Genomic DNA, 56,759 nt, shown 5'->3' on the forward strand with positions numbered 1-56,759 from the left:
TGCGCATGCGGTCGATGCAGTGATGGAGCTGACCAATATTGCGGAGTTTGCAGAACGTCCACTCGAACGGCTTTCTGGCGGACAGCGCCAGCGCGCCTGGATCGCGATGGTCTTAGCGCAGGACACTCCGCTTGTATTTTTGGACGAGCCGACGACGTACCTCGATTTGTCTCACTCCGTCGAGGTCTTGTCGCTTGTACGTCGCCTCGCTGATCAGGAGGGGCGAACTGTGCTCATGGTGTTGCATGATTTGAACCTCGCCGCACGCTACTCAGATCAGCTGATCGTGATGCAGCGCGGCGAGGTTCGTGCGGTCGGTGCGCCTGCCGAGGTGGTCACGGAGTCTTTGCTGAGCCGCGTTTTTGATCTCCCCGCGGTCGTGGCGTCAGACCCAGTGAGCGGTGGCCCACTGGTCGTCCCTTGGTAGACGCCAAGACAATCTTTGCAGCTTAGAGCTGTATTTGCCCGATTTACCCAGCATGATCAGCAATAATGCTGAGATTCAGACACACTTTTTGCTACTTAACCCTCTAATCATGCAAATGGAAAGGGGAGCGTTGTGGCCGCTAGTTATATTCATCGACCGAGGAAGAGCCTTGTCGACAGTTTGGAAAAACCCGCGGGCGTGGCGCACCTCGTTGAAGGGATCGGAAAGCCAAGCGTAATTTCGAGTATGACCCCTTGCATGGTCATATTGAGAGCTATCACCTGCAAGGAAAGCACGTTGGAGTGTTCGACGTGGTTTCAGGGTAACTCATTGGACCGGCTGTGAAAGGGAGGAGGATCGATGATCAAGACGTATGTGGACACGTGTCTCGATGAGGATGCGCGCCCGGACGATGTCGACGACTGGGTCGATGCATGGCACGACGATGTTTCAAGGAGCGAGAACCTTTCACTCGATGCCTTCCTTGGTTTCACGTCAGAGGAATACGCACGATGGGCGAGGGACGGTTCCGCCCTGCAGGAGATCCTCGACCACCGCCGGGCCCAGCGGCAGACCTCATAAGAAGAAACAAGGTTTCGTGACTTCTCGATGTCTCTTGCAGCTGTACGAGACATTTTTCGGTTAAGTGGAAAAGCGTGACTGCGCGGCGAGTAAGAGGCACCGAGGCACGGCCGACAGTAGAAAGTCGACGGCTGACGGGAAGCCTAAGACAGAGAAAGATTGTCTGCTGTAAAACGCGAGCAGCGCCGGTATAACTGGTTGGCATGCTGAAGCGTGTCGCTCTCTCCCAGGTCCAAACAGGCGATCGGCGTTTGGCGGGTGTGCTCGCGGCGTTGGTCGCGGAAGCGGGTGACAACGCCTACCCGCTTCACAATATTGCGACTTTTGTCTTCGAAGACGGGAAGGCTCTTTTCGCTGGACTCGGCGCGGACGAGCACACCGAATTCGAGATCGGGTCAGTTACGAAGACATTCAACGCCGATCTTTTGGAGCAAGCGATCGAACTGGGTGAGGCTACGCCCGGCACGACGGTGGAGGAAGTGTTTGGGGAGCGGGTAAGCGGTACCCCAGTGTCGCCGGTGACGCTGGAAGAACTAGCCAACCACACTTCGGGCTTGCCGCGAACGGGAAAGCAAAAACTGAGCAACAAGGTCAGGGCAGTTCTGGGCCTTAATCCAGACGTGGGCATCACGGTTGACGATGTTGTCGACCAAGCGGTGGCAGCACAGGTGGAAGGACGTGGCACCGAAAATTATTCAAACCTCGGCCATGACCTGCTTGGGCTTCTGCTGGCTGAAAGTGCGGGAACTAATTACCCCGGGCTGATCAAGCAGCGCGTCCTCAACCCACTAGGAATGGGGGAGACCTACGTGGCACTGCCCGGCACTGTGGCGCCGGATAAGCCACGAGGGGTGTCCTGGCTTGGCTGGCGCGTCCAGGCATGGGAGATGGACGGCACGGCTCCTTCCGGTGGAGTGCGATCCACAACTACCGACATGGCTCGATACGCCGCACACGCGCTCGAGCGGGATAACTTCCGTTTCACTTGGAACAACATCGCAGGTACCGGGCTGTACTGGCATAACGGCGGAACGTTCGGGTTCTCGTCCATGCTGTTGCTCGACACGGACAAACAGCGAGCGTCGTTTGTCGTAGCTGACTCGTATACGGACATTGAATCGTTCGCGTTCGAACTTCTCGAGCTGGAGGACCCTGCTAAGAAGAAGTGAGGCCGCGATTTGGTGCCGCACGATACCCTGCACTAAAGCTCATCATCGAAGTTTGAACGGCCCGCACAAGGGGGGGGCCGAGCTCAAGTTTCACCGAAGACCGTCGGTCACTTGACTGGAGATAATCCGGTTAGGTCGAAGGATCCCACCCAGGGATCGGCCCACGCAGGAGAAACGTGGCACCCTTCGCGCAATATGCGCACTGCCTCGTGCTTCCGCGCGGGGCAATTTTTTATTGTCCCGGGCGGACAAGACATGAAGTAATGGGCAGGAGGCGTGTGCCATGGTAAACCCGAAGAATGTTGCTGAGCTTGCTGCCTTGAAGAACAAGTTTAAGGACTCTAGCTCCATCTTCCTCACCGAGTACCGTGGCCTGACTATTGGTCAGCTGCAGGAACTGCGTGGGGAGCTCGCTCGTCGATTTGCTCGATTGCGTACGGGATAGTGAGGGGGTTGGGCATGCTCATTGCGTTGGCCGTGTCGGTGTCGAGCCAGTAGAGCCCGCCACGCTTGTTGACGTCAAGGTCTATGAAGTTCTCGTCGTTCTTCAGCGCATCGATCGCGCCGTAGTGGTCCAACACGAAGAGGTAGTCCACGTCGTTGAAATCTGCGTAGTTCTCGGGCGACCAGTCGAGGAAGAAGCTGGAGCCATCACCGTTGAACTTCTCCGGGATCTTGAAGCCCAGTTTTTCGATGAAGGAGCCGCGGCCGTCGCCAGCGGTGTACACGCCGAACTTCCCGTCGTAAGGCATGCCGATGACCGCTGTCTTCCCCTGCAGCTCTGGGTGTGCTTCGCGGAAGTCTTCGAATGCCTGCTCGGCGTCGTCGATAAGCTTTTGGCCTTCGTCTTCCTTGTCTACGGCCTTGGAGATCTCCTTGACCTGTGCATCCCAAGGGACCTGCCAATCCTGGTACTCGTCCGAGTGGAAGGTGGTTGGCGCGATCTGCTCGAGCAGTGCCTTCTTGTCGTCCTCGAGACCGCTGTTTACTGCAATGATTTGTGTCGGGTTGAGCGACGCCACCTTTTCCGCAGTGTCGGTGCTGAATTCGGTGGTGGTATCACGGATTGGGTTCGGGTTGACCGTGAGCTTGTCCTTGGCCCACGGTCCAAGTCCGGAGGGATCGCCCGAGCCCTCTTGCTCCCAGGTGGCGTAACCAACTGGTTGCTCGCCCAGGGCAAGGAGCGTATCGACGTCGCCAAGACCCAGTGCCACGATGCGCTCGTCTGACCCGTTGGCATCGGAAGCTTCGGGAGCGGCTGTTGGGCTGCTTGCTTCGCTCGAGCAGCTGGCAAGCATGAATGCCGCGGTGACAGTGGCGGCGATTGCCTTGAAGGGGCGAGAGGTAAAGAGTGCCAAGGTTGCACCTTCCGTAGGTAAATGAAGAATGTCCAGTTAGGCCTGCCTAACCTAAAGGATGCATTTTAAGGCATGCCTTACCTCACGGGCAATCCCTGTCTATGCACTCGGGACGGGAGCGACAAACGTCGAGACGAGGTAGCGGTTGATGTCGGAGCGATTGATGATGCCAACGAAGGGGGCCTTTCTCAGGTGCTTGTCTGCAAGAACAGCCGAGATGCGGCCGAGGTCGTCGTTGACGCTCACCGTGATGACGGACTTCGTCGCAATTGACGAGACCGGTCGGTCGAGGGCAGCAGCCACGTCAGTACCGAACTCCGTCGAGCTGTTGTGCGCGAGCAGCGCGTACGGGCGTGCCGGCTGTGGGTTTTGGTACCGGTGTTCCGAAGACTCGGTGAAGACTCGGTACTGCCCCGTTCCGAGTTTGGTACCGCCACCGTCACCGGTGCCGACCCGACTGTAGCAGCCCGGCTGTATGAATTATTGCTGTTCGGGTCTACACCGAGGACGGCGAGGCGCTGAACCAGGCGCGCGGGCACTAGAGCCCATCTAGTTCCGCGAACACCTCCGGCGAGCGCCCACTACTATCAGGACTGTGGAAGTCCTGATTGCCGTTATCGCCCTGCTGTTCGCAACCGTGCTCGTCGCCGCCGTAGGCGAGCGCACCGGCCTGCCCTGGCCGGCGCTGCTCACCATCGTCGTGGCGGCCGCCATCTTCATCCCCGGCGTGCCGGTGGTGACAATCCCGGCGGAAATCATCCTCCCCATCTTCCTGCCGCCGCTGCTCTGGTCGCTCGCGCGCCACACCAGCTGGGGCATGATCCGCTCGCAGCTCAACGTGGTGGTCACCATGTCGGTGATCCTCGTCTTCCTCACCACCGCGGCGCTTACCGCCACCGCCATGTGGCTCCTGCCCGGCATCAGTCTCGCGGCCGCGGTGGTGCTCGCCGCGGCAATCGCCCCGCCCGACCCGGTCGCGGTGGAGGCGGTGGCCGGGCCCGCCGGCATCCCGAAACGCATCACCGGCACGCTGCAAACGGAGGGGCTGTTTAACGACGCCGCGTCGATCGTCACTTTCAACCTCGCCGTCGCAGCGCTCGTGGCGGATAACCAGATCGACTTCGGTCACGGCCTGCTGAAGTTTCTCTACGCGGCGGCGGTCGCGGTCGTCATCGGGCTGATCGTCGGTAGGCTCGCGGCCCTGTTTGTGAACTCCGTGCCGGACTCCGTGATCCGCACCGCGTTCACCTGGGTGCTCCCGTTCTTCATCTACATCATCGCCGAGGAGGTCGAGGCCTCCGGTGTGATCGCCATCGTCATCGCGGCGGTGGAGATGTCCTCGCGCGCGCCCCTGACCGCGGAGGACCGCCTGTCCGGCTCCTCGTTCTGGTCCACTGTGGAGATGCTGTTCACCGGCGTCGCCTTCGGCCTGATCGGCATGAGCGTGCGCGATGCTATCGACGCCGCCGGCACCGTCCTCTGGCACGCCGTGGGCATCGGCGTGGCGCTCTCCGTCGTCGCGTTCCTGGTCCGCCTGATGTGGATGTGGGTGCTGTGCGGGATCAACCAGAAACAGAAGCGCACCAATGTCGCCCCGCTGCGCATGCAGGAGGTTCTGCTTATGGCGTGGTCGGGCATGCGAGGCCTGGTCACGCTGGCCCTGGTGCTGTCAGTGCCGCTGGGGGTCACGCAGTACCACCACGAGTTCGACGTCATCGCCCTGACCGTCCTGATGTGCACAATGGTGCTTCCGGGCCTGTCACTGCCGTGGCTGGTGAGCAAGCTGGACATGGAGTCCGGCCCGGACCCGGCCGGCGACCGCGCGAAGGCGGAGCTGAACAAGCGCGCCTACGCGGCGGCGCGACGGTCGGTGCAGAAGCACGGCCCGGAGCTCGCCCCGGAGTCCTTCGAGATCGTGCAGCAGTGGCTGGACAAACTCTCGCAGAGCCACGAGGAGGAGGACCCGGAGACGGCGGAGGACCGCAAGCAGAAGTTCCAGCAGGTCCGCCTGGCTGCTGCGGACATGCAGCAGATCGCGCTCGCCGCAGCGAGCCAGGAGCTGCAGCGCGCTCGCCGCGAGCGCAAGTACAACCCGGCGGACGTGGACGCGGTGCGCGCGGACCTGGACCGGCTCATCGTGGCGGGGCGTCGCAACGCGCTGATGAGCCCGCGCGACGTCTACCGCGAGGCGAAGAAGTAGCGCCTAGCGGTACTGGCTGCTGCCGCCCTGTGTATCGTCCGGCTTGCCGTCCTGCTGGCCGAATTCGCGCTGGTAGTGCGCGTCCCAGTCGTATTCCCCGGCCAGACCCGCGCCGAGTCCCGAGCCGCTGGTCTCTTGCGCCGGGCTGGAGTTGTTCAACTCGAGCGGGTCGGGCTGTCCGGCGGGTGGGTGCGGTGCGTCGTCGTTAGCCTGCATGGCCTTGATAATGAAGACGGCGCCGGCGACAGCGCCGATGATCGCGGTGAATGCGCCGGTCGATCCGGACAGGAACGCGACCGCGAGGCCGGCGACGACGATGAGCGCGATGCCGATCAGGAGATCCATGTGGGACTTCTTCATGCCACCGAGTATCCCGGGGGATCCCCGGTGTGGCAACTGGCGTCGGGCCCTACACCTTCTCAATCACCGCGGCGAGGCCCTGGCCGCCGCCGATGCACATAGTCACCAGGGCACGTGAGGCGTCGGTGCGCTGCAGCTCGTGCGCGGCGGTGACTAGCATGCGGGCGCCGGTGGCGCCCACCGGGTGGCCGAGCGAGATGCCGGAGCCGACCGGGTTGATGCGCGGGTCGTCCTCAGAAATGCCCCAGGCATCCAGGACGGCGAGGGCCTGCGCGGCGAAAGCCTCGTTGAGCTCGATGAGGTCGATGTCGTCGAAGGACATATCGAGGCGGTCGAAGAGCTTCTTCGTGGCGTCGACGGGGCCGATGCACATGGTCTCCGGCGGCACGCCGGCAACGGCCCAGCCGCGCAGGACGACGGACGGGGTGAGCCCCAGCTCCTCGGCCTTTTCTCGGGTGGTCACGATCATGGCAGCCGCGCCGTCGTTTTGGCCGGAGGCGTTGCCGGCGGTGACGGTGGCGCGCTCAAGCGTCTTGCCCATGACGGGGCGCAGCTTGGCCAGGGACTCCATGGAGGCGTTCGGGCGGATGTGCTCGTCCTTGTCCACGATGATCGGGTCGCCCTTGCGCTGCGGCACGGAGACGGGGACGATTTCCTCGTCGAAGTGGCCAGCCTCCTGCGCGGCGGCGGCGCGCTGGTGCGAGTTGACGGCCAGCTGGTCCTGGCGCTGGCGGGCGATGGAGTACTCCTCGCGGACGTTCTCGGCGGTCTCGATCATGCCGCCCGGGATCGGGTGGTGCTTGCCGCCGGCCTTTTCGCGGCCCTCCTGCAGGCGGTCGGTGAGCTCCATGGTGCCGCCCTTGGCGCCCCAGCGGATCTTGCCGTCCACCGTGTACTCGGTGTTGGACATGGACTCGGCGCCGCCGGCGATAATCAGGTCGGCCGCGCCGGAGGCGACGTGGGCGGCAGCGGTGGCCACTGCTTGCAGGCCCGAGCCGCAACGGCGATCCAGCTGCATGCCGGGCACGTTCACGCCCAGCTCGGCGTCGAGCGCGACCACGCGGCCCAGGGCGGGCGCCGCGCCGTTGGGGGAGGCCTGGCCGAGAATGATGTCGTCAACGAGCGAGCCGTCGATGCCGGACTCCTTGATCACGGCGGTGACCACGGCGGTGGCGAGGTCCTGGACGGGCACGCCGACGAAGGCGCCGCCGTAGCGGCCCACGGCGGTGCGCTTGGGGTGGCAGATGACAATTTCGGGCTGGTTCATGAGGGGTCCTTTCGGGTTAAGCGTTGGCGTGCGTGGCCACGAGGTCGCGGGTGATGGCGTCCGCGGTGTCCACGAGCTTGGGCAGGAGGGAGTCCACGAGCTCCTCGTATGGGTGGGCGGCCACGTGGGTGGAGACGTTCACGGCGGCGACGGTGGCGCCGGTGGCGTCGCGCACCGGGGCGGCGATGGAGCGCAGCCCCGCCTCGAGCTCCTGGTCAACGACGCACCACCCGGCGTCGCGGATGTTGCGCAGGGCGGCGCGTAGTGTGTCCGGGTCCGTGATGGTGGATGGCGTGATGGCCTCGAGCGGGCGGGCGAGGAAGTGGTCCACGGTGGCGTCGTCAAGCCCGGCCATCATGACGCGGCCCATCGAGGTGGCGTGCGCCGGGAAGCGGGTACCAATGGTGATGTTCACGCTCATGATGCGGTGGGCCGCGGAGCGCGCGACGTAGACCACGTCGGTGCCGTCGAGCACGGAGAGCGAGCAGGACTCGTTGAGCGTGCGCGACAGCGCCTCGAGGTGTGGCTGCGCGATGGTGGGCAGCCCCAGGCTGGACAGGTACGCGTACCCCAGCTCGAGCATCTTCGGTGTGAGCCAGAACTCCGCGCCGTCGGTGGCGGCGTAGCCCTCGGCGATAAGCGTGTGCAGGAACCGGCGCGTGGTTGCGCGCGCCAGCCCCGTCGCATCGGCCACCTGTGCGAGGCTGCGGCGGGGGTGCTCGGCGTCGAAGGCGCGGATGACCGCAAGGCCGCGGATCAGCGACTGTACGGTTTGGACTTGCATCGTATCTCCTTTGCACAGGTCAAGGGCGCTTTTCGACGCCATGTTGTCGGCCACATTACGTACTCTAATGTGCGCCACGCCCCACGATAGCGCAAAACCGTTCGCTTTGTGAACCCTTGTGCAGGAGTCGAACGCCCGCTAGGGTGGAGCCATGCTGAACAAAGTTGTGACAAACATCGACGAGGCGGTTGCCGACATCGGTGACGGCGCCTCGATCGCCGTTGGCGGTTTTGGCCTCGTCGGCATCCCTGCCCGGCTCATTGACGCGCTGCGCAAGCAGGGCGCGAGCGAATTGACCATCATCTCGAACAACCTGGGTACCGACGGCTTCGGTCTGGGCCTCCTCCTGCAGGACGGCAAGATCGCCCGCTCCATCGGCTCCTACCTGGGCACCAATAAGGAGTATGCGCGCCAGTACCTGGAGGGCGAGCTCACCGTCGAGTTCACCCCGCAGGGCACGCTCGCCGAGCGCATGCGTGCCGGCGGTGCGGGCGTGCCCGCGTTTTACACCAAGGCCGGGGTGGGTACCCCGCTGGCCAACGGCGAGATCCCGGTGCGCTACAACCCGGACGGCACCATCGCCGAGTACTCCACGCCGAAGGAGATCCGCGAGTTTGGCGGCGAGCAGTACGTGCTGGAGGAGGCGCTGACCCCTGACTTCGCCTTCGTTCACGCGCACACCGCGGACCGCTACGGCAACCTCGTCTTCAACAAGACGGCCCGCAACTTCAACCCCGACGTTGCCGCCTGCGGCAAGGTCACCATCGTCCAGGCGGAGCACGTCGTGGACACGATCGAGCCGGCGGATGTGGACCTGCCCGGCATCTACGTCGACCGCGTGGTGGAGGTCGGCCCGCAGGAAACAGGCATCGAGTTTAGGACGGTGAGCAAGTAAATGAGCTGGAACCGCGAAGAAATGGCGGCGCGCGCGGCGAAGGAGCTGCGCGACGGCCAGTACGTCAACCTTGGGATCGGCATGCCCACGCTGATCCCGGGCTACCTGCCCGAGGGGCTCGAGGTGGTCCTGCACTCCGAGAACGGCATCCTGGGCGTGGGCGCGTACCCGCAGGACGGCGAGGTGGACCCGGAGCTGATCAACGCTGGTAAGGAGACCATTACGGTCGCGCCGGGCGGCTCCTTCTTCTCCTCCTCAGACTCCTTCGGCATGATCCGCTCCCGCGCGATTGATGTGGCGGTCCTTGGCGCGATGGAGGTCTCCCAGTACGGCGACCTGGCCAACTGGATGATCCCGGGCAAGATGGTCAAGGGGATGGGCGGCGCGATGGACCTGGTGCACGGCGCGAAGGAGATCATCCTGCTCATGGAACACACCACCAAGAAGGGTGCGTCCAAGGTGCTCGAGGAGTGCCGCCTCCCGCTCACCGGCGCGAAGTGCGTCGACCTCATCATTACCAACCTCGCCGTGTTCAAGGTTGACCCGAAGAACGGCCTGACCCTCGTCGAGGTCGCCCCGGGCGAGACCGTTGATTCCGTCCGCGAGGCCACTGAGGCGCCCTTTGAGGTCGCCGTGTAGTCACGCCCCTCGCTTCTTGGCGCCCCGCTGCCCACATTGTCCGTGGACAGCGGGGCGTTTCTTGCATTCTTAGATAGTTGATCCACGTCAATACTTGACGCGAACCAACTAAACTGCCTAAAGTTAACGCGAAGTTAACCACAGGCAAACAGAAAGGAGAATTGCAATGAAGTTCTGGAAGCGTTTCCTGACCTACGAGACGAATACTGTTCTCCAGGCCATCGCGGCCGCCAGCCGCCACACCAACTAGTGGCAGCTGTGTTTCGGGGGATTGACCTACATTGGTCTACTCAGTAATAAAGGTGCGGATCGCGCGGGTGACCTCGTCGGGCACCTCGACGGTGGGCACGTGCCCGCCGCCGCTGAGCGTGACGGACTGCGACTCGCCGCCGACCATTTTCCCGATCGCGTGGACGACCTCGGGAGGGGTGGAGGGGTCCACGGCCCCGGAGATGGTGAGGACCGGCACCGTAATGTTTCGCAGTTCCTCTGTGTAGTCCCAGCCTGCGAGCGCATCGGCGCCGACGGCGTATCCCTCACCGCGGGTGGAGTCGATCATGTGGGTGAGAGCGTAAGTAAGCGCCGGGCGTTCCTGGCGAAACTCGGGCGTGACCCACAGCTCGATGGCACTCTGCACCCGGGGTGCGATGCCCTCCGCGCGTGTTTCCTCGGCGCGCGGGGCCCACGTGTCGGGGCCACCGAAGTTGGCGGCGGTGCACATGAAGACTGCCTTGGTCACGCGGCCGCTGGTGGCGGCGAGGTACTGCGCGATCGCGCCGCCGAGCGAAAGGCCGACTACGTCGAACTCGTCCACGCCGAGAGCGTCGAGGGTGTCGAGGACATTGTTGGCCAGATCATTGATCGTGGTCTCGCCTGGCATGGCCTGCGGGTCGGGGGAGAGCCCGTGGCCCGGGTGGTCGAGGGCGATAACACGGAAGTCCTTGGCCAGTGAATCAAGCTGCGGCAGCCACATGTCGGTGGTGGAGGCGATGGAGCCGAGAAACACCACCGGGTGCGCGTCGCGGGGGCCAAAATCAACGGAGTGCAGAATCGTCATGCGGACAGTCTAATGGTCTGTATCACGCGTCGTAGTTTTCTGATGGAAAGGATAGCTGCTCCATTGCGTCGGACGCTGGATGCGCGCGGAGGTACTCCCGGATGTAGGGCAGCTCGTAATCCACGAAACCGCGGCCGGCTGGGCGGATCATCTCGGCTTCAATGAGGCGCCTCCTATACGTGCCCGCGTATTGCGTATCAACGCCCATCCGCTCGGCGATGTCGGCCATCCGCGACGGCCCATCGTCTTTCGACATGGCGGTGAGGAATGTGCGGTCCACATCTGAAAGATCAGCAAGCGACGGTTCATGAACCAACTCGCCGAGTTTGCGTCGGGCTGTCTCAATACCAGCACGTACCGCGGATTCGTCGATAGTTCCGTCACTCGTGTTGCGGAAGGCATGCTGTCCGACGAGTTGGATCATAAACGGATAACCCCCGGTCGCCTCGGTGCCGAGTTCGAGCGCCTCCGGGGTCCATTCGATTCCCACCTCGAGGGCAGGGGCCTTGAGCGCATTGGCGACGCTGTCCAGCGGCACGAGCCCCATCTCGATACGATTCGCGCGTCGGAGAAAAGTGACAGGGTTTCACCGCGCCGGGGATGCCCGCCATCGCGACGGCAATTTCGCGGTCTTCGCGGATCATGTGCTGCATGGTCGTGCCGAACTCGATGATGTCGCGCACGTGCGCATAGTGCAGCTCATCCAGAGTAATGAGGATGCCAATTGGTGGTTTACCCATTTTCTGGTCAATCGTCTCAAGTAGGGAGCAGCACTCCTCAAGCACTGAGCGAAGTGACTGAGGCGGAGCTTGGTCGGAAATTGAGTCGAAGCTCAGGCGTGTGCTGTCAGGGGTTACCTCCCGAATTTTCCGGATCAGCGTATCGCGGATGCGCTCATTGAAATGTTCGGTCGTGGTTTCTGAAATGACGAACCAAGATTGTTGTCGTGCTGCTTCTTCGAACTCGTTGAGTAGGACGGTTTTTCCGATGCCACGCGGGCCGGTGACGATGGAAATCCGCTCGTGAGTACCGGGGCCGTCGTAAAGCGCCTCGGCGAAGTCCTGGACGTAGGAGTCGCGGCCCGCCACGACGGGAGGGGTCTTGCCCATGGTGGCGGTGTAGGGGTTGCGGGGGCGTCGCGGCAGCTGTGGCGTGAGGCACCTCGTTTTTACTCGTTACTATTCCGGCGCTGCGCAACCGCTCTGTCATCCCAACCCGAAAACCCCGCTGCCGCGCGAGCCGCACGAAGCAAACGGGCCGCGAGCCATTACGCTGGGGAGGAACTGTCTGAAATACGTCCAGTACACAAACCCAGTACACAAATACAGTGGAAGTGAGACCTCTTGGATACGCAGATTGCCGTAGAGACGCTGGCGCGCGTGCTCATGCCGCGCAAGGGCGAACCGCACGACGTGCGCTCGCTGTACCTCGTTGAGGCGGAGCAGAATAAGCAGCGCGTGCGCTGGTCGGACCGCACGACCCTGACTGTCCCGGAAGGGCAGGAGGTCAGCTTCGAGACCTACTTCAACGCGTTCCCGGCTTCCTACTGGCGTCGCTGGTCGCAGTTGGACCGCGTGGTCCTGAGCCTGGATATTCAGGGCGCGGCCACCATCTCCGTCTACCGCTCGAAGCACGACGGCGTGCGCATCAGCGTGACCAACGTTGAGGTCGTCGACCAGCACGTAGAGATTCCGCTCCCGCTGAAAAACTTCGAGGACGGCGGCTGGCTCTGGTTCGACATCACCGCGGAGTCCGACGCCACCGTCACCAACGCCGCGTGGTGCGCCGACCAGGCGCCGCAGGAGCAGGTGCTTCACGACGCCACCACGATCCCTCCCCAGCCCAAGCAGGTCGCCGTGGGCATCCCCACGTTCAACCGCCCCCGCGACGCGGTCAACGCGCTGCACGCGCTGGCCGAGGACCCGGTAGTGGAGGCGTGCATCAGCCACGTGCTCATGCCGGACCAGGGCAACCAGCACCCGGCGGACGAGCCGGACTTCGCGGAGGCGCAGGCCGCGCTCGGCAACAAACTGCGCATCTTTCCGCAGGGCAACCTGGGCGGGTCCGGCGGCTACAGCCGCATCATGTACGAGGGCCTGAACAATACGGACGCGCCGTTCATCCTCTACATGGACGACGACATCGCGATCGAGCCCGACTCCATCGTGCGCGCGGTGCAGGCAGCCCGCTACGCGCGCACCCCGATCCTGGTCGGCGGGCAGATGCTCAACCTGCAGGACCGCGCGCAGCTGCGCACCACCGGCGAGGCCGTGGACCGCTCCACCTTCATGTGGGGCGCTGCCGAGCACGCCGTCTACGACCACGATTTTTCCAAGTACCCGCTGGGCTACGTGGGCACCCAGGAAGAGGAGCTGGACCCGCGCAAGACCACCTCGCGCGCGCTGCACCGCCGCATCGACGTGGACTACAACGGCTGGTGGATGAACCTGTTCCCGCGCGCCGTCGCCGAGCAGCTCGGCCTGCCGCTGCCGCTGTTTATTAAGTGGGACGACACCGAGTACGCCCTGCGCGCCAAGGAGGCCGGCTACCCCACGGTGACCTGGCCGGGCGTGGCCATTTGGCACATGGCGTGGGCGGACAAGGACGACGCGATCGACTGGCAGGCTTACTTCCACCTGCGCAACCGCCTCATCGTCGCCGCGATGTACGGCCCAGACAAGGCCGACGGCATCCTGCGCAACATGCTCAAATCCACCTACAAGCACATCATGTGCATGGAGTACTCCACCATGGCGATCCAGGTAGAAGCCATGCAGGACTTCCTCAAGGGGCCGGACCAGCTGTTCAGCATCCTCGAGTCCTCGCTGCCAAGGATCCAGGAAATCCGCAAGCAGTACCCGGACGCTCAGGTCATCGGCTCCGCCGCGGACCTGCCCGCGCCCACCGGCGCGCCGGGCGTGCCCACCCGCAACATCGGCGGTCGCCTGGCCAAGGTGAAGAAGATTCCGTGGGCGTTGAAGGCGTTGCGCCACCAGTTCACCACCGAGGACCGCGCGCACTGGGACGCGCCGCAGCTCAACCTCACGGCCGAGGAGGCCCGTTGGTACACGCTGGCCCGCGTCGATTCCGCTACGGTATCCACCGCCGGCGGTACGGGCGTGGCCTTCCGCAAGCGCGACAAGGCCACGAGCGACGCTCTGCTCAAGCAGACCAAGGAACTCCAGGCGCAGATCAAGGAGCGGTGGTCGGACCTGCAGTCCGAGTACCGCGCCGCGATGCCACGCCTGACCAGCCACGAGGAGTGGGGGAAGATCTTCGATGCCCAGTAAACCCAGTAAGCCCAGTAACAAGCACTCGCTCGACGCCCGTGAGGCCGAGCTGCTCATCGCCCTGCAAGACCGCGCGTTTACCCCGGCCACCACGAAGGTGGCGCGCACGCTGAGCCACTTCGGCGAGCACGACTTGGGTTGGATGGGCGTGGCTGCGGTGGGCGCGGCGTCGACAAGCGCGAACCGCCGGAAATGGCTGGCCTTGGGCGCGGGCACCTTCGTTGCGCACGCGGCGAGCGTCGTGCTCAAGCGCATCGTGCGGCGTCCGCGCCCCCACGACCCGCGCGTGCAGATTGGCGTGAAGACACCGTCGCAGCTGTCGTTTCCTTCCTCGCACGCGACGAACACGGCGGCGGCCGCGGTGCACCTCGCGGACATTACGGGCTCGAAACTGCCGTGGCTTCTCGTGCCGGTAATGATGTGTTCGCGTAACGTGCTCGGGGTGCATTACCCTACGGACACCCTGGCGGGCGCTGCGCTGGGCGCGGCGGTGGCCAAGGTTGCAGTTGAGGTGGAAAGGACAACCCGATGACGGAAAAGGAATACGACGAGCCCCTGCTCAAGCCGGAGCCGCACACCACGGGCGTGGACATCAGCACCAAGCGCAAGCCGCCGAAGAACTTGCCCGACGCGATGATCAAGGGCCTGCGCCCCAAGCAGTGGGTCAAGAACGTGCTCGTGCTTTCCGCCCCGCTCGCCGCCGGTGAGTTTACGGGCCGCACGCTTATCGACGTCGCACTCGCATTCATCGTCTTCTGCCTCGGCGCGTCCTCCATCTACCTGGTCAACGATGCCCTGGACGTTGAGTCGGACCGCGAGCACCCGACCAAGCGGTTCCGCCCGATCGCCTCCGGCATGCTGCCGATCAAGCTGGCCTTCGGCATGGCTGCCATCCTCATCGCCCTGGCCCTGGGCCTGTCCTTCCTGGCCACGGACGGCCCTGCGCTCGCGCTGGTCATCGGCATCTACATTGCCTTGCAGCTGGGCTACTGCTTCGGCTGGAAGCACATCCCGGTGATTGACATCGCGCTGGTCTCGTCCGGCTTCATGCTGCGCACGATGGCCGGCGGCGTGGCCGCGAGCATCGCCCTGTCGCAGTGGTTCCTGCTGGTGGCCGCGTTCGGCTCCCTGTTCATGGCGTCGGGCAAGCGCTACGCGGAGATGCTGCTGGCGCAGAAGACGGGCGCGAAGATCCGCAAGGCGCTGGAGGGGTACACGGCCACGTACCTGCGCTTCGTGTGGACGCTGTCCGCAACGGCGGTCGTGATGAGCTACGCGCTGTGGGGCTTCCAGCTGTCCAACGACACCGATGGCCCGGCCGCGATCTGGTACCAGATCTCCATGGTCCCGTTCGTCATCGCGATCCTGCGCTACGCGGCAGAGGTGGACGGTGGCAAGGGTGGCGCGCCGGACGAGATCGCGCTGGAGGACCGCGTCCTGCAGCTGCTCGCCCTGGCGTGGATCCTCTGCATCGTCATGGCGGTTTACGTCATTCCGGCGGTGGCTTAGTAGTATCGCTGGAATGAACAAACAGGCCCGCATTTCGCTGCTCGCTGCAGCGGCAATCGCGGGCATCTTTGCGTTCTGGGGAGGATTTACCCGCCGCTGGATGTCCGACGATGGACTCATCGTGCTGCGCACCGTGCGCAACCTGCTCGCGGGCAACGGCCCCGTGTTCAACATCGGCGAGCGCGTGGAGGCCAACACCTCAGTGCTGTGGCAGTACCTCATCACGGCGTTCGGCTGGCTCACGGGTGCCCGGCTCGAGGACGTGGCGATGTGGCTCGCGCTCGCCTGCACCGTCATCGGCGCTGTCGTGGCCACCGTGGGCTCGGGCCGGTTCTGGGACCAGGCTGCCGCCACCCGCGGCGTTGTCCTGCCGTTTGGCATCCTCATCTACCTGGCGCTCCCGCCTGCGCGCGACTTTGCCACCTCCGGTTTGGAGTGGGGCCTGTGCATCATGTGGCTCGCCGTGTGGTGGGCGCTGCTGGTCCAGTGGGCCGCCCCGATCGGGCGCCGCGCCCTCCCGGTGTCCGGGTATTGGCTGGCGTTCTGGTGCGGCCTGTCGTGGCTGGTCCGCCCGGAGCTTGCGCTCTACGGCGGGGTGACCGGCATCGTGCTGCTGGCGTACAGTCCCCGCAAGTGGGCGGGCATCCTCGCAGCCGCGCTGCCGGTGCCCGCCGCGTACCAGCTATTCCGCATGGGCTTCTACGGCCTGCTCACCCCGCACACGGCGGTGGCCAAGTCCGCCTCGGACGCGGAGTGGGCCCGGGGCGGGACCTACTTCTGGGACTTTGTTGGCTACTACTGGCTCTGGCTGCCGCTGCTGGTCGTCGCGGGGTGTGCGGTGTGGTTGCTGCGGGGTGCGAGGGGGCGTCGATTGGCAATTGTCCTGCTCACCGCGGGCTGCGCCCTCGTGCACGTGCTGTACGTGCTGCGCGTGGGCGGCGACTTCATGCACGGGCGCATGCTGCTGCTGCCGCTGTTTGCCCTGCTCTTGCCGATGATGACGGTGCCGCTGACGCGCGTGACCATCGCGCTGACGCTTGCCGCGACGGTGTTCGCCGGCGTGACGATCGTGCGCGCGCACCCCATCGACTGGTTCGCGTACGAGCGCGGCGAGAAGGAGCTGAACATTGTCGACGAGCGCGAGTTCTGGTCCTACGCAATCGGCCAGAGCCCGGCCGACCCGCCACGGCACGCGGAGGACTTCCTCGGCTCCAAACTGATGGAATCGTGGACCGAGGCGGTGGAGAACGGGCAGGAGCACGACGCCGGGCAGCTCAACATCGCGCGGCTGAGCACCCACCCGGACGAGTACTCCTGGTACTGGCGCCCCCGCATGGACGAGGACGAGGCCAAGGGGAGCGACCTGCTGGACCTGCCGACCACGGCCTACCTCACCAACCTGGGCATGACGAGCATGAACGCGCCGCTGGAGATGCGCGTGCTGGACTCGGTGGGCCTGGCCACGCCCCTAGCCGCGCGCATGCCCCGCGACCCGGACGGGCGCGTCGGGCACGACAAGTACCTGCCCATGGAGTGGCAGGTGGCGGACTCCGCGACGAAGATCGACTCGATGCCCAAGGACGTGGACCGCGAGCAGGCGCGTGCGGTGCGCGCGGCGCTGCGCGAGGAGCCCATCGCGGACCTGCTGGCCAGCTCGCGCGAGCCGATGAGCTGGCACCGTTTCTGGGAAAATGTGCAGTATTCTCTGGGTGACGGTCGCTCGCTCCAGCTTGAGCAAGATCCAACGATCTACCTCTCGGACGAGACGATGCGGGAGATCAAAAAGGGCAAGGATCCTGGGGTTTCGGGGACGCAGATCGCCTGGCCGGTGAATTGAATGGCTCTTACCGTCTCAACTTGGTAACGTTGCTGTAACCAAAAGCTGAAAAACATTCACCGAAGTTGGGAGAGTAATGTCCGCGACGAAATCGAAGCGTGGTCTGCTTGCGCTGCTCATGGCGCTGCTGACCGCCCTGGGTGCAGTGGTGAGCGCCCCGCAAGCCTCGGCAGCAAACCGCGACTGGCTGCGCCCCGACTCCACGGGTACGTGCGAGTGGGACCGCGTCGGCTTCTGGGTACAGCGCTGCACCGTCTGGTCGCCCGCGATGGGCCGCCACATTACTGTGCAGATCCAGCCGGCGCAGCGCGGCGGCAACGCGGGCCTGTACATGCTCGACGGCCTGCGCGCCACGGAGATCACCAACGCCTGGGTCAACGACGTCAACGCGGCGCAGATGTTCAAGGACAACAACATCACGCTCGTCATGCCGGTCGGTGGCCAGTCCTCCTTCTATACGGACTGGAACGCGCCCGCGACGTACGACTTCAACCACCCGGTGACCTACAAGTGGGACACCTTCCTGTCCCAGGAGCTGCCGAGCTACCTGCGGGACAACTTCGGCGTTTCGCCCACGAACAACTCCATCCTCGGCCTATCCATGGGCGGCACCGCCGCGATCAACCTCGCCGCGCTGCACCCGAACCAGTTCCGCCAGGTCCTCTCGTACTCCGGCTACCTCACCACCACCATCCCTGGTGGACAGACGGCGCTACGCGTCGCGCTTCTCGACGGCGGCCTGTACAACCTCAACGCCATGTGGGGCTCCATCTTCAATCCCCGCCGCTACGAGAACGACCCGTTCCTGAACATGGGGAACCTGCGCGGCAAGGACGTCTACGTGTCCTCCGGTAGCGCGGTCCCAGGTCCGGCCGATGACAAGTATCTGCCGGAGCACCGCGCGTCGGGCATCGCGCTGGAGTCCATCGCCAACTTCACCACCCACCTGTGGAGCGCGAAGGCGACCGTGACGGGCGTGCAGCACACCGCCGTGTTCACGCCGACTGGCTTGCACAACTGGGATCAGTTCGGCTCCCAGCTCGTGGCCACTCAGCCGCGCATTCTCAACGTGATGAACGCCTGGTAAACCCCGGCTGCCGCTGGCCCCGTTCCCCGCATTCGTGGGAGCGGGGCCTTCGTGCGTTCTGGCACTGTGCGGGCACCGTGCGGGCGCTGTCCGCGCCCCGCTCGCGGCGCAGTCACACGGAAAACATTTGCCCCAAAAGTTCCCGGCGTGTCACCGTGTAAAGTCTCAAGTCAAACTTAACCTTTGGGTTACACAAGCGCTCGTGCACTGGCTACGCCGGGGGAGGGGAACCCCCGGACCGGCCTGCAGGGGCGCGACGCCCCCATGACCAGACGAATTGATGAGGCAGGACACCTTCATGCGCGAACACCGTTCCCCCAACACGAGGCTGCGTGCCCGTATCGCTCGGGTAGCAGCAGTGCCCACTGCGGCGCTCATGGTCGCATCGGCGCTTCCCGGCGTCGCCCCGCAGGCGCAGGCTCAGCTGAGCAGTGGTAGCAGCACGTTCGGCGATTCCCGCGGTCTCTCGGACGCGATCCGTCCAAAGGATCCGCCGGCGCGGACCCCGATCGAGGTCGACGAGCACCCGCAGATCCCGGGCCTGCCGGACGGCGTGAGCGTGGACCGCATCGAGTGGCTGACCAACCGCCGCGTCGCCGTGTTTATCAAGTCCGCGGCGATGCCTGACCAACTCATGCAGGTGCAGATCCTCCTGGCGCGCGACTGGCACCAGAACCCGGACGCGAAGTTCCCGGAGGTCTGGGCGCTCGACGGCCTGCGCGCGCGTGATGACGAGAACGGCTGGACCATTGAGACCAACATCGAGCAGTTCTACGCCGACAAGAACGTCAACGTGATCCTGCCGGTGGGCGGCGAGTCCTCCTTCTACTCCGACTGGCAGCGCCCGAACAACGGCAAGAACTACAAGTGGGAGACCTTCTTTATCAAGGAGCTCATCCCGGTCCTGCACAACCGCTTCCGCTCCAACGACAAGCGCGCGCTGACCGGCATCTCCATGGGCGGCACCTCGGCAATCAACCTGGCGGAGCGCAACCCGCACCTGTTTGACTTCGTCGGCTCCTTCTCCGGCTACCTGGACACCACGACCACCGGCATGCCGTCGGCGATCAAGGCGGCGCAGCTGGACGCGGGCGGCTACGACGCGGAGGCCATGTGGGGCCCGCTCGGCTCGCAGGACTGGATCGACCACGACCCCAAGCTTGGCATTGAGAACCTGGAGGGCAAGACGGTCTACGTCTCCTCCGGCTCGGGCCGCGACGACTTTGGCAGCCCGGACTCCGTGGCCAAGGGCGCGGCCAACCCGGCGGGCGTGGGCCTCGAGGTGCTCTCGCGTCTGTCCACCCAGACCTTCGTGGACTACGCCAGCCGCACCAACGTCAAGCCGATTGTGAAGTTCCGCCCGTCCGGCGTGCACTCCTGGGAGTACTGGCAGTTCGAGATGACGCAGGCGTGGCCCTACATCGCCAACTCGCTCGGCGTGGCCGAGGCGGACCGCAGCGCGGACTGCACCCCAGTCGGCGCGATCGCCGAGGTCACCGCGGACGGCTCGATCGGCTCCTGCGTGAACAACGAGTACGACGCGGGCAAGGACAAGCAGGGCAAGGCCCAGGACTTCCGCGGCGGCACCGCCTTCTGGGCGCCCAACACCGGCGCGCACGCCCTGTACGGCGCCATCCTGGCCAAGTACAGCGGCCTGGGCGGCGCGCAAGGCTGGCTCGGCTTCCCCACCACGGGCGAGCAGGCGACCCCGGACGGCGTCGGCCGCTTCGTACACTTTGAAAACGGTTCCATCTACTGGACCCCGGAGACAGGCGCCTACGCCATCCCGGGCGACATGTTCCAGGCATGGGGCGAGAACGGCTATGAGACAGGCGACCTGAAGTACCCGGTCAAGGAGGCCAACAAGGTTGGCGAGGGCTACGTCCAGCAGTTCCAGGGCGGCTTCCTCACCCGCAACCCGGACGGCACCCACCACATCGTCCACGGCGCGATCGGCGCGAAGTACGGCGAGATGGGCTCCGCCACCTCGGACCTGGGCTTCCCCACGGGCAACGAGATTGCCATCAAGGGCGGCTTCTTCCAGCCGTTTGAGAAGGGCAACATCTACTGGTCCGCTGAGTCCGGCGCGCACGTCATCTACTACGGCGACATCTTCGACGAGTGGGGCAAGCGCGGCTACGAACAGGGCGAGCTGGGCTGGCCCACCTCGGACATGCAGGACATCAGCGCCGGCGGTCTCACCATCAGCTTCCAGCACGGCACCCTGGAGCAGGTCAATGGCACGGTGGTGAAGCGATGAGGCGTCTCGGAGCCCTGTGCTTAGCGACGCTCACCCTCTCCCTCGCCGCCTGCTCCGGTTCCACCACTGTTGATGGCGAGGACGCGAAGGCGTCGGCAAGCGCTGAGCAGTCCTCCTCCGCCCCGGCGGAGTCCTCGACCGCCGCCCCCGGCACCACCCGCTCTGAGGCGACGAGCTCCAAGGCCCCAGCGGCCCAGTCCGGCTCGCGGCCGGAGGACCAACCGGCGCAGGAGGTGACCTCGGTGCCGCAGCAGGCCTCGGGCTTTACCGCGCAGGAGGAGACCTACCTGGAGCAGCTCCGCCAGAACGGACTGAACGTGGAGGGAGTTGAAGACCAACTCACAGCCACGGGGCGTACGGTGTGCTCGGACGATACCGTCACGCGCGACGCGGTCGCCGGCCAGCTCGTGGCGCAGCGGCGCACCGACATGGACCCCGCTGCCCTGGGCACGCTGATTGCGGACACCGCGCGCGCGAACCTCTGCTAAGAAAGGCACTTCATGCGCAAAGGGCGCAACGTTTTTGTGGTTGCAGCCGTCCTGGTGGTCCTCGCAGTCATCGGGCTGGGGGTCTACCAGTGGCAGGCGTCGGACCAATCCGGTGATTCGGCGCTGTCCCCGGTGCCCGGCCAGGGCGAGACCGGGGGCGGGTCGCAGGACCCGGAGCAACCGGCCGAGCCGGACTGGTGCCCGGCCGTGGAGTTCGTCTCCGTGCCCGGCACCTGGGAGTCTTCGGCGGATGATGACCCGTTCAATCCGCAGGCCAACCCGCAGAGCTTCATGCTCTCCATCACGCAGCCGCTCCAGCAGGAGTACGACATCAACCACGTCCGCGTGTTCACCGTGCCGTACACCGCGCAGTTCCGGAACATCCAGACCGATCACGGCCGGCGCGAGATGACGTATGACGACTCCCGCGCCGAGGGCAAGGCGAAGCTCAACGGCGAGCTGAAGCACGTGGCGACGACATGCCCGAGCACCAAGTTCATCATCGCCGGGTTCAGCCAGGGCGCGGTGATCGTGGGTGACATTGCCAACGAGATTGGTACCGGCATGAACGCTGTGCCGCCGGAGCGCCTGCTTGGCGCGGTGATGATTGCGGACGGGCGCCGCGAGAACGGCGTGGGTGTGAACCCGGGTGTGCCTGTGACCGGCGTGGGCGCGGAGATCGCGCTGCAGCCGCTGCAGCTGGTGGCCGACGGCGTGACGCCGGGCGCGACCATGACGGGCGCTCGCCCCGGCGGGTTTGGCGAGGTTGCGGACCGCGCCTTTGAGATCTGCGCACCCGCGGACACCGTGTGCGATGCGCCTGCGCGTGTGGGCAACGCGCTGGAGCGTGCGCAGGAGTTAGTAATGGCAAGCGGAAACCACGCGATGTATGCGACAAACCCGGATGTGATTCCGGGAACGACCACACCACAGTGGACGCTGGATTGGGCGCGCACTACTATAGATGCTTTGTAGGTACTAACTAATTTTTGGAGGGCCCAGACATGGATCTCGACGCAATCATCGCACGCTTCCTCGACGAGGCCGGAAACATCACGATCCCGCCGGGATTTACCATCCCCGCCATGACGGAGATGCTCTACGCCGCGGCCGAGCAAGCCGGGCAGGCAGATGCCGTGAGCATCAGGTTCTGGGACTACTCCGATAGCGCCGAGGGCAACTCCGTTGTGTACACGCGCCGTGAAGTCAACACCCGCATCAAAGCGATCGCCGTGCGCCTGGCCCAGGTGGGCAAGCCCGGCGACCGCGTAGCCATCCTGGCGGCCAACTCGCCCGAGTACATCCTCGGCTTCATGGGCGCGATGTACGCGGGCCAGGTGCCCGTCCCGCTCTATGACCCGAACGAGCCCGGCCACGAGGGCCACCTGCGCGCCGTGCTGTATGACTCCGGTGCGAAGACGGTCCTGACCAACAAGAAGGGCGCCGCCGCGGTGCGCGCCTACTTTGCCGACCTGCCGTCGGCGCAGCGCCCGCGCATCATCGCCGTCGACGCGCTGCCGGACACCCTGGCCCAGGGCTGGGGCGAGCTGCGCGCAGCGGCAGAGGCGGCGGGTGCCGCCGGCGCGGACACCGCGAACCAGACCGCGTTCCTGCAGTACACCTCCGGCTCCACCCGCACCCCGGCGGGCGTGAAGCTGACCAACGAGTCCATTGTGTCCAACGTCATCCAGATCTACAGCGGCGTGGGCGTGCAGCAGCCGATGCGCCTGGTGTCCTGGTTGCCGCTGCACCACGACATGGGCATCGTGGTCACCACGCTGCTGATCATCCTGGGCAACGAGATGGAGATCTTTACGCCGCAGGACTTCGTCCAGCAGCCGAAGCGTTGGATGGATCGCCTCTCCCGCCGTGAGTCGGACCCGGAGGATATGCGCATCTACACTGTCGCACCGAACTTCGCGCTGGACATGGCCGCCCGCTACGCTGCGCCCAACGGGCCCGAGGCAGCCGAGGACTACGACTTCTCCCAGCTCGAGTGCATCATCATCGGCTCCGAGCCGGTGACCAAGCCGGGCGTCGACGCGTTCTTCACCGCGTTTGGCAAGTCGGGCCTGCGCCGCGAGGTCCTGCGCCCCTCCTACGGCCTGGCCGAGGCGACCCTCCTGGTGTCCACCCCGCAGGCCGGCAAGACGACCGAGCTGCCGCGCTTTACCTCCTTCGACCGCGAGCAGCTCGCGGCCGGCACCGCCGCCGAGGTGGCGGAAGGCGAGGGCGTCCAGTTCGCGTCCAACGGCCAGCCGGTCAACTGGATGCGCTTTGCCATCGTTGACCCGGCAACCAAGGACGAGGTCCCGGAAAATTCGGTGGGTGAGATCTGGGTCAACGGACCGAACGTGGCTGGTGGCTACCTGGAGCGCAAGGAGGAGACCGCCGACACATTTGCCAACACCATCGGAACCACCCTCCAGGAGGGCCTGCCAAAGGACGGCTGGCTCAACACCGGCGACCTCGGCGTACTCGTGGACGGTGAGCTCTACATCACCGGCCGCGTGAAGGACCTGGTCGTCGTGGCGGGGCGCAACCACTACCCGCAGGACATCGAGGCCACCGTGATGGAGGCGTCCGAGCATGTGCGCAAGGACTCCGTCGCCGCCTTCTCCGTCCCGGGCGATGACGTGGAGCGCTTGGTCATCCTTGTCGAGCGCGGCGACACCGCCGACGCGTCCGGCGACGCCGCCGCGGAGGAAGCGATCCGCGCGGCCGTATCTTCGCACCACGGCGTGTCCCCGGACGTGGTGGAGTTCCGCGCGCCGAACGAGATCGCGCGGTCATCGTCGGGCAAGATTGCGCGCCGGGTGAACGCAAAGCAATTCCAGGAGCGTGCTAACGCGAACCCGCAGTAGGACGATAACCTTAGGTGTTATGAACTCACGCGCAATGACTGAGACTGAACTGATCCGCTGGCTGCAGGAATGGGTGGCCCAGACTGCCGAGGCCGCCGACGTTACTGGTGCCGATTCGGTCGATCCGGCCAAGTCGCTCGAGGCCTACGGATTGTCGTCTCGCGATGCCGTGGTGCTCTCCGGCGAGCTCGAACGCACGCTCGGCCGCCGCGTCGACCCCACTATCGCCTACCAGCACCCGACCATCCTCTCCCTGGCCAAGGCGCTGACCGCGCCCGAGCAGCTCGAGCCGAAGGGGGGCGTGAGTGAGGGGGCGAGTGGGCGTCGTGAAGCACTTGCCCCGGCGCAGCGCGACATTGCGATTGTGGGTTCGGCCGGCCGCTTCCCGGGCGCGAAGGATCAGGCGGCGTTTTGGCAATTACTTGTCGACGGCACCGTGGCCACCGGCCCGCTGCCCGAAGGCAGGTGGAGCGAGTACACGGGCGACCCTTACCTGCGCACCAAGATGGCGGAGGAGTCCACGGACGGCGGCTACCTCGACGACATTGCGTCCTTTGACAACGAGTTCTTCGGCCTGTCCCCGCTCGAGGCCACCAACATGGACCCGCAGCAGCGCATCATGCTCGAGGTCGCCTGGGAGGCGCTGGAGGACGCGCACATCCCGGCCGACTCGCTGCGTGGCAAGCCCGTGGGCGTGTTCGTGGGGTCCTCGGCAAATGATTACGGCATGCTCATGGGCGCGGACCCGGCGCAGGCGCACCCGTACGCGCTGACTGGCTCGGCGAGCTCTATTATTCCGAACCGTATCTCCTACGCCTTTGATTTCCGTGGCCCGTCCATGAACGTGGACACCGCCTGCTCGTCCTCGCTGGTCTCCGTGCACCACGCGGTGCGCGCGCTTCGCGACGGCGAGGCGGACGTGGCCCTTGCCGGCGGCGTGAACATCCTGGCCAACCCGTTCGCGTCCCTGATGTTCTCCGAGCTGGGCGTGATCAGCCCCACCGGGCGCATCCACGCCTTCTCCGACGACGCCGACGGCATCGTTCGCTCCGAGGCCGCAGGTTTCGTCGTGCTCAAGCGCGTAGAAGACGCGATGGCGGACGGCGACGAGATCCTCGGCGTGATCAAAGGATCCGCCACGAACTCCGACGGCCACTCCAACGGCCTGACCGCCCCGAACCCGGACGCACAGGTAGACGTGCTGCGCCGCGCCTACGCGGACGCGGGCGTGGACCCGCACGAGGTGGACCTCGTCGAGGCCCACGGCACCGGCACCATCCTGGGCGACCCGATCGAAGCCACCGCGCTGGGCGAGGTGCTCGGCCGGGGCCGCGCGGCCACGGAGCCGCTGCTGCTCGGCTCGGCGAAGTCGAGCGTGGGGCACTCCGAGTCCGCCGCGGGCGTGGTGGCCATGATCAAGGTGGTCGAGGCGCTCAAGCACGACACCATCCCGGCGAGCGCGAACTTCACCGCGCCGAACCACTTCGTGGACTTTGACGCGGAGCGCATCGAGGTTGTGCAGGACCCGCGCGAGTGGCCCCGGTACTCCGGCCGCCGCGTCGCGGGACTGTCCGGCTTCGGCTTCGGCGGCACCAACGCGCACGTGGTGGTCACCGACTTCGACTCCGCTGATTATGAGCCAGCGGACACCGAAAACACCGACGCCGCCGCCTTCGTCGCCGGCGCCGCCGAGCAGGTCGCGCTGCCAGTCTCCGGGCTGCTTCCTTCGCGCCGCAAAGAGGCCGCGGCCCAGCTCGCGGACTTCCTGGAGGGCCGCGCCGACGCGGACCTCGCGCCCATCGCCCGCTCGCTGGCCAAGCGCAACCACGGCCGCTCCGCCGCCGTCGTGCAGGCCGCGACCACCGAGGAGGCCGTGAAGCGCCTGCGCCAGGTGGCCGACGGCAAGATCGGCCCCGGCATCGTCACCGCCGACGCGCCGGGCGCGGTCGGCCCCGTCTTCGTCTACTCGGGCTTCGGCTCGCAGCACCGCAAGATGGCCAAGCAGCTGCTCGACGCCTCCCCGCTCTTTGCGCAGCGCATGCGCGAGCTCGACGAGTACGTGCAGTTCGAGGGCGGCTGGTCCATGCTGGACATCATCACGGACGACGGCCAGACCTACGACACCGAGACCGGCCAGGTCACCATCACTGCGATCCAGATCGCGCAGACCGACCTGCTCGCCGCCATGGGCATCACCCCGGCGGCAACCATGGGCATGTCTATGGGCGAGATCGCCGCCGCCTACGCCGCGGGCGGCATCTCGGACAAGGACGCCATCCTCATTGCCACCCAGCGCGCTCGCCTCATGGGCGAGGGCGAAGCCATGATCGCCGGCACCGACCAGGAGGGCGCGATGGCGGTGGTGGAGCTGTCCCGCGACCAGCTCGCCGAATTCATCCAGGCTCACCCGGAGGCCGCGGGCGTGGAGCCCGCCGTCTACGCCGGTCCGGGCATGACCACCGTCGGCGGCCCGGGCAAGGCCGTGGACTACATCGTGGACGCGCTGACCAAGGAGGAGAAGTTCGCCCGCAAGCTGAAGGTGCGCGGCGCGGGCCACACGAGCGCGCTCGACCCGATCCTGGGCGACCTGGCCGGCAGCATCGCCGGCATCGAGCCGCACCCGCTGACTGTGCCGCTGTTCACCTCCGTGGACCGCGGCGAGGTCTACCCGGCGGGCGCGGTCGTGCACGACATGGACTATTTCCTGCGCATGACGCGTCAGCCGGTCTACTTCCAGGACGCCACCGAGGCCGCCTTCGCCGCGGGCCACACCACCCTGGTGGAGGTCACCCCGAACCCGGTCGCGCTCATGGGCATGATGAACACCGCGTTCGCCGCGGGCAAGCCGGACGCGCAGCTGCTGTTTACCAACAAGCGCAAGGTGGACGAGGTCGGCGCGCTGCTGGATCTCGCCGCCAAGCTCTACGTCGGCGGCATGCCCGTGAAGTTCGCGGGCTTCTACGGCGAGGGCTCGCTTATCGACGCCCCCCGCACCGCCTTCCACACAAACTCCTACTGGACAGCCGCCCGCCCCTCGGCGGCGGGCGGGTCCCTGCTGGGCGCCAAGGTCCGCCTGCCCGGCGGGAAGGTCGCCTTTGCTACCCAGGCCGACCAGGTCTTTAGCCCCTACCAGCTCATTGAGGCCGCGGCGGCCGAGGTCCTCCCCGGTGGCCGCGTCGTGGCGAGCGAGGAGCACAGCTACCTGCCCGCCGACGGCGAGGTCACCACGGTGGTCCAGCCGAGCCTGGGAGGCGCGAGCGTGAAGGTATTCAACGAGGACACGCTGCTCGCGGAGGGGTTTGTCACCACGCTGTCGCTCGGCGGCGATGAGCAGCTCGCGGGCGTGGCGGAGATCGCCCCGACGGGTGACGCCGCCACCGCACCGAGCGCGAGCGAGGGTGCCGCAGGCGCTGAGGGCGTCGAGGCCGTGCGCTGGGACCCCGCCTCCGGCGAGACGGTGGCGGACCGCCTGCGCGGCATCGTCTCCGAATCCATGGGCTACGACCCGGAGGACCTGCCCGACGAGCTGCCGCTGATCGACCTCGGCCTGGACTCGCTGATGGGCATGCGCATCAAGAACCAGGTGGAAAACGACTTCCAGATCCCGCCGCTGCAGGTGCAGACGCTTCGCGACGCCTCCGTCTCCGACGTCATCCGCATCGTCGAAGACGCAGTCGCTGGACGCGAAAATTCCGCACAGGCGGAAGCTCCGGCCGCGGAGCCGGCGGAGCCCAGCAAGCGTTCCGCGCAGGCGGAATCCGCGGAACCGGCGCAGGGCGTCGGCGTCGCCCCGCGCGACGCCTCCGAGCGCATGGTGTTTGGCGCCTGGGCGAAGTACGCAGGGAAGGCCGCGGCTGGTGTGACGTCCACGTTGGCGTCGATAAGCGAGGCCCAAGCGCACGACATTGCGACCCACCTCACCGAGCGCTCCGGCATCGAGGTCACCGCGCAGCAGGTACTCGAGGCGGAGACGCTGGAGCCGCTGGCGAACATCGTGCGCGAGGGGCTCGAGACCGAGGTTGAGGGCAACATTCGCGTCTTCCGCGACGGCTCTGACGAGGTCAACCCCGTCTTTGTGTTCCACCCCGCGGGTGGCTCGTCGAGCGTGTACGCGCCGCTGGCTCGCCGCCTGAAGGACAACGTGCCGGTCTACGGCGTGGAGCGCCTCGAGGGCTCGCTTGAGGAGCGTGCCGCGGCGTACGTGAAGGACATCACCGAGCTGGCGAAGGGGCGCAAGGTCGTGCTCGCCGGCTGGTCCTTCGGCGGCGCGCTGGCCTACGAGGTCGCGCACCAGCTGGGCAATGAGAAGATCGACTTCATTGCGCTGCTCGACACCACGCAGCCCAGCGAGCCGATCCCGGACACGCCGGAGGAGACGAAGGCGCGCTGGGGCCGCTACGCCGCCTTTGCCAAAGAGACGTACGGCCTGGACTTCGAGGTGCCCTACGACCTCCTCGAGACCGCGGGCGAGGACGCGCTGCTGGAGATGCTCACACAGTTCCTCGCTACGACCGACGCTTCCGAGCACGGCCTGGCCGCCGGTGTGCTTGAGCACCAGCGCGCGTCCTTTGTGGACAACCAGATCCTCAACCACCTGGACTTCACTCGATGGGCGGACGTGACCGTGCCCGTGCTGCTGTTCCGCGCCGAGCGCATGCACGACGGTGCAATCCAATTGGAGCCGAACTACGCGCACATTGACGAAGATGGTGGCTGGGGCGCTATCGTAAAGGACCTGACCATCGTGCACCTGCCTGGCGACCACCTCGCTGTGGTGGACGAGCCCGCGGTGGGGATCGTGGGCAAGCACATGAACGATTGGATTGAGCATGACAACCGCCGATAAGCTTGCAGACCTGCGCGCCCGGCTGGAAAAGGCCCAGGACCCGGGCTCGGAGCGTTCGCGGAAACGCCGCGACGACGCCGGCCGCACGACTCCGCGCCAGCGCATTGCCGCGTTGTTGGACGAAGACTCCTTCGTAGAGATCGGCGCGCTCGCGCGTACCCCGGGTGATGAAAAGGCCGTCTATTCCGACGGCGTGGTCACGGGCTACGGGCGTATCGACGGCCGCCCGGTGGCGATCTACGCGCACGACAAAACCGTCTACGGCGGTTCTGTCGGCGTGACCTTTGGCCGCAAGGTGGTCGAGGTGATGGAGTTTGCCATCAAGATCGGCTGCCCCGTCATCGGCATCCAGGATTCGGGTGGCGCCCGCATCCAGGACGCGGTGACGTCGCTGGCCATGTACTCCGAGATTGCGAAGCGCCAGCTTCCGCTGTCGGGCCGCAGCCCGCAGATCTCGATCATGCTGGGCAAGTCCGCCGGTGGCGCCGTCTACGCGCCAGTGACCACCGACTTCGTGGTCGCCGTCGACGGCGAGTCCGAGATGTACGTGACCGGCCCGAACGTGATCCGCGAGGTCACCGGCGAGGACATCACCTCCGCCGAGCTGGGTGGCGCGCGCGTGCAGGAGCAGTCCGGCAACATCCAGGCGGTGGTGGCGTCCGAGGAGGAGGCCTTCGACTACGTGCGCGACCTCCTCGCGCACCTGCCTACCTCGACGTTCGACCCGGCCCCGGTCGTCGATGCACCGGAGGACGAGGAGCTCGACGACAGCGAGCTGGACTCTTTCATGCCCGACGACACGAATGCCGGCTACGACATGATGGATCTGCTGGTCCAGCTCGGCGACGACGAGGACCTGGTGGAGATCCAGGCGAACTATGCCGAGAACCTCATCTGTGCCTTCGGGCGCGTCGACGGCCGCGCTGTCGGGTTTGTGGCCAACAATCCCATGTACCAGGCTGGCTGCATCGACGCCGATGCTGCCGACAAGGGCGCGCGCTTCATCCGCACTTGCGACGCCTACAACATCCCCATCGTCTACGTGGTGGACACCCCGGGCTACCTGCCAGGCGTGCAGCAGGAGCGCGAGGGCCTGATCCACCGCGGCGCGAAGTTCGCCTTCGCGGGTGTGGAGGCGACCGTGCCCAAGGTGGCGCTGATCGTGCGTAAGGCCTACGGCGGCGCCTACGCGGTAATGGGCTCGAAGAACCTGTGCGGCGACATCAACTTGGCGTGGCCCACCGCCCAGATCGCCGTGATGGGTTCCTCCGCGGCCGTGGTGATGATCCAGGGCAAGCAGCTCGCCGCCATCGAGGACCCCGCGCAGCGCGAAGCGATGAAGAAGATGTTCATGGACTTCTACGACGAGAACATGACCTCGCCGTATGTCGCCGCGGAGCGCGGGTACATTGACCAGATGATCGAGCCGAGCGAGACGCGCATTGCTTTACGACGAGCCCTGCGCCAGCTCTCCACCAAGCGGGAGTCCGATCTGCCGAAGAAGCACACGATCAGCCCGCTGTAACGAAATGGTTACGGTGCCGATAGGCTAACCGTACGATCTCCTCACCAGAAAGGTATAGCTTCGATGCTCTCTTCCACCCTCGATCTCGCCGGCGACCTGATCAGCATGCTCGTCTGGTTTGTCAACGGCATCCAGACCGGCGACCCGATGTACAACTTCGGCTCGAGCTTCTAGCCCTTCTTTGCCACCAGCTTGGCAATGCCGCGCCAGCCGAGCATGAGCAGCGCAGACATCACGGTGGCCACGATGATGAAGGACCAGTGCGGGATGGACTGGTTGCGGATCCCCCAAATGACCAGGCCGGTGATGACGGTGACCGGCCAAATGATGCCGCCTTTGTTATCGCGGGCGATGAGCCAGCCGAGCGTCACTCCGAGCGCGAATGGCCACAGCGTGGACAGCCAGCCCGTGAAGTTGAAGGGCATCTCCTCGGTCTGGTGCGCAGCGCGCGCGAGCAGCGCAAACACCGCGATAGCGACGTAGTCAGCGGCGATGGCGTACGGCTTCGAAATCGTTTTCTTCATACCCGCCATGCTAGCGCCTCGCGGTACTGAAAACACCGCGCCTTACATGCCGCGCCTAGAATACCGAGTCGTTCCACCAGCGGCGCTCGGGCGTGCCGGCGCGGGAGCCTTCGCTATCCAGCTTGATGCCCATCACCTGGTGCAGCTCCACGATGTCGTGCTCGAAGCCCCACTCGGAGCCCGCCATGTACATGCCCCAGAGCTTGGCCGTGTTCAGCCCGACGAGCTCGACCGCCTCGTCCCAGTGTTCCTTAAGGTTCTCGCACCAATCGCGCAGCGTGCGCATGTAGTCGAAGCGGAGGTTCTCCTCGTGGACAACCTCGAACCCGTGGTCCTGCATCTTGCGCACGATAGTGCCGGAGCCGGTGAGCTCGCCGTCCGGGAAGATGTAGCGGCCGATGAAATCGCCCTTGTTCGTCTTGTGGTTGTCCGGGAACGTGATGCAGTGGTTGACCATCACGCCGCCCGGGCGCAGCTTGCTGGAGAGGAAGTCGAAGTAGGAGGCGTAGTTCTTTACCCCGATGTGCTCCATGAGCCCGATGGAGGAGACCGCGTCAAATCCGGACTCGGTGACGTCGCGGTAGTCCAGGTGACGTACCTCCGCGAGGTGCTCGAGTCCCTCCTCCTTGATCTTCGCCTGCGCCCATTCGGCCTGTTCCTTGGACAGGGTGACGCCGAGTGACTTCACGCCGCGCTTGGCGGCGTAGCGCACCATCGTGCCCCAGCCGCAGCCGATGTCCAGGTGGCGGTCGCCCGGCTTGAGGTGGAGCTTTTCAAAGACGAGGCGGAACTTGTTTTCCTGGGCCTCGTCCAGACTGGCGTCCTCGGTGGGGTAGTAGGCGCAGGTGTAGGCCATGGACTCGCCGAGGAACAGCTCGTAGAAGTCGTTGCCCACGTCGTAGTGGGAGGAGATGACCTCCGCGTCGCGCTCCTTGGAGTGGGGCGCGAGGCCCTCGCGAACGGTGCGCTCAAACCAGGAGGCCTGCTCCGCCTCCGGCACGGGCTGGATCTGGAACGCACCCATGCCGCGCAAGGAGCGCACGATGCGCCAGAGTTCCTTTGGGTTCGGGCGCTTGTAGTGGGCGTAGAGGTTGCGCAGCTTATCAAACACCGCGTACGGGTGTGCTAGGTGCTCGCCCTCGACCCCGAGTCCGCCGGTGACCCAGGCGCGCGCCAGGCCGACGTCGCCAGGTGCGGTGGCGATGTAGGACAGCCCCTCCGGGCTGTTCACGCGCACCGTGTGCTCCGCGCCCACCGGCCCTGTGGAGGACCCGTCGAACGCTTCCCAGCGGAACGGGTTGTACGTGGGGAACAGGGTATCCACGATGTCGGCCACGGTCATTGGTACGAACTTGCTCATGTGCTTTCTTCTCCTGTGCGCTGCGGTGTGCGCTATGCGTTGTTGACAGTTTTTTCAAACAGGCCCGGGAAGCGTCGGTCCGGGTCGTACGTGGCCTTCATCCGCTCTGGCAGGTCGCCGCCGTAGAGGCGTTCGAACTCGGGTCGGTCGTAGAAGGCCTCGGAGTAGAGCGACTTGTGGCCGCCCAGCTCGCTTACTTTGCGCTCGATCACCTTGTTAAAGGCGCCCGGCTCCTGGGCGGGCGAGACGTGGTCGGCGGGCACACCCGACCAGAACCCGACGTTGACCCAGGTTGTGCCCGGTTCGAGCGGGTAGAGCGGCCACGGGGCGTGCTCAGGCAGACCAAGCTGTGAGAGCGCAGCCGAGTCGCTGCGCAACCTGATGGGGCAGAGCCAGACGGGCTCGATCTCGCTGGCTTGGAAGAACCAGTCGAGGAACTCGGCGACGTGTGCGTCGGTGACCTCGATGTCTTGCACGACGCGCTCGGTGCGCGGCAGGTTCTTGGGCTTTTTGAGGAAGCGGTATTCCAGATCGTACTTCTTGTCTAGCCCGACCAACTTCCAGTAGAAGGCGCTGCGTCGCAGCTCGCGGGGCCAGAACCGGCGCACCTTCGGGAGCTGCGTGCCAAAGGCGCGCGAGCACCAGAACCAGTCGGTGTCCCAGCGCCAGATGTAGTCGCGGATCGTGAGGAAGTCGTGCGTGATGCCCTCGGGGTGTTGCAGGGAGCGGTAAAAGATCGCGTCGCGCGTGTAGTCGGAGGTGCCCGGGGCGTCATCGGCCTGGAAGGCGAGCACCAGGTACTGCTCTTCCGGGGAGAAGGCTACGCCGTCAAGCCCGTGCACCGTGCGGCCGTCCCACGATCCGGAGGCGGAGACGGCGCCAAGCGCTTCCTGGAAGTCACACAGGGAGTGGAAGCGTGCGTGCTGCAGCTCCACGTACGGCGCGACGTACTCCAGCTCGATCTTCAGGCGCACCGCGTAGCCGAGGGAGCCGTACGAGTTGGGGAAGGCGCGGAAGAGGTCCACGTTCTCCTCGCGTGAGCAGCGCACAATGTCGCCAGTGCCGGTGAGCACGTCCATCTCGATGACAGACTCGTGTGGCAGGCCGTTGCGGAAGCTGGTGGACTCCACACCCATGCCGGAGACGGCGCCGCCGAGTGTGATGGTCTTCAGCTGGGGGATGACCAGGGGCGCGAGGTGGAAGGGCAGGGTGGCGTCGACAAGCTGCTCGTACGTGCACATCCCCTGGACATCCGCGGTTTTAGCAACCGGGTCGATGGCGATGACCCCGCCGAGGCCGCTGACATCGAGGCCAGCGCCGGGCTCGACGCGCTTGCGAAACAAATTCGACGTGCGCTTGGCCAGGCGGACGCGCTCACCCGCGGGGACCTGCCGGAAGCTCGCCAGCAGGGTCTCCACGCCCTGGCTGTGCGCATGCCAGCCCACTGGAGTGACTCGTTCTCCGTCGACGCTGCGCACGCCAGCGAGGGACCTTGCGAGACCATCAGATACGCTCATGTATCGAACAATAGACCCATCGTCTGGACTTCGCGCGGCGGGGGAGCGCGCCTAGTCGCGCGGCGCGCCCAGCATGTAGCCGCGCCCGGCGTAACAGACAATGTGGACGCCCCAGCCGATCGCGGTGATGAGTACGAAGGAGATGATGCGGTAGATGAGGGTGGCGGCGGTGGCGTCGATAAGCGTCATGCCCGCTGCGACGAGCGAGGCGGCAGCGGCGGCCTCGACGGTGCCGACCCCTCCCGGGGTGACCTGGGCGGCGCCGGCGAGCTTGGTCATGATGAACGCGAGCGTGACCCCCATGAGGCTCGCCCGGTTGAGCTCCGCGTGGAGTCCGGGCGCGTCGCCGACGACGGACCAGACGCAGAAGTAGAAGACCACGACGTCCAAGAGCCGGTTGCACAGGGAGCAAAACGCGGAGGAGAAGAACTGGCCGGCGGTCATGCGGATCTGGGAGACCTGCGTGATCACGTCGGCGACCTTGCCGCGCACGGAGCCGGGGAGGAAGCGGGTCCAGCGGGTCAGCAGTGCCGGGTGGCGGGTGGCCCAGAACATGGCGACGATGACGAGGACGGTGAGCACGATCGACGTGCACAAGGTAGCCGCGGACAGGTCGGCGCCGAGGAAGAGGACGGCGGCGAGCCCGATCAGCGCCATCCACACCGTGGAAAGCGCGCCGGAGATAACGAAGAACCAGCCGCACAGGCCGGGGGACGCGCCCCAGGAGCGTTGGACGCGGTAGGTCAACCACGCGGAGAGCGCGGGGCCGCCGGGCAGGGTGGTGGACCAGGCGTTGGAGCCGAGTGTGAGCGCCGTGGTGCGCGCCATGTCCGTGCGCTTGGCGTCGACGTTGAGCAGGATCTTCATCACCGCGGCCATGGCGACAATCGCGCCGAACGCGGCGACGACGGCACCGGCGATCGGGCCGGGCGCGTGAGCGACGGCGCGGCGCAGGGCCCGCCACGAGTCCGCGAGGAAGTCGAGCTCTTCCCAGAACGCGGCGACGAGGAGTGCGAGCAGGACGAGCGGCGCAAGCCAGCGCACCCACCGCATCACCTGCGCGCGGCTACCGTTCGAGCTCACGCTTTTGGGTGTACTCAAGGGCCTTGCGCTCCTCCAGCTGGCGCATGAGCTCGCGGAACGGGACGAGTTCGTGGTTCTCTTCCACCGAGACGCCGGCGCGGCCTGGGTGGGTTTCCGGGTCGTCGGCGGGCTGCGCGGGTGCGGCAGGCGCGGGCTGGCTGCCCGCGGTGCCCGCGCTGCTCTCGCCGCCTTCACCGAGGGAGGCGTAGGCGCGCTTGACCCAGCGGGGCGCCCACCAGTTGTCCTCGCGCAGCAGGTGCATCACCGCGGGGACGAGCAGGAGGCGGATGATCGTGGCGTCGAGCGCCAACGAGAAGATCATGCCGAAGGCGATGTACTTCATCATCACGATGTCGCTCATGGCGAAGGCGGCCGCGACCACGATCATGATGGCGGCGGCAGCGGTGATGATGCCGCCGGTGTGTGCCGTGCCCTCCTTGATCGCTTGGTCGGTGGACGCGCCGTTGTGGCGGGACTCCACCATGCGCGAGACCAGGAAGACCTCGTAGTCCGTGGAGAGTCCGTAGAGGATGGCCACGATGAGCACGAGCACCGGGCTCATCAGCGGGCCCGCGGTGAAGTTGAGCAGGCCGGAGCCGACACCGCCCACGAACACCGCGGTAAGGAACCCGAGCGTTGCGCCGATACCCAGCACGTTCATGATCACGGCCTTGGCCGGCAGGATGAGCGAGCCGAAGAGGAGCGCCATGAGCAGGAAGGTCGCGGCGACCATGTACAGCGCCATCCACGGCAGGCGGTGGAGGAGCGCCTCGATGGACTCGACCTCCATCGCCGGTGTGCCGGAGACGTACGTCTGCACGCCCTCCGGGACGTCCAGGCCACGCAGCTGGTCCACGACCTCCTGGCCGCCGTTGCGGTCTGCCAGCGGGGCGGAGAGGATCGTGGTGCCGTCCTGGGTGGGGTGCGAGGGCTTCAGCGGCGACGCCAGGCCGGAGACCTGGCGCGTCTGCATGACAATGTTGCCCAGCTGCTCGTTCGACGCCCCGGTCACCACCAGCTTCACCGGATCCGTGCGGAAGGCGGGAAACGCCTCGTTGAAGGCGTCCTGCGACTGGCGGGTCTCCTGCGACGGTGGCAGGTAGGACTCGTTGATGCCGCCGAAGGTGATGCCCACCATCGGGGTGGTGATGAGGAACAACAGGGCGGTGATGCCCACGACCACCTTCTTGGAGTTGCGCATGGCCCACGCCGGGATGCGGTACCAAACCGTATCCTCCAAACGACGGGCCTTGCGGCTGGTGCGGCGCACCGACCACATGTCGATGCGTGTGCCCAGCATGCTGAACAAGGCCGGCAGCACCGCCACGGAGATCACCGCGGCGAGCACGACCGCGCTGATCGCGCCGTATGCCACGGACTTGAGGAACGCCTGCGGGAACATGAGCAGGCCGGACAGCGCCACGCCCACCATGAGCGCGGAGAAGAAGACCGTCTTGCCCGCCGTCGTGGTGGTCACCGCCACCGCTTCTTCCACGTCCAGGCCGCGGTCGAGCTCCTCGCGGAAGCGGGAGACCATGAACAGGCCGTAGTCAATGGCCAGGCCCAGGCCCAGCAGCGTGATCACGGACTGGGAGAAGATGTTGACCTGCTGGAACTGCGCCAGGACGGACAGCAGCGACAGGGAACCAAGGATGGACAGGATGCCCACGATCAGCGGCATCGCCGCGGCGACCACGCCGCCGAAGACGAAGAGCAGGATGACGGCCACAAAGATGAGGCCGACCTTCTCAGCACGGGCGATGTCGTTGGCCATGCCGTCATCCAGTGCGTCGGCCACGGCGGTTGCGCCCGCGATCTGCACGGTCGCGTCGCTGGGCAGCTCGATGGCGCGCAGGTCCGGCTCGATCGCGCGGAAGTCCTTGAGCGTCTGCTCCCCATCACCTTTCAGCCCGATTGCGGCGAACGCTTGGGTGCCGTCCGCGGTCACCTGCTGCTGGTTCGGCTTGGCAAAGTAGCTGGTGACGTGGTCGATCTGCTCCGGGTGATTGTCCTGGAGGGCAGAGATTTGGGAATTCGCGGCGTCGATAAGCGCCTTGTCCTGCACACCACCGGGGGCCGAGACGAGCACGATGACATCGCCGGCGTTGTCGCGGCCGAACGTGTCCTGCTCGATCTGTGCGGCGGCCGTGGATTCGGCGCCGGGGTCTTCCCAGCCCTCCTGCGAGAGGCGGTCGCCCAGCTTGGCGCCGAAGAGGACCTGCATCACCAGGATGATGGCAATGACCACCAGCGGGATGACCCGGCGGTGGCGGAAGGCGACGCGGCCCCACCTGTAAAACACGAGGGAGGCCTCCTTAGTCGCGGTTGTGCAGCAGCGCCGACAGCGGGCGGAACGGCTGCATCCAGGCGCCGCCGTCCGGCAGGTGGTCCAGGTTGACGCGCGGCAGCGGCTCGCGGAACACACCCGGAATGTCTTCCAGGTCCACAAAGTCCACCGCGTCAGAGTTCACGGCCCACGAGGCGTGCTCGTGGAAGCCGAGCACCTGCACCGGGATGCCCTCGGCGGCGAGCTCCTCGATGCGCTCCTGGAAGTTCTGCCCGTCCGCGGACGCGACCACGAGGCCGCGCAGGACGCCCTCTTCGTAGCGGCGTTCGATGTGGTCCAGCATGTCCTGGTCCACGTCCGAATCCTCGTCCACCTTCGGCTTGGCAAAGACGGCGAAGCCGACGTTGCGCAGCGCCTCCACCCAGGGGCGCACCGCCTCGGTGTTGCCGGGGGAGACGTTGGTAAACACGGTGGCCTCGGGCTCGACCTGCGTGCCCGTCTCCGCGGAGCGCTCGTCCGCCTCGCCGACCAGCCAGCGGCCGATCGCGTCGAAGCGGGGACGGTAGGCGGCGGTGGGGCGGCTACCCAGGATGGCGCCGAGCCCCATGTCCAGGTTCGGCGCGTCCCACACCAGCAGGTAGGACTCCGGCCCGGCCGGTGCGCCCTCGGTGTACGGGTGCGTCTTGTCCTGCAGAACCATTGGTTACTTCCTCTCCCAGAGGTACTCGCGGATCACGTGGTCCTTGTTCAGGCCCTTGCCCTCAAACTTAGTAATCACCTGGCGGTCCGTCAGCAGCGGGGCGTCCGGCCACGGCCAGCCCTTGTACTCCAGCAGCGGCTCTACATCCACCAGCTCGTCGATCCACTCGGCGTAGTCCGCGTGGTCGGTGGCCACATGCAGCACCCCGCCGGGCTTGAGGCGGGTGGCGATGAGGTTGAGTGTGCCCGATTGGATGATGCGCCGCTTGTGGTGGCGCGCCTTGGGCCACGGGTCTGGGAAGAACACGCGCACGCCGTCGAGCGAGGCTTCCGGGAACATGCGCGCCAGCACCTCCACGCCGTCGCCGCGCACCATGCGGACGTTCTCGATCCCGCCGCGCACGACCGCGCCGAGCAGCTTGGCCAAGCCGGGTTTGTACAGCTCCACCGCGATCACGTTGGTGTCCGCCTCGAGCGGCGCCATCGCGGCGGTGGAGGTGCCGGTGCCCGAGCCAATCTCCACAATCGTGGGGTGGCCCGCGCGCCCGAACCACTCGTCCACGTCGATGTGCCCGTCCGTCTCGTTCGTGAGCACGCGGCCGAGGCGCGGCCAGTGCTCGTTGAACAGGGCCTCCTGGTTCTCAGTGAGCGTGCCGCGGCGGAAGGTCACCGACCCGAGCCGCGGGTAGTCCAGCCCGGTGCCAAAGTCAGTTTGCAGCGGGCGCCCGGCGGGCAGCTCGCCAGTCCCCTCGCGGGGAGTTTGGGAAAAATCAGCGTTATTCATTGTGTTTATTGTCCACATGACGTGCAGTGACGCAAGTTTGTGAGGGGCTTTCGCGCGCTTATCGACGCCCCCTTTCCACCCCATTCCAGGGGGAGGCGCCACGCAGGTCGGGCAACGGTGTCCGTTTGACCCCCGCGCGGTCCCCCGTTTGCCCAGTAAGCTGCGCAGTTCCGGGTTTGTTTTCCGGCGGTCGTATACCCCCAAAAGGGGATGCGTTGGCCGCAAATTCGCACGCGAATGTATGGTGTACGTCACTTTAGGGTGTAGCGTTCTACCTGGGAAAACGTGGATTTTATTCGACGCGCCCGCGATTCAGATACGCTGGAAATCCCGAGGATTTGTGCGGGGACGCAAAGCGGACGTGAACTATGAAGGAGAGCACATGACCACTGCAGTGAACCGTTTGGAGGGTACGGCTCCGACGGACAATGAAGCACTTATTGCCTGGGTAAACGAGTCGGTCGAGCTGTTCCAGCCCGACAAAGTGGTCTTTGCCGACGGCTCCCAGGAGGAGTGGGACCGCCTGGCCGCAGAGCTGGTAGAGAAGGGCACCCTGCTCAAGCTGAACGAGGAGAAGCGCCCGAACTCCTTCCTGGCTCGCTCCAACCCCTCCGACGTTGCCCGCGTGGAGTCCCGCACCTTTATCTCTACCGAAGAAGAGGAGGGCGCCGGCCCGACCAACAACTGGATGAAGCCGGCCGCGCTGAAGGAGGAAATGCTCGAGCACTTCTCCGGTTCCATGAAGGGTCGCACCATGTACGTGGTGCCCTTCTGCATGGGCCCGATTAGTGATCCGGACCCGAAGCTCGGCGTCCAGCTCACCGACTCCGCCTACGTGGTCATGTCCATGCGCATCATGACTCGCATGGGCCAGGAGGCCCTGGACAAGATTGAGGGCGACAAGTTCGTCCACTGCCTCCACTCCGTTGGCGCTCCGCTCGAGCCGGGCCAGGAAGATGTTGCGTGGCCGTGCAACGACACCAAGTACATCTCCCAGTTCCCAGAGACCAAGGAGATCTGGTCCTACGGTTCCGGCTACGGCGGCAACGCCATCCTGGCCAAGAAGTGCTACGCGCTGCGCATCGCTTCCGTGATGGCCAAGGAGGAGGGCTGGATGGCCGAGCACATGCTCATTCTCAAGCTCACCAGCCCGGAGGGCAAGAACTACCACGTCGCTGCGGCGTTCCCGTCGGCGTGCGGCAAGACGAACCTGGCCATGCTCACCCCGACGCTGGAGGGCTGGACCTCCGAGGTCGTGGGCGACGACATTGCGTGGCTGCACCTCAAGGAGGACGGCCTGTACGCCGTGAACCCGGAGAACGGTTTCTTCGGCGTTGCGCCGGGCACGAACTACACGTCCAACCCGAACGCGATGCGCTCCATGGAGCCGGGCAACACCCTGTTCACCAACGTTGCGCTCACTGATGATGGCGACGTGTGGTGGGAGGACATGGACGGCGAACCGCCGGCCCACCTCATCGACTGGCGTGGCAACGACTGGACCCCGGACTCCGCCGAGAAGGCGGCGCACCCGAACTCCCGCTACTGCGTACCGATCAAGCAGTGCCCGACCGCTGCACCGGAGTTCGACGACTGGCGTGGTGTGAAGCTGGACGCAATCCTGTTCGGTGGCCGTCGCCCGGACACCGTCCCGCTGGTCACCCAGGCACTGAGCTGGGAGCACGGTACCCTCATCGGCGCGATGCTCTCCTCCGGCCAGACCGCTGCCTCTGCGGAGGCGAAGGTCGGCTCCCTGCGCCACGACCCGATGGCGATGCTGCCGTTTATCGGCTACAACGTGGGCGACTACTTCCAGAACTGGCTGGACATGGGCGAGCGTGGTGGCGACCGTCTGCCGTCCATCTTCCTGGTCAACTGGTTCCGTCGCGGCGAGGACGGTCGCTTCCTGTGGCCGGGCTTCGGCGAAAACTCCCGCGTGCTCAAGTGGGTCGTGGAGCGCATCGAGGGCAAGGTCGGGGCCGAGGAGACCCCGGTTGGCCACACTGCACGGGTGGAGGACCTGGACCTGACCGGCCTGGACACCCCGGCTGAGGATGTCAAGGAAGCCCTCTACCCGGATCCGGAGCTGTGGGCTCACGACGTGGCGGACGGTCGCGAGTACCTCGAGGGCCTTGGCTCCCGCGTACCGCAGGAACTGTTCGACCAGCTCGATCAGCTTGCTGAGCGCGTGAAGGCAGCACGCAGCTAGCCTGCTGACGCAAAAGGCCCGCCTGTTTGAATGTGAACTGGCGGGCCTTTCGTCATGCGAATTTGCGGCGAGTGTTGTGAGCCCCTTTCTGTGCTGTATCCCGTGCGCTTAAGTCCACGCGCCGAGAAAAGCACACATTTTGTCGCTTAACCCGAAAATTTACTCGTCCCGGCCCCAGTAGAAAAAGAGGAAAGGCCTACAGGCGCAAATTGTCCTGTAGACCTATCCTCACCCATAGCGAGGGACCTTGTCCTCACTTTCTTGACCTCCAATTTACCCATGGAAAGGTTCAACGCAAGTTACCCGAGGTCCAAGCATTGCTCTGGTAGACCGTGTTTGCGGTCCAAAAGGGCGACTGAGAGGAAAGCGCATGCGATCGTGAGGAGTCGCCACGTTGTGTTGGCAGATCCCGCAAATCCGAAAGTGAAGTGGGACTGCCGTTCCACGATACTCCCTGTACGTCTCTTGATCGCCGCTATTGAACAACGATTTTGACAACTTGCGGTGCGTCGAAGTTTTCGACGGTTGCTTCGCCTTCCAAGCGACGTTTGCCGGAAGACATGGCCGCCAAGCTCGGGCACCACGCGGTGATGCGCTCCTCACCGGGCTGAAGTTCCCAGTAGTACAGGGAATCCTCGTCGGTATAGTGCACCATTTCTTGGCGCAGCCCGACGATCGCGCACACCCCGGCGGACGCGCCGTCGGCGGTAACGACCTGGATCACGGACTTCTTGCCCTGAGGTGCGGCCGTTGGGGCAGCAGATGGCATGGTGCCGAGGACTGCCCCCACAATCAGCGCGACGGCTGTGACTGCGGCGACGGCGATTGCCCCGGCCGCTTGCGGATCGAGGGGAAGGCCCTTGAGGGCGCGCTGGAGCTGGGCGGGGAGTTGCATGAGGTCCTACCTTTCATCGGACTTTCGTGAGTGTGAGGATAGTTTACCCCCGCAGCACAAGCACCAGGTTCGAAACCGCGAACTCTCGGAGTACGGGCACGCGCGAAAGCCACCAGGCCCAATGTGGGTGGTAGCGCGGGAAGGCGGTGAGCAAGCGGCCGGTCGAAGTCGCCCACTCAAGCCCTTCGCGGGCCGAGACCGCAAACAGGGAGGTGCCCCACACGTTCTTGGGCGGTCTTCCGTGTGTGCGCTCGTAGCGTTGGCGTGCGAATTCGCCACCGATGTAGTGCTCCCACAGCCCCGTTTCGTGGCCGCCGAAGGGGCCCAGCCACACGGTGTAGGACAGTACGACCAGCCCGCCGGGTTTGACTACGCGCAGCATTTCCTCGCCCATGGCGCGCCAGTCCGGAATGTGTTCAGCCACATTGGAGGAGTACGCCAGGTCGAAGGACTCGTCGGCGAAGGGCAAGTGCGCCCCGTCGCCGCGCACCGCACCGTAACCCGAAAGGCCCGCGGCGGAAAGCTCAGAGACGTTCGGCTCCATGCCGATGTAGAATGTGTCCGCGAAGGCGTCGGCGAAATAGCCGGGGCCGCCGCCCACGTCCAACACAGCATGTCCGGTGAGGCCGGCTGGGGTGGGGCTGGTGGTGTCCTGCCACAGGGCGTCGAGAAGCGAGCGGGTGTCGCGCGCCAAGCCGGTGTAGAACACGGCGGGGCGGAACTGCTCGTAGGCAAACGAGCGCAGTAGGCGCAGCGAACGTGCCAGGGTGGCCAGGCGGCGGGTACGGTACATAGCAATGAAGATACTGCTCATGTGCTGGCGCGACTCCACCCACCCGCAGGGTGGCGGCAGCGAACGCTACCTGGAACGCGTTGGCGAGTACCTCGCGGCGCAGGGCCACGAGGTCATTTTTCGCACCTCCAGCCACACCGACGCGCCGAGGCGCAGCACGCGCGGCGGCATCCGCTTCGAGCGTGCCGGCGGTAAGTACGGCGTGTACGTGCTCGCGCCGCTGTCCATTTGGCGCAACCGGCCGGACGTGATTGTGGATACGCAAAACGGGATTCCGTTTTTCGCGCGCATGTTCACGCGCCACCCGGTCGTGCTGCTCACGCACCACTGCCACAAGGATCAGTGGCCGGTGGCGGGCCCCGTCATCGGGCGGCTGGGTTGGTTTTTGGAGTCCAAGGTGGCGCCGCGGGTGTACCGGGGTGCGCGGTACGTGACGGTGAGTGAGGCGTCGAAAAGCGATTTGGTGGCGCTCGGCGTGCGTGAGCGTGACATCGCGATTGTGGAAAACGGCGTGGATCCGATCCCGGGCGAGCTGCCCATGGTGCCCGACGACGGCAAAGTGCACGTGGTCACCTTGTCGCGGCTGGTGCCGCATAAGCGCATCGAGCACGCCATTGACGCGATCGCTGGGCGCGACGACGTGGTGCTGGACATCCTTGGTTCCGGCTGGTGGGAGGATAAACTGCGCGAGTACGCGGCGGGGCGGGCGGAGATCCGCTTCCACGGCCACGTCAACGACGCGTACAAGCATGCGCTTCTCTCTCGCGCGGCGCTGCACCTCATGCCGAGCGCGAAGGAAGGGTGGGGTATCGCAGTCATCGAGGCCGCGCAGCACGCCCTGCCCACGGTCGGCTACCGCGGCGCCGGCGGCGTCAATGACTCCATCATCGATGGGGAAACCGGCGTGCTCGTGGACACGAAGGCGCAGTTCAGCCAGGCGGTGGAGCGCCTGCTTGCCGACGCCAACCTGCGCCACCGGCTCGGCGCCGCCGCCAAAGCGCGCGCGGGCGAGTACTCCTGGGAGGCGACCGGGGCGAAGTTCGCCGCGGTGCTGGATGACGTGGTTGGTGACGTGGCGGGGCGCTAGCGCAGCTCGGTCGACCAGTTCAGCTGCTGGATCTTCGTATCCAGTTGGCGGTACTCCTTGGAGGCGGCGTCCGCCATCTTGCGCAGTGCGGCCGCATCCACGGTGGGCACGTAGCGCACCTCGGAACGCGAGTAGCGGTCGATCCGCGCCGTCGCCGAGTCCGCGACCGCGGAGTAGAAGCGGCCCGCGCGGACCAGCGCGTCGCGGCGCGCGATTGCGTCGGTCAGCGTGGCGTCGCCCTCGAAAGGCGTGACCGAGTTGGTGTGGTTGATGCGGCGCACCAACACCTCAATCTGTTCCAGCACGTGCGCTGCCTCTTCCAGCAGCTCGTCCGGGTCCTCGGCGGGCTCGTCGCCCTCCTGCACGCGCGCCTGCTCAACCAGGCGGGAGCGCAGCTCGTCTAGGCGGTGCTGCGCCTCGGCGCGTTGTGCGAGTGCCTCTGCAAGCAACATGGTGGCCCCTTTCCTTTTTACGTATGCGTCCCCGTATCCCAACCCTCACGGGTCCCGGGTGTGGCGGGAGTGCGTCTTCCAACACTGCGGTAATACTCAGTTATCTGTGCGTTCCCTGGTGGGGAGTGCTCGTGTGCTCGATGCAGGCCGCGTCACAATGCAAGGGGTGGCCGTGCGGCAAAGGGCCTGATCAGAGTCTCCAGCCTTACCCGGGCTGGCGCGGGTGAGTGTTCGCTAAGACGCACGCCGCGGCCCGGGGTTCCCGCTACCGACAGCATGTAGCAGGACAGTATAGCAAAAACCGCAGCCCCCGGCCCGCGTTGTGCGGGGAGGGGGCTGCGGTTGTGCTGTGCTTGCGGCTCGCGTACGCGACGCCTGTGTCTGCGACGTTTACGCAGCAGTGGCGGGCCACAAGTTGCCGGAGCGCAGGCGCGCGCTCATCTCAGCCTCGACCAGGACCGGGATGAAGTGGTCTAAGGTCGCGCTGTCGCGGTGCGCCTTGAGAATGGAATCGAAGGCCAAGCCGATCTCTTCGGCGTCGAAGCGGTCGGACCACTCGGCGATAAGGTCTTCGCGGATGTTGCGCAGTGCGCGCTCGCGGATAATAGAAAAGTCGATGTTGTTGATGTCCTTCATGAGGGTCTCCTTTGCTGTGTCTTGGGGTAGTTCCCCCGGACTACCGGGTACGTAACCTTTTGTTCATCTGCGGTTAACTTTAGTGGCACGGGTTGAATCATGCAAGGATTTCAATGATTGGGTCTGCTCATTTATTGGAGTGGGCCAACTAAAAACGGAATATACGCTGGTAAGCGGGTTTTTCTACGAATTTTCCGTGATCCATATATGCGTGAATAAAAATACGCGTGAACACTGTTACGCTTGTGACATGACAAACCTGGAACGAGACCGCAGGGTAAACGGTGTGCCCTTGGCCGTCATTCTTGTCGCCGCGGTACTGGTGGTGCCGATGGTCGGTGGATTCCGCTCCGATCCGTTCAGCTGGATCCTTCTGGGATGCTTTGCCGCCTACGCCTTCTTTTACTCGCGCATCACGCTGCGCGTCCGCGTTGACGACCGTGGAGGTAACTCCGCCCTGCAGCTGCGCCTTGCAGGCCGAGAAACCGCGATCCCGCTGGATCGGATCACCGGCGTCGAAGAGGCAGGCCCGCAACCGAGCGTGTGGTCTTGGATGTTCTCCCCACCGCACTTAAGCGGCCCACGGAAGGTCGACGGCGCTGAGTGTTACTCCGTCGGTGGCCCGACAGTACGCATCAACACCGCAGACGGCGACTACGCCGTTTCCGTGCCCGACCCCGAGACCTTCGCCGCCGAGCTGCGCGAGCGCCTCCCCACAGCTACCGCGTAGGCCAGCGCCGCCAAGTAACCCGCAAAAAGCGCAATTCCCACCGGCGGCAGCCCGCGCGGGGGCGCGCCCGTGTCCACCGCGCGGCCGTCCGGGTACACCACCAACCCCACCTCGAGCTCGCGCAACCGCGCCACATCGACCGGCTCCTGCTTCACAGCCTCGTGCGCCGCGACCCACCGTGGCGATGGGGGATCGACCAGGGTGGCGTCGACAAGCAAAGCCCCGGACTCCACGACATTCATACACTTCGGCGCCGCATCGACGGTCGGCTCGCCGCGCACGAGCGTCAGCGGCGCACGCTCAGCGAAATACACATCGCGGCCCGCGGCCTCCACCGCCGGGCACTCGACAGCGGCGGGGCGCAGCTTTGCGACGCTCACCGCACCGTCCGGCACCTGCAACATCGCACACGCCAACGCGGCCGCGGCGCGACGCGGGGTCAGCGCCCCCGCCGCCGCGACGAACGCCGGAATAGCCAGGATGAGCCACTTCTGCGCGTCGCGGAGCAAACCGCCACCGGGTACGTGCGTGACCACGGGGTCGGTCAGGCCCGCCCAGGACGCGAGCGCGACCGCGAAACCCGCCGCCGCCAACGCTAACCAGCGGCGCGGGACGGCCCGCCACCCAAGCGCAAGCAAGATGAACAGCGGGATACCGAACAGGGCAAAGCCGACCTCGCGCGAAGCCGGGACTGCCGCCCCGTTCCAAATGCCGCCTAGCCCCAGAAGCGCTCCAAGTGTGCCCACGTACTGCTCCGCGCGCGGCGCGAACGCGGCAGCGCTAGCTGCAGTCGCGGTCCCGCCACCAGCGGCGAGCGCACCCGCGAGCACCCACGGGGCGCACGACAGCGCGGCGACGACCAACCCCGCCCGGCTGCGCACGAAGCAGGCGGCGGAAATCGCCCCGGTGGGGGTGAGCGAGGCGACCCACTGCGCCAGCGGGCTAGCCCGCCCACCCAGCGCGACCAGGGGAATGAGCCACGCGGCGACGGCCAGCGACCACTGGCCCTGCAGCAGTCGCTCGATGACCAGGGGGTTCCACACCGCCACGGTCATCGCCGCCGCCTTGCCCAGCGGGCGGGTGCCCAGGCGGTGGCCGGCAACGGCCGCGGCGGCGGATGCGCCGATGACGAGCACGCGCACGAGCAGGACCGGGAACGGGACGAGGCCCAGCAGCGCGTCCTGTGGCACGTTGCGGGCGGGCAGGTCGCCGAAGCCGAGCGAGGCGCGAGTGAGCGCCATGCCGGGCAGCACCATCATGTCGCGCAGCGCGAACGCGTCGCCCGGCAGGAAAAACGGCCAGGTCAGGCCCAGCACCAGCAGGGTGCCGTAGGCGGGCAGCAGGTACTTAGCGGCGGTGCGCAAGGAGCACCAACGCCCACACGATTGCAATTGCGGCGACGAACCGGGTCAGCAGCGCCATGATCTGCAGCGCGCGCAGCCACGTCGTTTCGTTGCGGGCGCGGTCCACTGCCGCGGACTTGGAGGCGTCATTGAGCGCCCAGACGCCGGAGGGGAGGGACCAGGTTTCGTCGATAAGCGTGCCCGTGCGCCGCTCCGCATTGACCGTGCGCTGGGTGCCGTCGGGCAGCGTGGCGCGGTACTGGTAGGTATCCAGGCCGCCGACGGAGCCTGGGCCGAGATAGTCCAGCGGGACCGTGGCCTGCGCACCGGGGTCAAAGTAGGGGTACGAGCGGCGCTCCGGGCGGTACGGCAGGTAGGTGCCGAGGCCCTGGCGGTCCTTCTCCGGGAAGGCGGTGGTGGGGTTGATCTGGAAGGAATCAGTAAACGCCTTCGGGCCCGTCTGCTCGGTGGAGAGCGTGTAGATGTCCTTGTCCTTGCCCGTCGTGGGGTCCGTGGCCGTGGACTTCTCGAGAGTGGTCGTGCGCGTGAAGTGCTCACCGTCGGGGCCGTCGAAGGTCATCGCGTACGTCCCGGTGGGCATGGTGCGCTGGTGGGCGATGACGATTGGCGATGCAACGTTGAACGCCAGCGCGCCGACGGCGATGCCCACCGCCCACGCAAGCTTGCGCTTCTTTACAATGTCCACATCGAAAAGCTCACCGAAAACCACACTCGAAACTCTAACCTACTGCCGGAACTCGAGGGCCTGCGCGCCGTCGCCGCCCTCGGGATCCTGACCACGCACGTCGCGTTTCAAACCGCGAACGACTCGCCCCTGCTCGCACGCTTCGACTACTTCGTCGCCGTCTTCTACGCGCTCTCCGCGTTTGTGCTCGCACGCCGTGGGCTCCGGCCCGGGTACTTCGCCCGCCGCTTCGCACGCATCGCGCCCGCGTACGTGGTGTGCGTGGTGGTGGTCCTGCTCGCGCTGCCCGCCTTAAGCGAGGTGGGCGTGGGCCAGGCGGTGGCGAACCTGCTCATGCTGCAGATTTATGTGCCCGACGGGCTGATCGCGGGGCTGACCCAGATGTGGTCGCTGTGCGTGGAGGTGGCGTTTTACCTGATCCTGCCGCTGTACGTGGCGCGCGGCGGGCGGGCGCGCAGGCGGGTGCTCGCCGTGGCGGTGGTGGCGGGGCTGGCCTGGCCGTGGCTCATCCAGCCGGTCTCCAACCCGGAGGTGGTCAACCTGCAGATCTGGCCGCCGTCGTACGCGCCCTGGTTCGCGGTGGGGCTCGTCTGCGCGGAGCTCGAGCGCGTCGGCGTGCGCTATCGCGGCCCGCGCTGGCCGTTCCCGCTGCTGGCCATGCCGGTGGCGTGGTTCGCCGGGGTCGTCGGGCCGGAGGGGCTGACCCACCCCACACCGGCCGAGTTCAACGTGCGCGTCCTGCTCGGCGCGCTCTTCGCCGCCCTGTTCGTCGCGCCCTACGCGCTCGGGCCGAGGGAGGGCGGGACGCTGCTGTCTACGCGGCCCGCGATGTTGGCCGGGCGCTGGTCATACTCCGTGTTCCTGTGGCACATGGCGGTGCTAGACCTGGTGTTTCCGGTGCTCGGGGTGCCCGTCTTCGGCGGACACTTCTGGCTGGTCCTGGCCGTGACAGCGGCCGCGAGCCTGGCCGTGGGCTACGTCTCCTACGAGCTCGTGGAGGTCCCAGGCGCGCGGGTGGTGCGCGCGGCGCTGGCTACTCGTCGCGGTCCGGCCACGCCAGGCACGCCACCGCGAAGCACCCCACAACCGGCAGGAGCGTAGCGCCCGCATAGCTTGCCGACGGCCACGGGGCCCTCGCCAGCACCAGCCCGGCGACCGCCAGCGCGCCACCGGACAGCCACGCGGACGGCAGTACGGTGAAGCGCCGGATGGCCCACGCGGAGACCGCGGCGACGAGCCCCGCGACCGGGCCGGCGGCGACGACGGCGACGGTGGCGAGCAGCGGCGCGGCGCGGTCGACGCGGGGCAGCTCCGGCGGATCGGCCATGCCGTCGTCGCCCCGCCTGCGCACCACTGCCACCAGGCACGCCAGCGCGACGAGGGCGCTGAACGCGCCGCCGAGCAGGAGGGAGTACCGGTAGGTCGCCTCGCCGGCGAAGTACATGCGGAACTCGCCGGAGGCTCCGGCGGGGACGGTGAAGGCCTGGGTCGCGGCGTCGATAAGCGTGGGCTCGAGCGCGTGACCGCCGACGGTGGCGCGCAGGCCAGCATTGAACGCGCGGGTGGTGATGATGGTGCGCGCGTGGTCGGCGGGGGCGAGCGTGTCGGGGAGCGGGGACCAATTGGGTGTCGGCGCCTCGCCGCGGGTGAGCGCGACGGCGTCGCGGCGGGTGAACAGGTCGTGGGGGCCCGCGGGCAGGTGGACGGGGCCGGCGGGGTAGCGGGTGCCGTCGATGGTGGCGGGCGCGTCGAGGTGCCACGTGGCGTCGACGGCGGTGGTGAAGCGGCGCTGGATCATCTGCGTCTCGGGGAAGTGGCGCTGGAAGAAGTAGGTGTCGGCAGTGCCGGGGGCCTCCACGGTGCGGGACACGCCCGCGTCTACCTCCGCGATGCCGGCGCGCTCGGTGAGCCCGATGCGCGTGGTGCCAGGCGCGCGGATCGTGCGCGGCTCGCCCGCGACGAGGGTGACGCGGCGCTGCGCCCCGCCCGTGAGCTCCACGGTGGTGGTGCGCGTTGCGGTGAGCGTGAGCGACTCCGCCACCGGCGGCACCTCGATCCACGGGTGGCGGTCGCCCGGCGCGGGCCACCACGCGGTCTCCGGGGCGCCGTCGAAGGCGCTGGTCAGCGACGCCCCGGCGACCGCCCCGCCGAACGCGTTCGCGTCCGCGGCGGAGGAGGAGGCGCGCACCTGCCCGCCGTCCTCGGCGACACCGACGCGCGTGCCGGCCGACGGGTAGTCGGGCAGCCGGTTGCCCAAGTTGCCGCCCTCGCCCTGCGCCAGTGGCGCGGACTGCGCGCCGCGGAGCGTACCGTAGTTGTGCTCGGCCAGCGCCGGGGTGTCCGTGACCACGTTCGCATGCCTATCGACGAGCCGCGCCGGGAAGTACCCCCACCGCGCCCACAGCAGCGGGAGGACCTCGCCGCCGCCGTCGACGGTGACCGGTTCCGCGTCTGTGATCATGGCGTCGCGCTGGGGCTCGAGGAGGTAGATGTCGACGCCCGTGTCGTCTCCCTCGTCCCGGAAGCTCACGGTGGGCTCGCCGAGGTTGCGCGCCGCGTAGGCGGGGTCTACCGGCGGGGCGGTGGTGGCGGGCGGGCCGGTCGCCAGGTCGTGGCGCACCACCACCGCGCCAACGCCGATGGCGCGCAGCGCCTCCGGGTCCACCGCACGCACCTGGCCGTCGAGGCCGCGGATGGCTTCCGGGTCGGCGAGGGGGACGGCGTCGCGGAACGCGAAGCGGGTGCTGGTCAGCGCCTGGATCGGCTCGTCGCGGGTCCAGCCCCAGGTCTGGCGGGCGAACGAGGCCGACGGCACGACCAGCGTGCGGGTGCCCGCGGCGTGCTCCTCCAGCCACTCGCCGGCGGCGACCCACGCGGGCGAAATCTCCGTCCACGTGCCGTCGGGGAGCAGGCGCAGCGACCACGCCGGCGCCACCGCGACCGCGGCGGTGAGGACCACGCCGACGGCGCGGGGGCGGTTGATCCGGGCGAGGAGGTGGCCCACGCCGATGGCCAGGGGGAGGCGGACGAGTGGGTCGAATTTGTGCAGGTTGCGGAAGGGGGCGAGGGGGCCGTCGAGAAGCGGGACCCAGAAATGTGCGGAGCAGAAGAGGGCGAACCCGACGGCGAGCATGACCACCCACGTGCTGCGCCACGGGACGTCGCGGCGCGCGAGGCCGGCGAGGCCGAAGCCGGCGACGAGCGCGGTGGCCAGCACGAAGGCGGGCTCGCCGACGACGAGGAAGCCGGCGGTGCGCTCGGCGTCCACGAACGGCGCCCAGCTGGTGGCGCCGCGCAGGACCTCCACGGGGTTGAGCCAGGCGGTGGTGACGGAGGCGGACTCGATGAACTCCGTAAACGGCGGCGAGTAGCGGCCGAGCACCAGCAGCGGCCCGATCCACCACGTGGACACCGCCGCCGCGCCGAGAGCGAACCAGGTGGCGCGGGCGTACTCGCGGCGGCACAACAGCCAGATGAGCGCGGGCACGCAGGCGGCGATGGTGGCCGTGGCGTTGACCGCGCCCATCGCCGCGACCGCGAGCACCGCGCCGGCGACGCGCGGGCGGGCCCGGGCGAGCGGGATAAGCGTCCACGGCACGAGCGCCACCGGCCACGCCTCCGAGGAGATCGCGGTGAGCGTGGTGAGGATGCGCGGCGACAGCGCGTAGAGCAGCGCCGCCGTGACCTGCGGGACGCGGCCGCGCACCCCGGTGCGGCGCGCCAGGATCAGCGCGCCCGAGTACGCCAGGCACACAAGCAGGGTCCACCAGGCGCGCTGCGCCACCCACTCCGGCACCCCGGCGAAGTGCGTGAGCAGGAAGAACGGGCCCTGCGGGAAGAGGTAGCCGTAGGCCTGGTTCTGCACCTGGCCCAGGGGGAACTCGTCGGTATAGGCGTGCGTGGCGCGGGCGAGGAAGCGCGCCGGGTTGACGGAGAGGTCCAGCTTGGTGTCGGCGGCGACCCGGCCGGGCGGCTGCAGCAGGACGGTGAGCGCCAGCAGCACCCAGCCGCCAATGTGTGCGCGCAACGGCTACTCCCGGGAGCCGTACTCCGGCCCGCCCAGCACGGCATCGTCCGCAGCCACGGCCCCGCCCTGGGGCACGGTGCTCTGCCCGGAGACGGAGGCGACGCCCAGCACGCCGACCACCCCGAGCACGGCACCGACGACCGCGGAGGCGATCACCGGGTTGGCGGCACGGCGCGGCAACGATGCAGGCAGGCGCAGAACTTGGTGGGACATGCGCATGAGCCTACCAGCACGACTACACTAGTACCGTTTCTTCCAACTCGAAGGGGGCGCGCGTGTCCAAGATGCCGCAGCGGAACCGGGCGGTCGCCGTGTGCGTCGGCGGCGTGCTCGCCGTGGCGCTGCTCGTCGCCGCCCTCACCGCGCGCCCCGAGCTGGGCGGCGAGCCCTCCGACACGGCCCAGCAGGAACCCACGCAGACTGCACAGTCAGAGCAGTCAGAACAGCCAGAGGAGCCCGACGCGGTCGTTCCTCCCGCCCCGCAGCCGGCCCCGAGCGCGCCGCAAAGCCCGGCGCAGCAGCGCGTCCCCGCGGATTTGCGCGCGCGGGTGGCGTCGCTGATGGTGGTCGGCGTGACCAACGAGGCGCAGGTCCGCGCCGCGCTCGACCAGGGCGTCGGTGGCCTGATCATCCCGAGCTGGGCCGACCCCGCGCTGCTTACCGCGCAGGGCCACAACATCGAGGCACTGCGCGCGCAGTACCACCACCCGTTCTCCGTGGCCATCGACTTTGAGGGCGGCCGCGTCCAGCGCCACACCGACGTGATGGGCAGCTTCATGGCCCCGCGCGAGCTGGCCGCCCGCCCGCCCGAGGTCATTCGGGGCACCGGCTACGACATCGGCCGTTCCCTGCGCGGGCGCGGCGTCAACGTGGATTACGCCCCGCTCCTGGACCTTGACGTTTCCGGCCTGGACATCGTCGGCGACCGCGCGTTCAGCGGCCACCCGGACGAGGTCGTGCGCGTTGGCACGCTGTTTGCGCAGGGGCTTATCGACGCCAACGTTACCCCCACCTTCAAACACTTCCCCGGCCACGGCCGCGCCTCCGGCGACACGCACCACCAGCTCGCCGTGACGCCGCCGCTGGACCAGGTGCGCGAGCTGGACATGCGCCCGTTCGGCCCGCTTTTGCAGCGCTTCCCGCGCTCCAGCGTGATGATGGGCCACATGATCGTCCCCGGCATGGGCCCGGAGGGCGTGCCCAGCTCCCTGAACCCGGAGGCGTACCGCATCCTGCGCGACGGCGACTACCCGGGCGGCGTCCCGTTCGAGGGCGTCGTGGTCACCGACGACCTCTCCGGTATGCGCGGCATCCTGGACTACGCGCCGACGCCGGAGGCGGTCAAGCGCGCGATCGCGGCGGGCGCGGACCAAGCGCTGTGGTCCTCGGGCGCGGACGTGCCGCAGGTGATCGACGGGGTCGTCGCCGCAGTGCAGTCGGGCGAGCTGCCCGAGGCGCGCGTGAACGAAGCCGCGGCGCGCGCCCAGCAGCAGCTGATCAACACCGGCCTGTAAGTCCGCGGCCAGCCCAGCATGCGAATTCGTTGCTACATCTACTACCCCATCTACTACCCTGTGACAGGTGACTACTTCCCACAGGCAAACTTCGTCGCACCGCCGCGCCGGGTCGTCCGGAAAGGCGGGCAAGATCGCGCTCGGCGCCGTCCTGGGCCTGCTCGCCGTTGTCCTGGCCGTATACCTGGCGGACCTGGCGCTCAACCGCGGCAACGTCCCCCGCGGCACCACGGTCGGCGGCGTGGCCATCGGCGGCATGTCGCCGGACGAGGCGCGCGAGCGCCTGCAGGGGGAGCTTGGCGACGTCACCGAGCAACCCGTCGAGGTCACGGCGGCAGACAAGCGCGCCCAGCTCGTGCCGGCGGCGGCGGGGCTGGGGATCGACTGGCAGGCGACTGTCGACGCGGCGGGGATCCAGTCCGCGAACCCGATCCCGCGGCTGACGGGCCTGTTTACGCAGCACGAGGTGGACGTGCAGGGGAGCGTCGATAAGCACAAGCTCGACCCAGAACTGGCACGGGTGAAGGACGAGCTGTACGTGGCGCCGGTAGACGGCGCGATCCACGTCGACGGCGGCAAGGCGAATGTGACCGACCCGAAGCTAGGGCAGGAGGTGAACCCGGCCGACCTGGAGACTGCGGTGACGGACGGCTGGCTCGACCCGGAGGGCGTGGACGTGGAGCCGCAACCCGTGGAGCCCGCGATCAATGATGCGGCGATCACGCAGGCGATGGATGGCCCGATCAAGGCCGCGCTGGGCGGACCGCTGACCGTCAACGGCCGCGACGGCGTGACGGCGACCATCCCGCAGGAACGGATGGGCGAGGTCGTGCAGTTCAACAACGTGGAGGGGCGCATCCAGCCCGACGTGCACCGCGACGTGGCGGGCGCGATCCTTGGTGAGGCGCTCGACGGGACGCAGACCGAGATGCGCAACGCGCGCGTGCTCGAGGGCGGCGGGGTCGAGCCCTCGCAAGACGGCACCGAGGTGGACTGGGACGTGACCTTCGACGGATTCGAGGACCGCCTCCTCGGCCACGGCGAGCGCACCTGGGACGCCGCGTACCGCCCGGTCGAGGCCGACTTCACCACCGAAGACGCGCAGAACGCTACCTTTAACGAGGAGGTCGGGTCCTTCACCACAGGTGGTTTCTCGGGCCCCTCCGGCACCAATATTGCGCTGGTGGCGCAGACCGTCAACGGTGCGATTGTGAACCCGGGCGAGACCTTCTCGCTCAACGGCTACACCGGGCCGCGCGGCACGGCCCAGGGCTACGTGGAGTCCGGCATTATCCTCAACGGCCACTCCGACATGGCCGTGGGCGGCGGCATCTCCCAGTTCGCGACGACGCTCTACAACGCCGCGTACTTCGCGGGCATGACTGACATCGCGCACACGCCGCACTCCTACTACATCTCCCGCTACCCGGTGGGCCGCGAGGCCACCGTCTACGAGGGCGCGATCGACCTGCAGTTCCGCAACGACTCGAACCACCCCGTGCGCATCCAGACCGGCGTGAGCGGCGGCGAGCTCACCGTGAGCCTCATGGGTGTGAAGACGGTGCGCGTCGAGTCCGCCAACGGTGGGCGCTGGGCGCAGACCCAGCCGAACACGATGAACCTTTCGGGCGCGACGTGCAGCCCCTCCGGCGGCTCGCCCGGGTTCACCACCTCGGACACCCGGAGTATTTACGACCTCTCCGGCAACCTCATCGACCAGGAGACCCAGACCACGGTCTACGACCCCGAGCCGATTGTGAAGTGCGGCTAGGTCCCGTTTAGGCCCACGGGATGGGCGGCGGGGTGTGCTCCCCGCGCTCGCGGGTGAGCCCCCACAGCGTGAGCTCGGTGAAGACGGGGTCGCGCTCCATCAACGCGTGCCGCGGGGCGTAGCCGTCATAAGCGTCGGCGACGTTGATGTTCACCACGTCCGCCCCGTCGACGGCGGCCAGCATGGACGTCGCATTGGGTGTGACCAGCACGTCCGCGGGCGAGTACAGCGACGTGTACACGATACCCGGCACCGTATCGGGCACGTTGAGGCGCGTTTGCACCCACGGCGAGTCCGCGAGCTGCTGGATCACGCCTGGCGACGCCAACGCCGACGCCGCCCGCGGGTGCCGCGTAATGAAGGGGGCGAAGCGGGGAGCGCGGCCGCGCACGTCGGTGCCGTGGAAGTTCGCTCCCATGGCGACCACGCGCCGCACCTTCGGCGCGCCCCCGTTGGCGATGAACAGCTTGGTCATGAGCCCACCCTGCGAGTGTGCCACGATGTCTAACTTCGCAGCCCCGGTCTGCTCCAGGACGTGGTCCACGTTCGCGTGCACGTCCTCGATGATGCTGTCCAGGTTGCCCATGCCGTAGAAGCCGGGGGCGAGCATGTCGCCGTAGTCGGCGCCCCACACCCAGAAGCCCTCGTCGCGCAGGCGCTCCGCGTTGGGGCGGAACGCCCGGGCGCGGCTGGTTACGCCGTGGATGTACATGACTGGGGTGGTGTACGAGGGCGAGAAGTCCGGGTCGTTGAAGGGCAGCGGTGGTCGGTTGCGCGCGGCGTTGGCCGCGCCGAGTGCGGCCGAGCCGGCGACGATCATGGTGGCGAGCTTCATGCGTATCCAGCATATGTGGTTGCGCGCTTCCTTGACCGGGAGTTTTCGCTCCGATACGCTGGTCGACGGATCAAGAAGTCCGACGCGCTCTTTCTAGTGACTGCTGTTGCAGTGTGATTTGAGCAAGGCCTCCCGGCCCGTCGGCTGGCAACCGCGCAGATCGCGCACGGTGCCCCCGGGAGAAGATCTGTCGGCGTTTGCAACACCGCGCGCCGAAAGTGCGACCTTCCAAGGAGAGCCCTCATGGCTTTGACGTCCTGGCTTCCCGCCACTTTGGACAACATCAACCAGACCGTACTGACCTTTTCCGCTGGTGGTGAGCTGCACGTCCGCGTGTTTGGCACCCAGCTCGCGGCCTTCGATGTGGTTCAGCGGGTGGGTACGAACTTTGAGTACTCGCCGGAGCGCAACCGTCTGCGCGCGGCCGCTGCGGAGGGAGGCGTCCCCGGCGAGGAGGTCCCGCTGCCGCCCGCCCGCGATTACGCAGCGGTGGATCACACCCGCTGCGGGCTCGTTGCCGATGGCCACCGCCCGCACTGGATCCCGGTCACCCGCGCCGCGAGCTCCCGCGACGGCAAGGCCGGCGGGTGGACACGGGTGGAGATCCTGCAGGTCGAGGGCACGCGCGTGACGTTTGCTACCGACGACGGCGTGGTCCAAGGCTGGTTCCACAACCCCGACGTGCTGGCCACCGGGTGGCGCTACCACCCGAAGTGGCGGGTGTTGGAGGCCGCATCGGGCGAGGTCGCCGTGCTCGCCGCCCAGCCGATCGGGGCGTGCTGGGCGTAGGCGGACGGAGCTCTGGCGGTTGGGCGCCTCCTTCTGAGTCCCTACATGACGAGGACAGGATGACGAGGGTGCGACAAAAATTCCGCGTCTTCGTCACCCTGCCCTCGTCAAACAGGCCAAACCCCCAACCCCGCCCCGAGCCAGACAGGGTTAAGCGACAAAATGTGTGCTTTTTGAGCTATAGATTCCCGGTCTTACCTCCGGCTACGGCGGGAAAGTGCTCGTCGAATCGGGATTCCTGGCTTGCAACATGAAGGTCCACCACTCCAGCCAT

48 protein-coding genes, 2 pseudogenes and 1 riboswitch (1 of these 51 cut by a window edge) are annotated in these 56,759 nt (G+C 66.7%); of the genes and pseudogenes, 26 read left to right on the forward strand and 24 right to left on the reverse strand.

Annotated elements, in window-relative coordinates; all coding sequences use genetic code 11:
* The 5 genes and pseudogenes from CKJ85_RS08850 to rplJ form a co-directional block, all read left to right on the forward strand.
* Nucleotides 1-427 carry the 3' portion of an ABC transporter ATP-binding protein gene (locus CKJ85_RS08850; RefSeq protein ID WP_095278985.1) on the forward strand. The gene continues 344 nt to the left of window position 1, outside the view, so only the last 427 of its 771 coding nucleotides appear in the window; the start codon falls outside the window, past its left edge; its stop codon occupies nt 425-427.
* 242 nt (nt 428-669) lie between these two features.
* Nucleotides 670-753 (forward strand): annotated as a pseudogene (locus CKJ85_RS12395) (colicin E3/pyocin S6 family cytotoxin); the annotation flags it as partial.
* Between the two features lie 34 nt (nt 754-787).
* Nucleotides 788-1,009 (forward strand): hypothetical protein, encoded by a 222-nt coding sequence (locus tag CKJ85_RS08860; RefSeq protein WP_095278986.1) that lies wholly within the window; start codon nt 788-790, stop codon nt 1,007-1,009.
* A 203-nt stretch (nt 1,010-1,212) separates the two neighbouring features.
* Complete coding sequence (locus tag CKJ85_RS08865) at nt 1,213-2,178, forward strand: serine hydrolase (RefSeq protein WP_095278987.1); 966 nt, start codon at nt 1,213-1,215, stop codon at nt 2,176-2,178.
* Nucleotides 2,179-2,461: 283 nt separating this feature from the next.
* Nucleotides 2,462-2,590 (forward strand): annotated as a pseudogene (gene rplJ, locus CKJ85_RS08870) (50S ribosomal protein L10); the annotation flags it as partial.
* On the opposite strand, the gene CKJ85_RS08875 reads toward rplJ, so the two are convergent.
* Together CKJ85_RS08875 and CKJ85_RS08880 are read right to left on the reverse strand one after the other, a co-directional pair.
* On the reverse strand, nt 2,556-3,536 hold the full coding sequence (locus CKJ85_RS08875; RefSeq protein WP_233127019.1) for an ABC transporter substrate-binding protein: 981 nt from the start codon (nt 3,534-3,536) through the stop codon (nt 2,556-2,558). The pseudogene rplJ and the gene CKJ85_RS08875 sit on opposite strands and share 35 nt — an antisense overlap.
* A gap of 99 nt (nt 3,537-3,635) precedes the next feature.
* The gene (locus tag CKJ85_RS08880) at nt 3,636-3,839 is read right to left on the reverse strand and encodes a hypothetical protein (protein WP_233127020.1); all 204 of its coding nucleotides are present in this window, start codon (nt 3,837-3,839) and stop codon (nt 3,636-3,638) included.
* 292 nt (nt 3,840-4,131) lie between these two features.
* On the opposite strand from CKJ85_RS08880, the gene CKJ85_RS08885 reads away from it, so the two are divergent.
* Nucleotides 4,132-5,736, forward strand: coding sequence for a sodium:proton antiporter (locus tag CKJ85_RS08885; RefSeq protein ID WP_095554092.1), 1,605 nt, complete (start codon nt 4,132-4,134; stop codon nt 5,734-5,736).
* A 3-nt stretch (nt 5,737-5,739) separates the two neighbouring features.
* Here CKJ85_RS08885 and CKJ85_RS08890 read toward each other — a convergent pair whose 3' ends face one another.
* The 3 genes from CKJ85_RS08890 to CKJ85_RS08900 are packed head-to-tail and all read right to left on the reverse strand — an operon-like array spanning nt 5,740 to nt 8,147.
* Nucleotides 5,740-6,132, reverse strand: a complete 393-nt coding sequence (locus tag CKJ85_RS08890) for a hypothetical protein (protein WP_143340190.1) — start codon at nt 6,130-6,132, stop codon at nt 5,740-5,742.
* 13 nt (nt 6,133-6,145) lie between these two features.
* Nucleotides 6,146-7,363 (reverse strand): acetyl-CoA C-acetyltransferase, encoded by a 1,218-nt coding sequence (locus CKJ85_RS08895; protein ID WP_095546246.1) that lies wholly within the window; start codon nt 7,361-7,363, stop codon nt 6,146-6,148.
* A 16-nt stretch (nt 7,364-7,379) separates the two neighbouring features.
* The gene (locus CKJ85_RS08900; protein ID WP_095546245.1) at nt 7,380-8,147 is read right to left on the reverse strand and encodes an IclR family transcriptional regulator C-terminal domain-containing protein; all 768 of its coding nucleotides are present in this window, start codon (nt 8,145-8,147) and stop codon (nt 7,380-7,382) included.
* A gap of 151 nt (nt 8,148-8,298) precedes the next feature.
* Between CKJ85_RS08900 and CKJ85_RS08905 the strand changes: the two genes are divergently transcribed.
* Both CKJ85_RS08905 and CKJ85_RS08910 read left to right on the forward strand, forming a co-directional pair.
* Nucleotides 8,299-9,042 carry a CoA transferase subunit A gene (locus CKJ85_RS08905; RefSeq protein ID WP_095278995.1) on the forward strand — a complete coding sequence of 248 codons (744 nt, stop codon included), beginning with the start codon at nt 8,299-8,301 and terminating at the stop codon, nt 9,040-9,042.
* Complete coding sequence (locus tag CKJ85_RS08910) at nt 9,043-9,681, forward strand: 3-oxoacid CoA-transferase subunit B (protein ID WP_095278996.1); 639 nt, start codon at nt 9,043-9,045, stop codon at nt 9,679-9,681. It abuts the gene before it with no gap.
* A 286-nt stretch (nt 9,682-9,967) separates the two neighbouring features.
* Here CKJ85_RS08910 and CKJ85_RS08915 read toward each other — a convergent pair whose 3' ends face one another.
* From CKJ85_RS08915 to CKJ85_RS08920, 3 genes are read right to left on the reverse strand one after another with little or no spacing between them, the layout of a single operon-like run.
* Entirely contained in the window at nt 9,968-10,738 is a 771-nt protein-coding gene (locus CKJ85_RS08915; protein ID WP_095546244.1) for an alpha/beta fold hydrolase, read from the reverse strand.
* Between the two features lie 22 nt (nt 10,739-10,760).
* The gene (locus CKJ85_RS12400; protein WP_369825034.1) at nt 10,761-11,162 is read right to left on the reverse strand and encodes a hypothetical protein; all 402 of its coding nucleotides are present in this window, start codon (nt 11,160-11,162) and stop codon (nt 10,761-10,763) included.
* Nucleotides 11,119-11,847: an ATP-binding protein gene (locus CKJ85_RS08920; protein ID WP_369825035.1), complete on the reverse strand. Its 729-nt coding sequence runs from the start codon at nt 11,845-11,847 to the stop codon at nt 11,119-11,121. Before CKJ85_RS08920 ends, CKJ85_RS12400 begins: the two co-directional genes overlap by 44 nt.
* A gap of 234 nt (nt 11,848-12,081) precedes the next feature.
* On the opposite strand from CKJ85_RS08920, the gene CKJ85_RS08925 reads away from it, so the two are divergent.
* The 11 genes from CKJ85_RS08925 to CKJ85_RS08975 all read left to right on the forward strand — a co-directional run bounded on the left by CKJ85_RS08925 (nt 12,082) and on the right by CKJ85_RS08975 (nt 30,444).
* Complete coding sequence (locus CKJ85_RS08925) at nt 12,082-14,028, forward strand: glycosyltransferase (protein ID WP_255396017.1); 1,947 nt, start codon at nt 12,082-12,084, stop codon at nt 14,026-14,028.
* Complete coding sequence (locus tag CKJ85_RS08930; RefSeq protein WP_095536006.1) at nt 14,018-14,560, forward strand: phosphatase PAP2 family protein; 543 nt, start codon at nt 14,018-14,020, stop codon at nt 14,558-14,560. The genes CKJ85_RS08925 and CKJ85_RS08930 overlap by 11 nt, the downstream gene beginning before the upstream one ends.
* A complete protein-coding gene (locus tag CKJ85_RS08935; RefSeq protein WP_095536007.1) occupies nt 14,557-15,537 on the forward strand; it encodes a decaprenyl-phosphate phosphoribosyltransferase in 981 nt (326 codons plus the stop codon). The genes CKJ85_RS08930 and CKJ85_RS08935 overlap by 4 nt, the downstream gene beginning before the upstream one ends.
* A 13-nt stretch (nt 15,538-15,550) precedes the next feature.
* Entirely contained in the window at nt 15,551-17,374 is a 1,824-nt protein-coding gene (locus CKJ85_RS08940) for a hypothetical protein (RefSeq protein WP_095554093.1), read from the forward strand.
* Nucleotides 17,375-17,450: 76 nt separating this feature from the next.
* A complete protein-coding gene (locus CKJ85_RS08945; RefSeq protein WP_095536009.1) occupies nt 17,451-18,461 on the forward strand; it encodes an alpha/beta hydrolase family protein in 1,011 nt (336 codons plus the stop codon).
* A gap of 298 nt (nt 18,462-18,759) precedes the next feature.
* Nucleotides 18,760-20,721, forward strand: coding sequence for an alpha/beta hydrolase-fold protein (locus CKJ85_RS08950; protein WP_095554112.1), 1,962 nt, complete (start codon nt 18,760-18,762; stop codon nt 20,719-20,721).
* The gene (locus tag CKJ85_RS08955; protein ID WP_095546240.1) at nt 20,718-21,209 is read left to right on the forward strand and encodes a DUF732 domain-containing protein; all 492 of its coding nucleotides are present in this window, start codon (nt 20,718-20,720) and stop codon (nt 21,207-21,209) included. Before CKJ85_RS08950 ends, CKJ85_RS08955 begins: the two co-directional genes overlap by 4 nt.
* A gap of 12 nt (nt 21,210-21,221) precedes the next feature.
* Nucleotides 21,222-22,184: a cutinase family protein gene (locus CKJ85_RS08960; protein ID WP_095554094.1), complete on the forward strand. Its 963-nt coding sequence runs from the start codon at nt 21,222-21,224 to the stop codon at nt 22,182-22,184.
* A 29-nt stretch (nt 22,185-22,213) separates the two neighbouring features.
* On the forward strand, nt 22,214-24,073 hold the full coding sequence (locus tag CKJ85_RS08965; RefSeq protein ID WP_095554095.1) for a FadD32-like long-chain-fatty-acid--AMP ligase: 1,860 nt from the start codon (nt 22,214-22,216) through the stop codon (nt 24,071-24,073).
* 34 nt (nt 24,074-24,107) lie between these two features.
* Entirely contained in the window at nt 24,108-28,919 is a 4,812-nt protein-coding gene (gene pks13, locus CKJ85_RS08970) for a polyketide synthase Pks13 (protein ID WP_095554096.1), read from the forward strand.
* A complete protein-coding gene (locus tag CKJ85_RS08975) occupies nt 28,903-30,444 on the forward strand; it encodes an acyl-CoA carboxylase subunit beta (protein ID WP_095554097.1) in 1,542 nt (513 codons plus the stop codon). Before pks13 ends, CKJ85_RS08975 begins: the two co-directional genes overlap by 17 nt.
* A gap of 170 nt (nt 30,445-30,614) precedes the next feature.
* Here the strand turns inward: CKJ85_RS08975 and CKJ85_RS08980 are convergent, their stop codons facing one another.
* From CKJ85_RS08980 to trmB, 7 genes are read right to left on the reverse strand one after another with little or no spacing between them, the layout of a single operon-like run.
* Nucleotides 30,615-30,968 (reverse strand): DUF3054 domain-containing protein, encoded by a 354-nt coding sequence (locus CKJ85_RS08980; RefSeq protein ID WP_233125517.1) that lies wholly within the window; start codon nt 30,966-30,968, stop codon nt 30,615-30,617.
* A gap of 55 nt (nt 30,969-31,023) precedes the next feature.
* Nucleotides 31,024-32,328 (reverse strand): cyclopropane-fatty-acyl-phospholipid synthase family protein, encoded by a 1,305-nt coding sequence (locus tag CKJ85_RS08985; protein WP_095554098.1) that lies wholly within the window; start codon nt 32,326-32,328, stop codon nt 31,024-31,026.
* Nucleotides 32,329-32,360: 32 nt separating this feature from the next.
* Nucleotides 32,361-33,845, reverse strand: a complete 1,485-nt coding sequence (locus CKJ85_RS08990) for an FAD-binding oxidoreductase (protein ID WP_095554099.1) — start codon at nt 33,843-33,845, stop codon at nt 32,361-32,363.
* A gap of 51 nt (nt 33,846-33,896) precedes the next feature.
* The gene (locus tag CKJ85_RS08995) at nt 33,897-34,928 is read right to left on the reverse strand and encodes a YbhN family protein (RefSeq protein ID WP_233127021.1); all 1,032 of its coding nucleotides are present in this window, start codon (nt 34,926-34,928) and stop codon (nt 33,897-33,899) included.
* A complete protein-coding gene (locus CKJ85_RS09000) occupies nt 34,912-37,230 on the reverse strand; it encodes an MMPL family transporter (RefSeq protein ID WP_095554100.1) in 2,319 nt (772 codons plus the stop codon). The genes CKJ85_RS08995 and CKJ85_RS09000 overlap by 17 nt, the downstream gene beginning before the upstream one ends.
* A gap of 13 nt (nt 37,231-37,243) precedes the next feature.
* On the reverse strand, nt 37,244-37,915 hold the full coding sequence (locus CKJ85_RS09005) for an NYN domain-containing protein (protein WP_095275712.1): 672 nt from the start codon (nt 37,913-37,915) through the stop codon (nt 37,244-37,246).
* 3 nt (nt 37,916-37,918) lie between these two features.
* The gene (gene trmB / locus CKJ85_RS09010; protein WP_095536024.1) at nt 37,919-38,698 is read right to left on the reverse strand and encodes a tRNA (guanosine(46)-N7)-methyltransferase TrmB; all 780 of its coding nucleotides are present in this window, start codon (nt 38,696-38,698) and stop codon (nt 37,919-37,921) included.
* A 382-nt stretch (nt 38,699-39,080) separates the two neighbouring features.
* On the opposite strand from trmB, the gene CKJ85_RS09015 reads away from it, so the two are divergent.
* On the forward strand, nt 39,081-40,907 hold the full coding sequence (locus CKJ85_RS09015; protein ID WP_095554101.1) for a phosphoenolpyruvate carboxykinase (GTP): 1,827 nt from the start codon (nt 39,081-39,083) through the stop codon (nt 40,905-40,907).
* Between the two features lie 475 nt (nt 40,908-41,382).
* Here CKJ85_RS09015 and CKJ85_RS09020 read toward each other — a convergent pair whose 3' ends face one another.
* The gene (locus CKJ85_RS09020; RefSeq protein ID WP_095554102.1) at nt 41,383-41,802 is read right to left on the reverse strand and encodes a hypothetical protein; all 420 of its coding nucleotides are present in this window, start codon (nt 41,800-41,802) and stop codon (nt 41,383-41,385) included.
* A 43-nt stretch (nt 41,803-41,845) separates the two neighbouring features.
* Nucleotides 41,846-42,595: a class I SAM-dependent methyltransferase gene (locus CKJ85_RS09025; RefSeq protein ID WP_095554103.1), complete on the reverse strand. Its 750-nt coding sequence runs from the start codon at nt 42,593-42,595 to the stop codon at nt 41,846-41,848.
* Nucleotides 42,596-42,599: 4 nt separating this feature from the next.
* Between CKJ85_RS09025 and CKJ85_RS09030 the strand changes: the two genes are divergently transcribed.
* Nucleotides 42,600-43,682 carry a glycosyltransferase family 4 protein gene (locus CKJ85_RS09030; protein ID WP_095554104.1) on the forward strand — a complete coding sequence of 361 codons (1,083 nt, stop codon included), beginning with the start codon at nt 42,600-42,602 and terminating at the stop codon, nt 43,680-43,682.
* Here the strand turns inward: CKJ85_RS09030 and CKJ85_RS09035 are convergent.
* Nucleotides 43,679-44,134, reverse strand: a complete 456-nt coding sequence (locus tag CKJ85_RS09035) for a DIP1984 family protein (RefSeq protein ID WP_095554105.1) — start codon at nt 44,132-44,134, stop codon at nt 43,679-43,681. The two genes, CKJ85_RS09030 and CKJ85_RS09035, sit on opposite strands and share 4 nt — an antisense overlap.
* Before the next feature lie 390 nt (nt 44,135-44,524).
* The gene (locus tag CKJ85_RS09040) at nt 44,525-44,770 is read right to left on the reverse strand and encodes a three-helix bundle dimerization domain-containing protein (RefSeq protein ID WP_095275703.1); all 246 of its coding nucleotides are present in this window, start codon (nt 44,768-44,770) and stop codon (nt 44,525-44,527) included.
* A gap of 250 nt (nt 44,771-45,020) precedes the next feature.
* Between CKJ85_RS09040 and CKJ85_RS09045 the strand changes: the two genes are divergently transcribed.
* The gene (locus tag CKJ85_RS09045) at nt 45,021-45,500 is read left to right on the forward strand and encodes a hypothetical protein (RefSeq protein ID WP_143340191.1); all 480 of its coding nucleotides are present in this window, start codon (nt 45,021-45,023) and stop codon (nt 45,498-45,500) included.
* On the opposite strand, the gene CKJ85_RS09050 is transcribed toward CKJ85_RS09045, so the two are convergent.
* Entirely contained in the window at nt 45,425-46,864 is a 1,440-nt protein-coding gene (locus CKJ85_RS09050) for a hypothetical protein (protein ID WP_198947158.1), read from the reverse strand. The genes CKJ85_RS09045 and CKJ85_RS09050 overlap by 76 nt on opposite strands.
* On the reverse strand, nt 46,848-47,513 hold the full coding sequence (locus tag CKJ85_RS09055; protein WP_095554107.1) for a porin PorA family protein: 666 nt from the start codon (nt 47,511-47,513) through the stop codon (nt 46,848-46,850). The genes CKJ85_RS09050 and CKJ85_RS09055 overlap by 17 nt, the downstream gene beginning before the upstream one ends.
* Between CKJ85_RS09055 and CKJ85_RS09060 the strand changes: the two genes are divergently transcribed.
* Complete coding sequence (locus tag CKJ85_RS09060; protein WP_233127022.1) at nt 47,454-48,650, forward strand: acyltransferase; 1,197 nt, start codon at nt 47,454-47,456, stop codon at nt 48,648-48,650. The genes CKJ85_RS09055 and CKJ85_RS09060 overlap by 60 nt on opposite strands.
* Here the strand turns inward: CKJ85_RS09060 and CKJ85_RS09065 are convergent.
* Both CKJ85_RS09065 and CKJ85_RS09070 read right to left on the reverse strand, forming a co-directional pair.
* Nucleotides 48,583-51,576, reverse strand: a complete 2,994-nt coding sequence (locus CKJ85_RS09065; protein WP_095554108.1) for an alpha-(1->3)-arabinofuranosyltransferase family protein — start codon at nt 51,574-51,576, stop codon at nt 48,583-48,585. The two genes, CKJ85_RS09060 and CKJ85_RS09065, sit on opposite strands and share 68 nt — an antisense overlap.
* A gap of 3 nt (nt 51,577-51,579) precedes the next feature.
* Nucleotides 51,580-51,789 carry a DUF2613 family protein gene (locus tag CKJ85_RS09070; protein WP_095275761.1) on the reverse strand — a complete coding sequence of 70 codons (210 nt, stop codon included), beginning with the start codon at nt 51,787-51,789 and terminating at the stop codon, nt 51,580-51,582.
* Between the two features lie 71 nt (nt 51,790-51,860).
* On the opposite strand from CKJ85_RS09070, the gene CKJ85_RS09075 reads away from it, so the two are divergent.
* On the forward strand, nt 51,861-53,090 hold the full coding sequence (locus CKJ85_RS09075; protein ID WP_095554115.1) for a glycoside hydrolase family 3 N-terminal domain-containing protein: 1,230 nt from the start codon (nt 51,861-51,863) through the stop codon (nt 53,088-53,090).
* A 67-nt stretch (nt 53,091-53,157) separates the two neighbouring features.
* Nucleotides 53,158-54,861 carry a VanW family protein gene (locus CKJ85_RS09080; RefSeq protein ID WP_369825036.1) on the forward strand — a complete coding sequence of 568 codons (1,704 nt, stop codon included), beginning with the start codon at nt 53,158-53,160 and terminating at the stop codon, nt 54,859-54,861.
* Nucleotides 54,862-54,868: 7 nt separating this feature from the next.
* Here the strand turns inward: CKJ85_RS09080 and CKJ85_RS09085 are convergent, their stop codons facing one another.
* Nucleotides 54,869-55,696, reverse strand: a complete 828-nt coding sequence (locus CKJ85_RS09085; protein ID WP_233127023.1) for a serine aminopeptidase domain-containing protein — start codon at nt 55,694-55,696, stop codon at nt 54,869-54,871.
* Nucleotides 55,697-55,811: 115 nt separating this feature from the next.
* A riboswitch (SAM riboswitch) is annotated at nt 55,812-55,923 on the forward strand.
* Nucleotides 55,924-55,939: 16 nt separating this feature from the next.
* Here CKJ85_RS09085 and CKJ85_RS09090 point away from each other — a divergent pair.
* Nucleotides 55,940-56,485, forward strand: coding sequence for a hypothetical protein (locus CKJ85_RS09090; RefSeq protein WP_095554109.1), 546 nt, complete (start codon nt 55,940-55,942; stop codon nt 56,483-56,485).
* Nucleotides 56,486-56,759 lie beyond the last annotated feature (274 nt).

The organism is Corynebacterium sp. NML 150383, from assembly GCF_002285085.1.
GTDB lineage: Bacteria > Actinomycetota > Actinomycetes > Mycobacteriales > Mycobacteriaceae > Corynebacterium > Corynebacterium gottingense.

Bases quoted from the DNA above. Each gene is read 5' to 3' on its own strand.
- CKJ85_RS09020 (WP_095554102.1), bottom strand. From the start codon at position 41,802: ATGCAACTCCCCGCCCAGCTCCAGCGCGCCCTCAAGGGCCTTCCCCTC.
- CKJ85_RS08910 (WP_095278996.1), top strand. From the start codon at position 9,043: ATGAGCTGGAACCGCGAAGAAATGGCGGCGCGCGCGGCGAAGGAGCTG.
- CKJ85_RS08980 (WP_233125517.1), bottom strand. From the start codon at position 30,968: ATGAAGAAAACGATTTCGAAGCCGTACGCCATCGCCGCTGACTACGTC.
- CKJ85_RS09085 (WP_233127023.1), bottom strand. From the start codon at position 55,696: ATGAAGCTCGCCACCATGATCGTCGCCGGCTCGGCCGCACTCGGCGCG.
- pks13 (WP_095554096.1), top strand. From the start codon at position 24,108: ATGACTGAGACTGAACTGATCCGCTGGCTGCAGGAATGGGTGGCCCAG.
- CKJ85_RS09025 (WP_095554103.1), bottom strand. From the start codon at position 42,595: ATGTACCGTACCCGCCGCCTGGCCACCCTGGCACGTTCGCTGCGCCTA.
- CKJ85_RS08920 (WP_369825035.1), bottom strand. From the start codon at position 11,847: ATGGGCAAGACCCCTCCCGTCGTGGCGGGCCGCGACTCCTACGTCCAG.
- CKJ85_RS08975 (WP_095554097.1), top strand. From the start codon at position 28,903: ATGACAACCGCCGATAAGCTTGCAGACCTGCGCGCCCGGCTGGAAAAG.
- CKJ85_RS08945 (WP_095536009.1), top strand. From the start codon at position 17,451: ATGTCCGCGACGAAATCGAAGCGTGGTCTGCTTGCGCTGCTCATGGCG.
- CKJ85_RS12400 (WP_369825034.1), bottom strand. From the start codon at position 11,162: ATGATCCAACTCGTCGGACAGCATGCCTTCCGCAACACGAGTGACGGA.
- CKJ85_RS08935 (WP_095536007.1), top strand. From the start codon at position 14,557: ATGACGGAAAAGGAATACGACGAGCCCCTGCTCAAGCCGGAGCCGCAC.
- CKJ85_RS08950 (WP_095554112.1), top strand. From the start codon at position 18,760: ATGCGCGAACACCGTTCCCCCAACACGAGGCTGCGTGCCCGTATCGCT.
- CKJ85_RS09090 (WP_095554109.1), top strand. From the start codon at position 55,940: ATGGCTTTGACGTCCTGGCTTCCCGCCACTTTGGACAACATCAACCAG.
- CKJ85_RS08990 (WP_095554099.1), bottom strand. From the start codon at position 33,845: ATGAGCGTATCTGATGGTCTCGCAAGGTCCCTCGCTGGCGTGCGCAGC.
- CKJ85_RS09070 (WP_095275761.1), bottom strand. From the start codon at position 51,789: ATGTCCCACCAAGTTCTGCGCCTGCCTGCATCGTTGCCGCGCCGTGCC.
- CKJ85_RS08940 (WP_095554093.1), top strand. From the start codon at position 15,551: ATGAACAAACAGGCCCGCATTTCGCTGCTCGCTGCAGCGGCAATCGCG.
- CKJ85_RS09045 (WP_143340191.1), top strand. From the start codon at position 45,021: ATGACAAACCTGGAACGAGACCGCAGGGTAAACGGTGTGCCCTTGGCC.
- CKJ85_RS09005 (WP_095275712.1), bottom strand. From the start codon at position 37,915: ATGGTTCTGCAGGACAAGACGCACCCGTACACCGAGGGCGCACCGGCC.
- CKJ85_RS08985 (WP_095554098.1), bottom strand. From the start codon at position 32,328: ATGAGCAAGTTCGTACCAATGACCGTGGCCGACATCGTGGATACCCTG.
- CKJ85_RS08930 (WP_095536006.1), top strand. From the start codon at position 14,018: ATGCCCAGTAAACCCAGTAAGCCCAGTAACAAGCACTCGCTCGACGCC.
- trmB (WP_095536024.1), bottom strand. From the start codon at position 38,698: ATGAATAACGCTGATTTTTCCCAAACTCCCCGCGAGGGGACTGGCGAG.
- CKJ85_RS09040 (WP_095275703.1), bottom strand. From the start codon at position 44,770: ATGAAGGACATCAACAACATCGACTTTTCTATTATCCGCGAGCGCGCA.
- CKJ85_RS08960 (WP_095554094.1), top strand. From the start codon at position 21,222: ATGCGCAAAGGGCGCAACGTTTTTGTGGTTGCAGCCGTCCTGGTGGTC.
- CKJ85_RS08895 (WP_095546246.1), bottom strand. From the start codon at position 7,363: ATGAACCAGCCCGAAATTGTCATCTGCCACCCCAAGCGCACCGCCGTG.
- CKJ85_RS08955 (WP_095546240.1), top strand. From the start codon at position 20,718: ATGAGGCGTCTCGGAGCCCTGTGCTTAGCGACGCTCACCCTCTCCCTC.
- CKJ85_RS08860 (WP_095278986.1), top strand. From the start codon at position 788: ATGATCAAGACGTATGTGGACACGTGTCTCGATGAGGATGCGCGCCCG.
- CKJ85_RS08905 (WP_095278995.1), top strand. From the start codon at position 8,299: ATGCTGAACAAAGTTGTGACAAACATCGACGAGGCGGTTGCCGACATC.
- CKJ85_RS09015 (WP_095554101.1), top strand. From the start codon at position 39,081: ATGACCACTGCAGTGAACCGTTTGGAGGGTACGGCTCCGACGGACAAT.
- CKJ85_RS08865 (WP_095278987.1), top strand. From the start codon at position 1,213: ATGCTGAAGCGTGTCGCTCTCTCCCAGGTCCAAACAGGCGATCGGCGT.
- CKJ85_RS08965 (WP_095554095.1), top strand. From the start codon at position 22,214: ATGGATCTCGACGCAATCATCGCACGCTTCCTCGACGAGGCCGGAAAC.
- CKJ85_RS09035 (WP_095554105.1), bottom strand. From the start codon at position 44,134: ATGTTGCTTGCAGAGGCACTCGCACAACGCGCCGAGGCGCAGCACCGC.
- CKJ85_RS08915 (WP_095546244.1), bottom strand. From the start codon at position 10,738: ATGACGATTCTGCACTCCGTTGATTTTGGCCCCCGCGACGCGCACCCG.
- CKJ85_RS09030 (WP_095554104.1), top strand. From the start codon at position 42,600: ATGAAGATACTGCTCATGTGCTGGCGCGACTCCACCCACCCGCAGGGT.
- CKJ85_RS09075 (WP_095554115.1), top strand. From the start codon at position 51,861: ATGCCGCAGCGGAACCGGGCGGTCGCCGTGTGCGTCGGCGGCGTGCTC.
- CKJ85_RS08900 (WP_095546245.1), bottom strand. From the start codon at position 8,147: ATGCAAGTCCAAACCGTACAGTCGCTGATCCGCGGCCTTGCGGTCATC.